This is a genomic window from Streptomyces sp. NPDC039480, assembly GCF_055597165.1.
This window is the reverse complement of the sequence record NZ_JBVITX010000007.1, coordinates 164,688-220,024: the sequence shown is the minus strand read 5'-3', so window position 1 is coordinate 220,024 and position 55,337 is coordinate 164,688. Positions and strand designations below refer to the sequence as shown.

Annotated in this window: 51 protein-coding genes and 1 riboswitch; of the genes, 29 read left to right on the top strand and 22 right to left on the bottom strand. The window is 72.3% G+C overall.

Annotated features, from left to right (window positions below; genetic code table 11):
- Positions 1-287: 287 nt before the first annotated feature.
- From ACZ56E_RS22965 to ACZ56E_RS22950, 4 genes are all read left to right on the top strand, one after another.
- The gene (locus ACZ56E_RS22965) at positions 288-1,682 is read left to right on the top strand and encodes an MFS transporter (RefSeq protein WP_471217212.1); all 1,395 of its coding nucleotides are present in this window, start codon (positions 288-290) and stop codon (positions 1,680-1,682) included.
- 261 nt (positions 1,683-1,943) lie between these two features.
- Entirely contained in the window at positions 1,944-2,453 is a 510-nt protein-coding gene (locus tag ACZ56E_RS22960; RefSeq protein ID WP_468612323.1) for a DUF2771 domain-containing protein, read from the top strand.
- Positions 2,423-3,187: a futalosine hydrolase gene (locus ACZ56E_RS22955; RefSeq protein WP_471216806.1), complete on the top strand. Its 765-nt coding sequence runs from the start codon at positions 2,423-2,425 to the stop codon at positions 3,185-3,187. Before ACZ56E_RS22960 ends, ACZ56E_RS22955 begins: the two co-directional genes overlap by 31 nt.
- Entirely contained in the window at positions 3,180-4,064 is an 885-nt protein-coding gene (locus tag ACZ56E_RS22950; protein WP_471216804.1) for a 1,4-dihydroxy-6-naphthoate synthase, read from the top strand. The genes ACZ56E_RS22955 and ACZ56E_RS22950 overlap by 8 nt, the downstream gene beginning before the upstream one ends.
- 49 nt (positions 4,065-4,113) lie before the next feature.
- Here ACZ56E_RS22950 and ACZ56E_RS22945 read toward each other — a convergent pair whose 3' ends face one another.
- On the bottom strand, positions 4,114-4,497 hold the full coding sequence (locus ACZ56E_RS22945; protein WP_362999596.1) for a cold-shock protein: 384 nt from the start codon (positions 4,495-4,497) through the stop codon (positions 4,114-4,116).
- Between the two features lie 192 nt (positions 4,498-4,689).
- Here ACZ56E_RS22945 and ACZ56E_RS22940 point away from each other — a divergent pair, with 192 nt between their 5' ends.
- On the top strand, positions 4,690-4,941 hold the full coding sequence (locus ACZ56E_RS22940; RefSeq protein WP_468612328.1) for a hypothetical protein: 252 nt from the start codon (positions 4,690-4,692) through the stop codon (positions 4,939-4,941).
- Here the strand turns inward: ACZ56E_RS22940 and ACZ56E_RS22935 are convergent.
- A complete protein-coding gene (locus ACZ56E_RS22935; protein WP_468612330.1) occupies positions 4,934-5,563 on the bottom strand; it encodes an HAD family hydrolase in 630 nt (209 codons plus the stop codon). The two genes, ACZ56E_RS22940 and ACZ56E_RS22935, sit on opposite strands and share 8 nt — an antisense overlap.
- Positions 5,564-5,698: 135 nt before the next feature.
- Here ACZ56E_RS22935 and ACZ56E_RS22930 point away from each other — a divergent pair, with 135 nt between their 5' ends.
- The 4 genes from ACZ56E_RS22930 (at position 5,699) to ACZ56E_RS22915 (ending at position 9,675) form a co-directional block, all read left to right on the top strand.
- Positions 5,699-6,697 (top strand): FecCD family ABC transporter permease, encoded by a 999-nt coding sequence (locus tag ACZ56E_RS22930; protein ID WP_471216801.1) that lies wholly within the window; start codon positions 5,699-5,701, stop codon positions 6,695-6,697.
- A 29-nt stretch (positions 6,698-6,726) separates the two neighbouring features.
- Positions 6,727-7,794, top strand: a complete 1,068-nt coding sequence (locus ACZ56E_RS22925) for a FecCD family ABC transporter permease (RefSeq protein ID WP_471217211.1) — start codon at positions 6,727-6,729, stop codon at positions 7,792-7,794.
- Positions 7,791-8,627, top strand: coding sequence for an ABC transporter ATP-binding protein (locus tag ACZ56E_RS22920; protein ID WP_471216799.1), 837 nt, complete (start codon positions 7,791-7,793; stop codon positions 8,625-8,627). Before ACZ56E_RS22925 ends, ACZ56E_RS22920 begins: the two co-directional genes overlap by 4 nt.
- A 67-nt stretch (positions 8,628-8,694) precedes the next feature.
- Positions 8,695-9,675, top strand: a complete 981-nt coding sequence (locus ACZ56E_RS22915) for an ABC transporter substrate-binding protein (protein ID WP_471216796.1) — start codon at positions 8,695-8,697, stop codon at positions 9,673-9,675.
- Between the two features lie 19 nt (positions 9,676-9,694).
- On the opposite strand, the gene ACZ56E_RS22910 is transcribed toward ACZ56E_RS22915, so the two are convergent.
- Complete coding sequence (locus ACZ56E_RS22910) at positions 9,695-10,786, bottom strand: hypothetical protein (protein WP_471216794.1); 1,092 nt, start codon at positions 10,784-10,786, stop codon at positions 9,695-9,697.
- Between the two features lie 210 nt (positions 10,787-10,996).
- Between ACZ56E_RS22910 and ACZ56E_RS22905 the strand changes: the two genes are divergently transcribed.
- Genes ACZ56E_RS22905 through ACZ56E_RS22895 form a run of 3 tightly spaced genes read left to right on the top strand, consistent with a single transcriptional unit; the run spans position 10,997 to position 12,777 of the window.
- Complete coding sequence (locus ACZ56E_RS22905; RefSeq protein ID WP_471216792.1) at positions 10,997-11,185, top strand: hypothetical protein; 189 nt, start codon at positions 10,997-10,999, stop codon at positions 11,183-11,185.
- A gap of 55 nt (positions 11,186-11,240) precedes the next feature.
- The gene (locus ACZ56E_RS22900; protein WP_471216790.1) at positions 11,241-12,464 is read left to right on the top strand and encodes a glycosyltransferase 87 family protein; all 1,224 of its coding nucleotides are present in this window, start codon (positions 11,241-11,243) and stop codon (positions 12,462-12,464) included.
- Positions 12,403-12,777: a hypothetical protein gene (locus tag ACZ56E_RS22895; RefSeq protein WP_471216788.1), complete on the top strand. Its 375-nt coding sequence runs from the start codon at positions 12,403-12,405 to the stop codon at positions 12,775-12,777. Before ACZ56E_RS22900 ends, ACZ56E_RS22895 begins: the two co-directional genes overlap by 62 nt.
- Before the next feature lie 43 nt (positions 12,778-12,820).
- Here ACZ56E_RS22895 and ACZ56E_RS22890 read toward each other — a convergent pair whose 3' ends face one another.
- Positions 12,821-14,461 (bottom strand): DNA repair helicase XPB, encoded by a 1,641-nt coding sequence (locus ACZ56E_RS22890; protein ID WP_471216787.1) that lies wholly within the window; start codon positions 14,459-14,461, stop codon positions 12,821-12,823.
- Between the two features lie 157 nt (positions 14,462-14,618).
- Between ACZ56E_RS22890 and ACZ56E_RS22885 the strand changes: the two genes are divergently transcribed.
- Both ACZ56E_RS22885 and ACZ56E_RS22880 read left to right on the top strand, forming a co-directional pair.
- Positions 14,619-17,285 (top strand): helicase-associated domain-containing protein, encoded by a 2,667-nt coding sequence (locus tag ACZ56E_RS22885; protein ID WP_471216784.1) that lies wholly within the window; start codon positions 14,619-14,621, stop codon positions 17,283-17,285.
- Between the two features lie 498 nt (positions 17,286-17,783).
- Positions 17,784-19,889, top strand: coding sequence for a HelD family protein (locus ACZ56E_RS22880; protein ID WP_471216782.1), 2,106 nt, complete (start codon positions 17,784-17,786; stop codon positions 19,887-19,889).
- A gap of 18 nt (positions 19,890-19,907) precedes the next feature.
- Here the strand turns inward: ACZ56E_RS22880 and ACZ56E_RS22875 are convergent, their stop codons facing one another.
- The 3 genes from ACZ56E_RS22875 to ACZ56E_RS22865 form a co-directional block, all read right to left on the bottom strand.
- Positions 19,908-20,513: a DUF2165 domain-containing protein gene (locus tag ACZ56E_RS22875; RefSeq protein WP_471216780.1), complete on the bottom strand. Its 606-nt coding sequence runs from the start codon at positions 20,511-20,513 to the stop codon at positions 19,908-19,910.
- A gap of 50 nt (positions 20,514-20,563) precedes the next feature.
- Positions 20,564-21,268, bottom strand: a complete 705-nt coding sequence (locus tag ACZ56E_RS22870) for a copper homeostasis protein CutC (RefSeq protein WP_471216778.1) — start codon at positions 21,266-21,268, stop codon at positions 20,564-20,566.
- A 157-nt stretch (positions 21,269-21,425) separates the two neighbouring features.
- The gene (locus ACZ56E_RS22865) at positions 21,426-23,723 is read right to left on the bottom strand and encodes a heavy metal translocating P-type ATPase (RefSeq protein ID WP_471216776.1); all 2,298 of its coding nucleotides are present in this window, start codon (positions 23,721-23,723) and stop codon (positions 21,426-21,428) included.
- 152 nt (positions 23,724-23,875) lie between these two features.
- On the opposite strand from ACZ56E_RS22865, the gene ACZ56E_RS22860 reads away from it, so the two are divergent.
- The gene (locus ACZ56E_RS22860) at positions 23,876-24,826 is read left to right on the top strand and encodes a hypothetical protein (protein WP_471216774.1); all 951 of its coding nucleotides are present in this window, start codon (positions 23,876-23,878) and stop codon (positions 24,824-24,826) included.
- Positions 24,827-24,903: 77 nt separating this feature from the next.
- On the opposite strand, the gene ACZ56E_RS22855 is transcribed toward ACZ56E_RS22860, so the two are convergent.
- The 3 genes from ACZ56E_RS22855 to ACZ56E_RS22845 all read right to left on the bottom strand — a co-directional run bounded on the left by ACZ56E_RS22855 (position 24,904) and on the right by ACZ56E_RS22845 (position 27,863).
- A complete protein-coding gene (locus tag ACZ56E_RS22855; protein ID WP_471216772.1) occupies positions 24,904-25,584 on the bottom strand; it encodes a CatB-related O-acetyltransferase in 681 nt (226 codons plus the stop codon).
- 16 nt (positions 25,585-25,600) lie between these two features.
- Complete coding sequence (locus ACZ56E_RS22850; protein WP_471216770.1) at positions 25,601-26,278, bottom strand: maleylpyruvate isomerase family mycothiol-dependent enzyme; 678 nt, start codon at positions 26,276-26,278, stop codon at positions 25,601-25,603.
- 118 nt (positions 26,279-26,396) lie between these two features.
- A complete protein-coding gene (locus tag ACZ56E_RS22845) occupies positions 26,397-27,863 on the bottom strand; it encodes an MFS transporter (protein WP_471216768.1) in 1,467 nt (488 codons plus the stop codon).
- A 99-nt stretch (positions 27,864-27,962) separates the two neighbouring features.
- Between ACZ56E_RS22845 and ACZ56E_RS22840 the strand changes: the two genes are divergently transcribed.
- The 3 genes from ACZ56E_RS22840 to ACZ56E_RS22830 all read left to right on the top strand — a co-directional run bounded on the left by ACZ56E_RS22840 (position 27,963) and on the right by ACZ56E_RS22830 (position 31,066).
- Entirely contained in the window at positions 27,963-28,601 is a 639-nt protein-coding gene (locus ACZ56E_RS22840) for an HD domain-containing protein (protein ID WP_471216766.1), read from the top strand.
- Between the two features lie 35 nt (positions 28,602-28,636).
- The gene (locus ACZ56E_RS22835; RefSeq protein WP_471216764.1) at positions 28,637-29,713 is read left to right on the top strand and encodes a GNAT family N-acetyltransferase; all 1,077 of its coding nucleotides are present in this window, start codon (positions 28,637-28,639) and stop codon (positions 29,711-29,713) included.
- A 111-nt stretch (positions 29,714-29,824) separates the two neighbouring features.
- Positions 29,825-31,066, top strand: a complete 1,242-nt coding sequence (locus ACZ56E_RS22830; RefSeq protein ID WP_471217209.1) for a Cmx/CmrA family chloramphenicol efflux MFS transporter — start codon at positions 29,825-29,827, stop codon at positions 31,064-31,066.
- Positions 31,067-31,073: 7 nt separating this feature from the next.
- Here the strand turns inward: ACZ56E_RS22830 and ACZ56E_RS22825 are convergent, their stop codons facing one another.
- Together ACZ56E_RS22825 and ACZ56E_RS22820 are read right to left on the bottom strand one after the other, a co-directional pair.
- Positions 31,074-31,340, bottom strand: a complete 267-nt coding sequence (locus tag ACZ56E_RS22825) for a DUF4031 domain-containing protein (RefSeq protein WP_471216762.1) — start codon at positions 31,338-31,340, stop codon at positions 31,074-31,076.
- Positions 31,337-31,693 carry a hypothetical protein gene (locus ACZ56E_RS22820; protein ID WP_362999573.1) on the bottom strand — a complete coding sequence of 119 codons (357 nt, stop codon included), beginning with the start codon at positions 31,691-31,693 and terminating at the stop codon, positions 31,337-31,339. Before ACZ56E_RS22820 ends, ACZ56E_RS22825 begins: the two co-directional genes overlap by 4 nt.
- A 78-nt stretch (positions 31,694-31,771) precedes the next feature.
- Here ACZ56E_RS22820 and ACZ56E_RS22815 point away from each other — a divergent pair, with 78 nt between their 5' ends.
- Both ACZ56E_RS22815 and murQ read left to right on the top strand, forming a co-directional pair.
- Positions 31,772-32,695: a MurR/RpiR family transcriptional regulator gene (locus tag ACZ56E_RS22815; RefSeq protein ID WP_471216760.1), complete on the top strand. Its 924-nt coding sequence runs from the start codon at positions 31,772-31,774 to the stop codon at positions 32,693-32,695.
- A gap of 63 nt (positions 32,696-32,758) precedes the next feature.
- Positions 32,759-33,793, top strand: coding sequence for an N-acetylmuramic acid 6-phosphate etherase (murQ, locus tag ACZ56E_RS22810; protein WP_471216758.1), 1,035 nt, complete (start codon positions 32,759-32,761; stop codon positions 33,791-33,793).
- A 30-nt stretch (positions 33,794-33,823) separates the two neighbouring features.
- Here murQ and ACZ56E_RS22805 read toward each other — a convergent pair whose 3' ends face one another.
- Positions 33,824-34,036 carry a hypothetical protein gene (locus ACZ56E_RS22805; protein WP_468612373.1) on the bottom strand — a complete coding sequence of 71 codons (213 nt, stop codon included), beginning with the start codon at positions 34,034-34,036 and terminating at the stop codon, positions 33,824-33,826.
- 408 nt (positions 34,037-34,444) lie between these two features.
- On the opposite strand from ACZ56E_RS22805, the gene ACZ56E_RS22800 reads away from it, so the two are divergent.
- Positions 34,445-35,755 carry an esterase/lipase family protein gene (locus ACZ56E_RS22800; protein ID WP_471216755.1) on the top strand — a complete coding sequence of 437 codons (1,311 nt, stop codon included), beginning with the start codon at positions 34,445-34,447 and terminating at the stop codon, positions 35,753-35,755.
- A gap of 90 nt (positions 35,756-35,845) precedes the next feature.
- On the opposite strand, the gene groL is transcribed toward ACZ56E_RS22800, so the two are convergent.
- The 4 genes from groL to thrC all read right to left on the bottom strand — a co-directional run bounded on the left by groL (position 35,846) and on the right by thrC (position 40,071).
- Positions 35,846-37,471, bottom strand: coding sequence for a chaperonin GroEL (gene groL, locus ACZ56E_RS22795; protein ID WP_062776541.1), 1,626 nt, complete (start codon positions 37,469-37,471; stop codon positions 35,846-35,848).
- 298 nt (positions 37,472-37,769) lie between these two features.
- Positions 37,770-37,973 (bottom strand): cold-shock protein, encoded by a 204-nt coding sequence (locus tag ACZ56E_RS22790; RefSeq protein ID WP_005315736.1) that lies wholly within the window; start codon positions 37,971-37,973, stop codon positions 37,770-37,772.
- Positions 37,974-38,392: 419 nt separating this feature from the next.
- Positions 38,393-38,668, bottom strand: a complete 276-nt coding sequence (locus ACZ56E_RS22785) for a MoaD/ThiS family protein (RefSeq protein ID WP_150217764.1) — start codon at positions 38,666-38,668, stop codon at positions 38,393-38,395.
- A gap of 95 nt (positions 38,669-38,763) precedes the next feature.
- Complete coding sequence (gene thrC, locus ACZ56E_RS22780) at positions 38,764-40,071, bottom strand: threonine synthase (protein ID WP_471216754.1); 1,308 nt, start codon at positions 40,069-40,071, stop codon at positions 38,764-38,766.
- A 17-nt stretch (positions 40,072-40,088) separates the two neighbouring features.
- A riboswitch (SAM riboswitch) is annotated at positions 40,089-40,217 on the bottom strand.
- Positions 40,218-40,393: 176 nt separating this feature from the next.
- Here thrC and ACZ56E_RS22775 point away from each other — a divergent pair.
- The gene (locus ACZ56E_RS22775; protein ID WP_471216752.1) at positions 40,394-41,338 is read left to right on the top strand and encodes a glucosyl-3-phosphoglycerate synthase; all 945 of its coding nucleotides are present in this window, start codon (positions 40,394-40,396) and stop codon (positions 41,336-41,338) included.
- Positions 41,339-41,413: 75 nt separating this feature from the next.
- Positions 41,414-42,820: an alpha,alpha-trehalose-phosphate synthase (UDP-forming) gene (locus ACZ56E_RS22770; RefSeq protein ID WP_471216750.1), complete on the top strand. Its 1,407-nt coding sequence runs from the start codon at positions 41,414-41,416 to the stop codon at positions 42,818-42,820.
- A gap of 22 nt (positions 42,821-42,842) precedes the next feature.
- Here ACZ56E_RS22770 and otsB read toward each other — a convergent pair whose 3' ends face one another.
- From otsB to ACZ56E_RS22755, 3 genes are read right to left on the bottom strand one after another with little or no spacing between them, the layout of a single operon-like run.
- Complete coding sequence (gene otsB / locus ACZ56E_RS22765; protein WP_471216748.1) at positions 42,843-43,715, bottom strand: trehalose-phosphatase; 873 nt, start codon at positions 43,713-43,715, stop codon at positions 42,843-42,845.
- A gap of 19 nt (positions 43,716-43,734) precedes the next feature.
- The gene (locus tag ACZ56E_RS22760) at positions 43,735-43,995 is read right to left on the bottom strand and encodes a DUF3263 domain-containing protein (protein WP_471216746.1); all 261 of its coding nucleotides are present in this window, start codon (positions 43,993-43,995) and stop codon (positions 43,735-43,737) included.
- A 41-nt stretch (positions 43,996-44,036) separates the two neighbouring features.
- A complete protein-coding gene (locus ACZ56E_RS22755) occupies positions 44,037-45,302 on the bottom strand; it encodes an ABC transporter substrate-binding protein (protein WP_471216744.1) in 1,266 nt (421 codons plus the stop codon).
- A 167-nt stretch (positions 45,303-45,469) separates the two neighbouring features.
- On the opposite strand from ACZ56E_RS22755, the gene ACZ56E_RS22750 reads away from it, so the two are divergent.
- The 5 genes from ACZ56E_RS22750 (at position 45,470) to ACZ56E_RS22730 (ending at position 51,522) form a co-directional block, all read left to right on the top strand.
- A complete protein-coding gene (locus ACZ56E_RS22750) occupies positions 45,470-46,363 on the top strand; it encodes an SIS domain-containing protein (RefSeq protein WP_471216742.1) in 894 nt (297 codons plus the stop codon).
- A gap of 989 nt (positions 46,364-47,352) precedes the next feature.
- On the top strand, positions 47,353-48,369 hold the full coding sequence (locus ACZ56E_RS22745) for an ROK family protein (protein ID WP_471216741.1): 1,017 nt from the start codon (positions 47,353-47,355) through the stop codon (positions 48,367-48,369).
- Entirely contained in the window at positions 48,369-49,508 is a 1,140-nt protein-coding gene (gene nagA, locus ACZ56E_RS22740; protein ID WP_471216739.1) for an N-acetylglucosamine-6-phosphate deacetylase, read from the top strand. The genes ACZ56E_RS22745 and nagA overlap by 1 nt, the downstream gene beginning before the upstream one ends.
- Positions 49,509-49,663: 155 nt before the next feature.
- Positions 49,664-50,599 (top strand): 1-phosphofructokinase family hexose kinase, encoded by a 936-nt coding sequence (locus tag ACZ56E_RS22735; RefSeq protein ID WP_471216737.1) that lies wholly within the window; start codon positions 49,664-49,666, stop codon positions 50,597-50,599.
- Positions 50,600-50,673: 74 nt separating this feature from the next.
- The gene (locus ACZ56E_RS22730; RefSeq protein ID WP_471216735.1) at positions 50,674-51,522 is read left to right on the top strand and encodes a class II fructose-bisphosphate aldolase; all 849 of its coding nucleotides are present in this window, start codon (positions 50,674-50,676) and stop codon (positions 51,520-51,522) included.
- A 14-nt stretch (positions 51,523-51,536) separates the two neighbouring features.
- Here ACZ56E_RS22730 and ACZ56E_RS22725 read toward each other — a convergent pair whose 3' ends face one another.
- Both ACZ56E_RS22725 and cdgB read right to left on the bottom strand, forming a co-directional pair.
- On the bottom strand, positions 51,537-52,532 hold the full coding sequence (locus ACZ56E_RS22725) for a carbohydrate-binding protein (protein WP_471216733.1): 996 nt from the start codon (positions 52,530-52,532) through the stop codon (positions 51,537-51,539).
- 87 nt (positions 52,533-52,619) lie between these two features.
- Positions 52,620-54,257, bottom strand: a complete 1,638-nt coding sequence (cdgB, locus tag ACZ56E_RS22720) for a diguanylate cyclase CdgB (RefSeq protein ID WP_468612395.1) — start codon at positions 54,255-54,257, stop codon at positions 52,620-52,622.
- Positions 54,258-54,734: 477 nt separating this feature from the next.
- On the opposite strand from cdgB, the gene ACZ56E_RS22715 reads away from it, so the two are divergent.
- Complete coding sequence (locus ACZ56E_RS22715) at positions 54,735-55,226, top strand: flavin reductase family protein (RefSeq protein WP_471217207.1); 492 nt, start codon at positions 54,735-54,737, stop codon at positions 55,224-55,226.
- The last annotated feature ends 111 nt before the right edge of the window (positions 55,227-55,337 follow it).

The window sequence follows — 55,337 nt, the reverse complement described above, 5'->3', positions numbered from 1 at the left end:
GCCACGCAGCGGCGCATCACGCCCACGCTGCGGTGCGGGGTGAACGGGTGGGCGGGTGGGAAAACCGCCGCGCAGCGGCGGGGCAGTGGCCGGGCTCGGGGGAGGTGCCCTCCCCGCGCAGCGGGGCCCCAGGCCGTCCGTGCGGCGGGGCGTGTCGGTGGGGATGGCCGACCCGGGCAGGGGGGCGACGTGCACCCCGTGACAGGGAGCGCCACGGCTCACAGCCTGTATTCGCACTAGTAGTGCCCCCAAGGGGGCACTATGACGGGGTGGCCCCCACCAGGTCGATGTCCGTAGGAACCGTCTCGCCGGGCCCGGCGAGACGAACCGCCCGTGCGCTGGCCCGCGCCCTCCACCTCCCCTTCACCGGCACCGCCCGAGGCATCCGCAAGGCGACCCACGCCCACGGAGCGGGCGAGTCGGGCCTCGGGAAGCTCATCGAGCTGCACGCCGTGAACGGCGCGGGTGACGTCATGATCACCGTCGCCCTCGCCTCCACCGTCTTCTTCTCCGTGCCGACGGACGAGGCCCGCGGCCGCGTCGCGCTCTATCTCGCCATCACGATGGCCCCGTTCACGCTCCTCGCCCCCGTCATCGGCCCGCTCCTCGACCGGCTCCCGCACGGCCGCCGTGCCGCGATGGCCGGCGCCATGCTGGCCCGCGCCCTCCTCGCGCTTGTCCTCTCGGGCGCGGTGGTGACCGGCAGCGTGGAGCTCTATCCCGCCGCGCTCGGCGTGCTGGTCGCATCCAAGGCGTACGGCGTGGTCAGAAGCGCTGTCGTGCCACGTCTTCTGCCACCGGGGTTCTCCCTGGTCAAAGCCAATTCCCGGGTCACTCTCGGCGGTCTGCTCGCCACCGCCGTCGCGGCGCCCGCCGGTGCGGGGCTCCAGGCGCTCGGCCCGCGCTGGCCGCTGTACGGCGCCTTCGTGATCTTCGTCTCCGGGATGTTCCTGTCGTTCTCGCTGCCGCACAAGGTCGACTCGTCGAAGGGCGAGAGCAAGGCGCTGCTCGCCGCCGACGAGGAGCACCTGCATCTGCACGCCCGCGCCGAGGCCGAGGCCGACACCTTCCGCAAGCGGCGCCTCGGGCTGCGTACGGTCGGCCCTGCCGTCACCCACGCCCTTGCGGCGAACGCGTCGCTGCGCTGTCTGTCCGGCTTCCTCATCTTCTTCCTGGCATTCCTGCTGCGGGAGCATCCGCTCGCGGGGCAGAGCGCGGCGGTGTCGCTCGGCATAGTGGGGGTGTCGGCCGGCGCGGGCAACGCGCTGGGCACGGCGGTCGGAGCCTGGCTGAAGTCACGGGCCCCGGAGCTCATCATCGTGACGGTCATCGCGGTGGTGCTGGGCGTGGCGGTGACGTCCGCGCTGTTCTTCGGCGCGGTGGCCGTCGCCTGTCTCGGCGCGTGCGCGGGCTTCGCGCAGGCGCTGTCCAAGCTGTCGCTGGACGCGCTGATCCAGCGGGACGTCCCGGAACAGGTCCGCACCTCCGCGTTCGCCCGTTCCGAGACGCTGCTCCAGGTGGCCTGGGTGGTCGGGGGTGCCGTGGGCATCGCCCTGCCGCTGATCGGGACGCTCGGCCTCTCGGTGGCGGCCGGCATAGTCGCGGTGGGCTGGCTCTCGACCGTACGAGGCCTCCTCCTCTCGTCCCGGCACAGCGCCCCCCGCCGCGCCCGGGTGGTGTGAGTGTGAGACACGCCCACCGGCCCGCGGCCGCCAGCGCTCGCGAGGGGACGTGGGGGTATGTGCGAACGGAGCACCAAGCACACCATGGCGCCTTTGTCCGGGCAGCGCGGCGCAGGGACGGCGAGTACGCACATACCCCCGCGGCCCCGCCCCACAGACGGACAGAAGGCGAACCCCGCTCAAGGCGCCCCGCGGCGAGCCGACGGCACGCCGTGCCCCCCGCGTAACAGCACCCCCCGACGCGCCCGATAGCCTTCGCCCATGACCTCCCTGCTCCGCGGCGGAGCCGCGAATGTGAACAGCGCGGTGCGCCGCCGCCGCACCGTGGCCGCCCTTGGCGCCGTCTCCGCCGGATTCCTCGTTCTTTCGGCCTGTGACAAGCCGACGCCGCTGGCCACCGTGACGGTCGGCAGCGACTCGGTGCACACGGAAGCTTCCTGCTACAACGACGGCAAGGAGCTGAAGGACTCCCAGCTGAAGTCCTGCCTGCAGGACAAGGACGTCAAGACGGTGAAGATCGACCCGGACGAGAAGGTCCGCTTCGGTGTCGACCCGGAGATGGCCGAGAAGGGCTGGACGCTGCTGATGAACGGTCAGCCGCTGACCGAGGCCAGCAAGAAGACGTACGTCGTCATCCCGGGCAGCGTCTTCTTCAACCAGCAGTACGGCGGTGGCGGCAGCAAGTCGACCGTGAGCCTCCTCGAGGGCGGCAAGGGCTCGGAGTCCAAGGCCACGGGTCTGTGGTCGTTCAAGTTCGAGAAGGACTCCTGACCACGTACACCGCACCCACCACGCACACCCCGCCCCTCGCGGGCCGCGTCCTCGTCGCCACCGCCGTCCCCGCCGAACGGGACGCGGTGGCCCGAGCGCTGACCGAGGGCCCCGACGCGGCCCCCGTCGACGTCCTCGCCGTCGGCGTGGGCCCGGCCGCCGCCGCGGCGGGCACGGCGACCGCACTCGCCCGCGCCGCCGCCACCGGCCGGCCCTACGCCCTGGTGGTCTCGGCGGGCATCGGCGGCGGCTTCCCGCCCCACGCGCCCGTCGGCTCGCTCGTCGTCGCCGACGAGATCACCGTCGCCGACCTGGGCGCCGAGACCCCCGACGGCTTCGCGCCGGTCACCGAGCTGGGCTTCGGCGCCGTCACGCACCGGCCGCCGCCCTCCCTCGTACGGGACGTGGCGGACGCCTGCGGTGCCGCGACCGGCACCGTCCTCACCGTCTCCACCGTGACCGGCTCCGCCGAGCGCGCCGCCGAGCTGCGGCTGCGTCATCCGCGCGCCCTCGCCGAGGCGATGGAGGGTTTCGGTGTCGCCGAGGCGGCCGCCCTGCACGGCCTGCCCGTCCTGGAGATCCGCGCGGTCTCGAACCCTGTCGGCCCGCGCGACCGCGCCGCCTGGCGGATCGGCGACGCGCTGGCCGCGCTGAGCGACGCGTTCGGGAAGTCCGCGCCGGTACTGAGGAGTTGGAACCCACATGGCAGCACACACAGCGGCACACATGACTGAGTCCGACGGCCCGGGCCTCGAACGGCCCCTGCGCATCGCGTACTCCCCCTGCCCCAACGACACGTTCGTCTTCGACGCGTGGGCGCACGGCCGGGTGCCGGACGCGCCCGCCCTGGACGTGACGTTCGCGGACATCGACATCACGAACGGCATCGCGGAGAGGGGACCCGCGGAGTCCGACCTCGACGTCCTGAAGGTGTCGTACGCCGTCCTCCCGTACGTCCTGGACGAGTACGCGCTGCTGCCCTGCGGCGGTGCCCTCGGCCGCGGCTGCGGGCCGCTGGTCCTGACCCGGGAGCCGGGCGTCGATCTGACCGGGAAGACGGTCGCCGTGCCGAGCGAGAAGTCGACGGCGTATCTGCTGTTCCGGCTCTGGGCGGCGGACACCCTCCGCGACGGGGGTGTCGGCGAGATCGTCGTGCTGCCCTTCGACCAGATCATGCCCGCGGTGCGCGACGGCAAGGTCGACGCGGGCCTGGTCATCCACGAGGCGCGCTTCACGTACCGGAACTACGGTCTGCACCGCCTCGCCGACATGGGTGAGCACTGGGAGGCCACCACGGGCCTGCCGATCCCGCTGGGCGCGATCATCGCGCGGCGGAGCCTCGGCGCGGCGGCGCTCCGGCACATCGCCGAGTCGGCCCGCGCCTCGGTCCGCATGGCCTGGGACGACCCGGAGGCCTCCCGTCCGTACGTCCTGGAGCACGCGCAGGAGATGGACCCGGCGGTGGCGGACCAGCACATCGGGCTCTACGTCAACGAGTTCACCGCCGACCTCGGCGAGGACGGCTACGCGGCGGTCCGCGGTCTGCTGACGCGCGCCGCGGCCGAGGGGCTTGTGCCGCCCCTCGGCCCGGACGCTCTGGCGTTCCCCTAGCGGATCTCGAGCGGGCGCGCCCGGCGGGGGACCGGGCGGCCGGGCGGCGCTACACGTCCAGCTGGTCCGCGACCGCCCGCAGCAGGCCCGCGATCTTCGCGCCGGACGCCTTGTCGGGGTAGCGGCCCTTCTCCAGCATGGGGGTGATGTTCTCCAGGAGGGTGGTCAGGTCCTGGACGATCGACGCCAGTTCGTCCGGCTTGCGGCGCTGCGCGGCCGCCACCGACGGGGTCGGGTCGAGGATCACGACGGAAAGAGCCTGGTCACCGCGTTGTCCCGCGACCACGCCGAATTCCACGCGCTGGCCGGGCTTGAGTGTGTCGACGCCGGCGGGCAGTACTGAGGAATGCACGAAGACGTCGCCGCCGTCGTCGCGGGAGAGAAAGCCGAAGCCCTTCTCGCTGTTGAACCACTTGACCTTGCCGGTAGGCACGTGAAGTCCTCGTCCTCGTACTCGTCGTACTCGTTTATGCCGGGTCCGCCCGTCGGGAACGGCGGGGCGAAAACGGCTCTGGATAGCACTACAGCGGGTCGCACGACCCGCCAGGACCAAGACTATTGGTCCGGGGGCCGGTGACAAGACGTCCCCGGATTCTTCCTACGCGCTGGGAACTACCCTGGTCGGGTGCGTGACAAAACCCAAGCGAATTCCGCCGGTCCCGGCGATGGAATGGTCCGGACCGGAGCGATCGTCTTCTTCGTCGGAGCCGTGGCCACACTGGTCACGGTGGCCCCGCTGTTCCTGGGCACCGACCCCTTTCCCTCCATCGCGTACGCGGTGTGCATGCTGATGGGCGTCGGCTTCCTCATCGCGGGGATCGGGGTGCTGCGCGGCATCGCCTTCCAACGGCGTCAGGCCAGGTCCGGCGTCAGCTGACGGCGCCACGCGCGGCGTACGCGTCGAGCCAGGCGGGGAACTCCGGCAGCCCGCCGAGTACGACGTCCGCGCCCGCCGCGCGCAGTTCCGCTGCGTCGCACGGTCCGGTCGCCACCGCGACGGAGAGCGCGCCCGCCGTACGCGCGCCGCGTACGTCGCCGGTGTGGTCCCCGACGTACACCGCCGCGTCGTGCTCGCGCAGCGCCGCCGCCTTCGCCTCCGCCCACAGCCAGCCGATGACGGCGTCGGCCTCGATGCCGAGGTGCGACAGGTGCAGCTTCGCGTTGGGCTCGTGCTTGGCGGTCACCACGATCGCGCGGCCGCCGTGCGCGTGCACCGCGGCGACGGCCTCGCGGGCGCCGGGCATCGCGAGCGTCGGCTGTATGGCGTGTGTGGGGTAGATCTCACGGTAGAGGTCGGCCGTCTCCTCGATCCTGTCCTCGGGGAACCAGTTCCGCAGCTCCTGCTCCAGCGGCGGGCCGAGCCGCGTGATCGCCAGGTCCGCGTCGACGTACGTCCCCGTCGCCGCGGAGAGCGCCTGGTAGGCCGCCTTGATGCCGGGCCGGGAGTCGATCAGGGTCATGTCGAGGTCGAAGCCGACGGTCAGCGTGTGAGAGCTCATGAGCCCATTCTGCCGATCGCCGCCGCACCGCCCGCACATAGACTTAGCCCACCCTTACCGCCACCCTCCCCCGTGGCCCCCGGCCCTCCCCCTGTCCGCACCCCCGTCCTCACCCCCGTGAAACGAGCTCAGCCGATGCGTGTGCCCGTCGGACGCGCCGCCGTGATGACGGCGGCCGTCGTGGCCCTGCTGCTCGCCGTCCTGTTCAGCCTCTCCGTGGGCGCCCGCGCCATCGCGCCCTCCGTCGTGTTCGACGCGCTGCTGCACGGCGGAGGCAGTGACTCCGCCGGCGTGATCCGCGAGATGCGGGTGCCCCGCACCGTGATCGGCGTGCTGGTCGGCGCCTCGCTCGCGCTCGCGGGGACCGTCCTGCAGGGCATGACCCGCAATCCCATCGCCGACCCCGGCATCCTCGGCATCAGCCAGGGCGCCTCGGTGGGTGTCGTCCTCGCCATCGCCTACGCCGGCGTCCACACCCTGACCGGTTACGTCTGGTGGGCGTTCCTCGGCGCCGGGCTCGCGTCCGTCGCCGTCTACGCCATCGCGGCGGGCGGCCGGGGCGGCGCGACCCCCGTGAAACTCGCGCTCGGCGGTGCCGCGATCAACGCGCTGCTCGTCTCGGTGACGACCGCGATCCTCACCACCAAGGCCTCCGCGCTCGACGAGTTCCGGTTCTGGCAGGTGGGTTCGCTCGCCGGCCGCGACGCCGAGATCGTCGGGCAGCTCTGGCCGTTCCTGCTCGTGGGCCTGGTGCTCGTCCTCGCGGTCGCGCGCGGCCTCGACGCGCTGGCGCTCGGCGAGGACGTGGCGAAGGGGCTCGGCCAGAACGTCGCGGCGGTACGGATCGTCGGCGGGCTCGGCGCGACCGTCCTCACCGGCGCGGGCGTGGCCGCCGCGGGACCGATCGCCTTCATCGGCCTCGCCGTGCCGCACATCGCCCGCGCCCTCATCGGCAGCGACCACCGCTGGGTGCTGCCGCTCGCGGCGGTCCTCGGCCCGGTGATGCTCCTCGCCTCCGACACGGTGGGGCGGATCGTCTTCCCGCCCAGCGAGGTGCCCGCCGGCGTGATGACCGCGCTGCTCGGGGTGCCGTTCCTGGTGGCCCTCGTCCGCCGGAAGACGGTGGCGGCATGAGCAGCGGTACGAAGGTGGGTACGACTGTCATGGCCCCGGACCGGGCCCGCGTCCGGCCCGTCGGGTACGCCGTGCTCCGCGTGCGCAAGGCCGCCTTCCTCGTGCACCGCAGGGCCGCCGCGGTGGCCGCCGCGCTCACCCTGCTGCTCGCCGCGAGCTGTCTCGCGTACCTCTGTGTCGGCGAGTCCTTCGTCCCGCCCGTCGAAGCCCTGAAGGTCGTCATCGGGCAGCCCTCGCCGGACACGCTGGTCGTCGGCACCCTGCGCGAACCCCGCATGGTGGTGGGCCTCCTCGTCGGCGCCGCGTTCGGCGTGGCGGGCGCGCTCATCCAGACCGTGGCCCGCAACGCGCTGGCCAGCCCCGACATCATCGGCATCAGCCAGGGCGCCAGCGCGCTGACGGTCGGCGCGATGACTTTCGGCGTCACCTCGTACACGGCGCTCCCCTATCTGTCCGTGCTCGGCGGGATCGCCGCGGCCGCCCTCGTGTACGTCTTCGCGTGGCGTGGCGGCCTGCACGCCACCCGGTTCGTCCTGATCGGCATCGGCATCGCCATCGCCCTGCGGTCGGTGACGACGCTCTTCATGACGAAGGGCGACTACCTCGTCGCCCAGCAGGCGCAGATCTGGATGACGGGCTCCCTCAACGGCCGCGGCTGGGCCGAGGCGAACCCGCTCGGCGTCACCCTGCTCGTCCTGCTCCCCTTCGTCCTGTGGGCGGCCCGCGCCCAGCGCGCCGTCAGCATGGACGACGACACGGCGACGGCTCTCGGGACGCGCCTCGGACACGTACGCCTCGGGCTCGTCCTGCTCGGCGTCGTCCTCGCCTCGGTGGCGACCGGCGCCGCGGGACCCGTCGACTTCGTGGCGCTCCTCGCCCCCCAGATCGCCCGCCGCCTCACCCGCACCGCGCAGCTCCCGCTGCTGTGCTCGGCGCTGCTCGGCGCGCTCATCGTGGTCCTCGCGGACCTGCTGGCCCGCCGCCTCTTCTCGCCCACGGAGCTTCCCGTCGGCGTCCTGACGGCGGCGGTCGGTGCTCCGTATCTCATCTGGCTCATCGTCCGGAGCCGCTCCGTCCGCAATGGAGGCACCTCGTGACAGCCGCCCGCCTTTCGGCCCGCGAGCTGACCCTCGCCTACGAGGACCACACCGTCGTCGACAGCCTCGACCTGGTGATCCCCGATGGCAAGGTCACCGTCATCGTCGGCCCCAACGCCTGCGGCAAGTCCACGACGCTGCGGGCCCTCGGCCGCCTCCTCAAGCCGAAGAACGGTGCCGTCCTCCTCGACGGCGCGTCCCTCGCCAAGCTGCCCACCCGGAAGATCGCCCAGCAGATCGGCCTGCTCCCGCAGACGCCCGTCGCCCCCGACGCGATCACCGTCGCCGACCTCGTCGCGCGCGGCCGCCAGCCGCACCAGCACTGGTGGCAGCAGTGGTCCGACGACGACGAGAGGGCGGTGACCGAGGCCATGGAACGTACCGACGTCACCGCGCTCGCCGCACGCTCCGTCGACGAACTCTCCGGCGGCCAGCGCCAGCGCGTGTGGATCGCGATGGCCATCGCCCAGGACACGGACATCCTCCTCCTGGATGAGCCCACCACCTACCTGGACATCTCCCACCAGGTCGAAGTCCTCGACCTCGTACGCCAGTTGGCCACGGCCACGCACGACGGCGACCGCGGCCGCACGGTCGTGGTCGTCCTGCACGACCTCAACCAGGCCGCGCGGTACGCCGACCACCTCGTCGCCATGAAGCAGGGCGAGGTCGTCGCCGAGGGAGCCCCCTCGGAGATCGTCACCGAGGATCTCGTACGCCAGGTCTTCGGCCTGGACTGCGTCGTCGTGCCGGACCCCGTGACCGGCTCCCCGCTGGTCGTCCCCGGAGCACCGTGGTCCGCGCCCTCACCCGCCCGCACCACCCCCGCCTGACGGCACGACCCGACTGCCCCCACGGCACGACCCGACGGCACGACCCCACCGCATGAAAGGCGTCCCCATGATCCCCTTCCGCTCCCCGCTGCGCCGCCGGGCGCTCCTCACCGGATCGCTGGCCCTGACCGGCGCGCTCGCGCTCTCCGCCTGCGGCTCCTCCGACTCCGACGGATCCGGCGCCGCCGGCGGCAAGACCCGCACCGTCAAGACGGCCATGGGCGACGTGAAGGTCCCCGAGAAGCCGCGGCGCGTCGTCGTCCTCGACACCGCCGAGCTGGACTCCGCGATCACGCTCGGTGTGAAGCCGGTCGGCGCCACGCACGTCGAGGCCGAGTCCGGCTTCCTGAGCTACCTGCCCAAGGACAAGGTCAGCGGCATCAAGGACGTCGGCGAGATGCTGAACCCCAACATGGAGGCCATCGCCGCGCTCAAGCCCGACCTCATCCTGACGTCGAAGATCCGGCACGCCGCCAAGTACGACCAGCTCAAGGCGATCGCGCCGACCGTCATGACGGAGACGACCGGCTACCCCTGGAAGGAGAACTTCCAGGTGCACGCCGAAGCGATGGGCAAGCAGGCCGAGGCGGAGAAGGTCGTCGACGACTACAAGGCGCACGCCAAGAAGGTCACCACCGCCATCGGCGGCCCCGCCGCGGCCGAGCGGACCGAGGTCAACGTCATCCGCTTCATCGAGGGCGCCGACATCCGCCTCTACGGCGAGCAGAGCTACATCGCCACGCTCCTCAAGGACGTCGGCCTCGGCCGCGCGCCGATCTCCGCGAAGGCCAAGGACGGCTTCTCCTACGACCTGTCCCCCGAGAAGATCGACCTCGCCGACACGGACGTCATCTTCCAGTCGACGTACGGCGATCCGAAGAAGGCCAAGCAGACGCAGACCACCGGCAGCGGCCTGTGGAAGAACATGAAGGCCGTGAAGTCCGGCAACGTCCACACCGTCGAGGACGAGCTGTGGATCCAGGGCATCGGCTACACCGCGGCGGACAAGATCCTGGACGAGATGCAGACGGCCCTGACGAAGAAGTAGGCGCCTGCCGGGTGGTGCTTCACGCGCGCCGCCGCTGCGACCTCCACAGCAGGAAGAGCGCGGAGGCGACGGCCGCGCCGCGCACCACCCACGGCCAGGTGTCGCCGATGGCGTCGCTCATGTGCCCGTCCGTGATCGGCTCGCCCCAGCCTTTGTTGGCGCGCCCCCACAGCCACGTGATGCCCGCGGCCACCGCGAGCCCCGGCAGCCACAGGACGGCGAACTTCACCTCGGCGGGGGAGAGCCTGCGGGAGACGTAGGTGATGAGCCAGCCGACGCCGAGGACCACGAGGTTGCCGAGGACCGCGCCGACGACGAGGAGCGCGGCGGCGAGCAGGAGCAGCGGGTTGCTGAACGTGGGGAGGCCCGGGCCGGCGCCGCCGCCGGCCCGGCCGATCCGCCACCACCGCCGGCGCGCTCCCTCTTCCTCTGCCTCCTCCGCCGCCTCTTCCTCGTACGCGTCCCCGTCCGTCCCGTCCTCGTCCTCGGCCGCCTCTTCGGGCTCCCGCTTGGGCGGGGGCTTGAGTATTTCCGGGATCTCCACGCCGCCGACGAAGCCGGGGACGCTGTCGGCGACGCCGAACGGGCTGCTGTCCACCCGCCACCAGTCGGGCTCGGACCCGCTCGGCCCCAGCTCGTCCGTGCCCGCGAGGTGCGGCGGCGACGCGCCCTCGAAGTCGGCGGGGAGCGCCGGGGCGGCCGGGGCCTCCGGGGAGTCCGCGCGACGGGGCCCCGGCACGACGCGCCGCAGACTCTTCGTACTCTTCGTGCTCTTCGTACTGTTCGGGATCCTGGGGCTCTTGGGGCTTCTCGGACTCCTCGGGCTCTTCTGCGGGGCAGGGGTGCTCTTCTCCGCCGGGGGGTCCTCCGGTACGTCGCCGGACGCCCCGCCCGCCGCTTCGACGACCTCCTCCGGCGTGCCGAGGCGGGCCAGGATGCGGCGGACCGCGGCGGGGCTGTCGCCCACGGGGCCCGACCGGCCCCGGTCGATCCGGTTCCGCAGGTCGGCGACCAGCCGCATCCGGTCGCCGGACGGCAACTGCCGCTGCTGGGCCAGGTCTCCGACCCGGCTCAGATAGTCGTAGACCAGCTGATCGCTCTCGATCCCCACGAAGTCCCCTCCGGGGCGGCTGCGTTGACGCGCCGCGGTTGTGCACAGCGCTCCCGACGTTACCGCCTCCGGGCCACAGGGCGCCCGCACCCTAGGGGTCGCCGTCCTTCTCAGGGTGTACGGGGTCCACCGTGAGGGGCACCGGAGGGCGAGGGACGGGTCGGACCGCAGGGCGATGTGCGGAGAAGGCCCGGAAACCATCATGAAGTCATGAGCGCAGCGACCTTCACCCCCGCGTCCACCCGTCCCTCCGCAGACCCTGCCGCCGACGGCCGGGGCGCCCCGCACCCGCACCGCGTGGGCGGCGTCCTGCGCGCCGCGAAGGCCCTGGCGGGCGCCGCGTTCGGCGTCGTCGTGCTCGGTGAGTACGCCGAGGAAGCGGGCGTACGACACCGCTGACCCGCCCCGGGCCGGGCACCCCCGCCCGCGCCGCGGAACGCACTAAAGTCACGCCGTGACATCACGTGTGGTGACAAAACCCTCACTCTTCGCAGCTGCCTCGCTGCTCGCGGTCTCCCTCACCGCGCTGGCCGTCCTCTGCGTCGTGCAGGACGTGCAGATGGCCGACACGCTGGTCTACCGGGCCGAGGGAGCGGCCGTCGCCAACGGCAGCGACCTGTACGGGTTCACCGTCACGGAGTGGGAACTGCCCGCCACCTACCCGCCGTTCGCCGCGATCCTCTTCGTACCGACGACCTGGCTTCCCGTAGGGGTCCTGAAGGCCGTCTTCCTCGTCGGCAACACCGGTCTCCTCGCCCTCCTGATCCGCCTCTCCTGCCGTCTCGCGGGCCTCCCCGCGCGCGCCGCGCCCCTCTGCGCCGCCACGGCCCTCGCCCTCTGGCTCGAACCCGTCTTCCAGACCGTCCTGTTCGGCCAGATCAACCTCGCCCTCGCCTGCCTCGTCCTCTGGGACCTCACCCGGCCGCCCGGCGCGCTCGGCAAGGGCTTCGCGCTCGGCGTCGCGGCCGGCATCAAGCTGACGCCCGCCGTGTTCATCGCGTACCTGCTGCTGCGCGGTCGGGTCCGGGAGGCGGCCACCGCGCTCGCCGGGTTCGCGGGCACCGTGCTGCTGGGCGCGCTGGTGCTGCCCGCCGCGAGCGTCGAGTTCTGGACGCGGCGGGTCTTCGAGACGGGCCGGGTCGGCAAGGCGTGGATCGTCGACAACCAGTCCCTTCAGGGCCTGATCGCCCGGCTCCTGCACGACGCCGAGCCTGGCGCGGTCTGGGCCGTCCCCGCGGCCCTGACGGCCGCCGCTGGCCTCTGGCTGGCCCGCCGCACGCCGGGGGAGCCCCGCGCGCTGCTCCTGGCCGCGTTCACGACCGTGCTGGTCTCGCCCATCAGCTGGTCGCACCACTGGGTGTGGTGCGTGCCGCTCCTCGCCGTCCTGATCGCGGAGGGCAGGCCGCGGGCGGCCGCCGCCGTGGCCGTGCTCTTCACCGCCCGCACCTTCTGGCTGCTCCCGCACCAGGGCGACCTGGACCTGCGTCTGCCGTGGTGGCAGCAGCCGCTGGCGTCGCCGTACGCGCTGCTGGCGCTGGCTCTGGCGCCGATGTTGAGTACGTACCTGAGTACGCGGACCGAGGTGCCCGCCCCGCGCCCGCGGGTTGACTCGCTCCATGCACTCCGAGACGTCCACGCACCCCGAGACGGAGCCCCGCCACGAGTGGGCCGCGCGTAACGCCGCCTACGCCGCCGCCCATCCGGTCCCGCGGCCGTCCCGCGTCCTCGCCCTGGCCCTGGCGACCCCGGTCGTCCTCCTGCTGCTCACCCTCGGCTGGTTCGTGGTCGCGCTCGACGCGGAGCTCGGCGACGCGTCGTCGCCGGAGCACCAGGCCGTGGTGGGCCGCTACATCTTGGCGACGCTCGGGGGCCTCGGCTCCCTGACGGCGGGCTGGCTCACGCCGCGCGACTCGCGCGCGGCGTGGCTGCGGACGGCGCTGGCGCTGACGTCGGTCCTGGTGATCCCGACGGCGATGCTGGCGGGCGTCTAGGCCCCTGGCTCTCCGCTACTGACTACTGACTACTGGTTACTGGTTACTGGGCCAGCAGCTCGTCCGCGTCCACGATCCGGTACGCGTACCCCTGCTCGGCGAGGAACCGCTGCCGGTGGGCGGCGAAGTCCTGGTCGATGGTGTCGCGGGCGACGACGGAGTAGAAGCGGGCCTCGTGCCCGTCGGCCTTGGGCCGCAGCACCCGCCCGAGCCGCTGGGCCTCCTCCTGCCGCGACCCGAACGTGCCGGACACCTGGATGGCGACGGTGGCCTCGGGCAGGTCGATGGAGAAGTTGGCGACCTTGGAGACCACGAGGACGGAGATCTCCCCCTCCCGGAACGCGCCGAAGAGCTTCTCGCGCTGCGCGTTGGTCGTCTCGCCCTTGATGACGGGCGCGTCCAGGTGCTCGCCGAGCTCGTCGAGCTGGTCGATGTACTGCCCGATGACGAGGGTCTGCTCACCGGCGTGCTTCTTGACGAGCGCCTCCGTGACCTTCCGCTTCGTGGCGGTGGTCGCACAGAACCGGTACTTCTCCTCGGCCTCCGCGGTGGCGTACGCGAGCCGCTCGCTGTCGGTCAGATTGACCCGGACCTCGACGCAGTCGGCGGGCGCGATGTACCCCTGTGCCTCGATCTCCTTCCACGGGGCGTCGAACCGCTTGGGCCCGATGAGCGAGAAGACGTCGGACTCGCGCCCGTCCTCGCGCACGAGGGTCGCGGTCAGCCCGAGGCGCCGCCGCGCCTGGAGGTCGGCGGTGAACTTGAAGACCGGCGCGGGCAGGAGATGCACCTCGTCGTAGATGACGAGCCCCCAGTCCCGCGAGTCGAAGAGCTCGAGGTGCGGATAGATGCCCTTCCGCTTGGTCGTCAGCACCTGGTACGTGGCGATGGTGACGGGCCGGATCTCCTTCCGCGTCCCGCTGTACTCACCGATCTCGTCCTCCGTGAGGGAGGTCCGCTTCACCAGCTCGTGCTTCCACTGGCGGGCGGAGACGGTGTTGGTGACGAGGATCAGCGTGGTCGCCTTGGCCTGCGCCATGGCCCCCGCGCCGACGAGGGTCTTCCCCGCGCCGCAGGGCAGCACGACGACACCGCTCCCGCCGTGCCAGAACCCTTCGACGGCCTGCTGCTGATAGGGCCGCAGCGACCAGCCGTTCTCGGCCAGGTCGATCTTGTGTGCCTCGCCGTCCACATACCCGGCGAGGTCCTCGGCGGGCCAGCCGAGCTTCAGCAGCGTCTGCTTGACCTGCCCGCGCTCGGAGGGGTGCACGACGACGGTGTCCGGGTCGATCCGCTCGCCGACCAGCGGCTGCACCTTCTTCGACCGCAGGATCTCCTCGAGGACGGGCCGGTCGGTGGTGGTCAGCACGAGCCCGTGGGTGGGGTGCTTGGAGAGCGTGAGACGCCCGTACCGCGCCATCGTCTCCGCCACGTCGACGAGGAGGGCGTGCGGCACGGGATACCGCGAGAACTCCACGAGCGCGTCCACGACCTGCTCCGCGTCGTGCCCGGCGGCCCGCGCGTTCCACAGCCCGAGCGGGGTGACCCGGTACGTGTGAATGTGCTCGGGCGCCCGCTCCAGCTCCGCGAACGGCGCGATGGCCCGACGACAGGCGTCGGCCTGCTCGTGGTCGACCTCGAGCAGGAGAGTCTTGTCCGACTGGACGATGAGGGGACCGTTCACGCGAGCGCCCTTTCCATAGGCCAAACGTCCAGTGTGCCGCATGGGGGCGGATCAGGGTGGTGACGTCGGCTACAGGGCGCGGGCCTCCGGTACCGGGCGCGGGGCTCCGGCCGGCGATGCCACCGGCAGGAGCGCCCGACCCGCTACCGTGAACCGGATGAGCACCGACGAGCCGCAGCCCACGGACAGTGCCGGCGCGAGCGCGCCCGTATCGCCCCGGGGAGCGGAGACGCCCCGTTCCCTCGCCGAAGCGCTGCGGTCGCGGGAGGACGGCGCGCTCGCCGACCTGCTCCGGGTCCGGCCCGACCTGCTCAACCCGGTGCCCGGCGACCTCACCCAACTCGCCACGCGTGCGGGGACCCGGGCCTCCGTGGTGCGGGCCCTGGAGCGGCTCGACCGGTTCGCGCAGCAGGTGGCCGAGGCGCTCGCCGTGGCGTCGGACCCCGCCTCGTACGAGGAGGTGCGTGGGCTGCTCGCGGGGGACGACGGGGACCCGGCCGTCGAGCGGGCGCTGGGCCGCGCCCTCGGCACGCTCCACGAACAGGCACTCGTGTGGGGGACCGACGACCGGCTCCGGCTCGTCCGCACCGCCCGGGAACTCCTCGCCCCGTCGCCGCAGCACCCGTCCCCGACCGGCCTCGGCCCCACCGTCGCCGAGGCCACGGCCGGGATGTCGCCCACCCGTATCCAGGACATCGTCGCGGCGGCCGGGCTCCCGACGACGCACGACCCGGTGTCCGCCGTGCGGTCGCTGACCGCGCTGTTCACGGACCGTACGCGCATGTCGGCGCTGCTCGACGAGGCGCCCGCCGAGTCCGTCGAGGTGCTGTCCCGCCTCGTGTGGGGGCCGCCCTACGGACAGGTCACCGCCGATCCGGCCCGGCACCTGCGCTGGCTCCTCGACCGCGGGCTGCTCCTGCCGACCGCGCCCGGCACCGTCGTCCTGCCCCGCGAGGCCGCCCTGCACCTGCGCGCGGGCCGCGCCCACCGCACGGTCGAGCCGGTGCCGCCGGCCGTCGAGGTCGCGCGCGAACACCGTCCACAGGTTGTGGACGCGACCGCCGCCGGGCAGGCGTACACCGCGCTCGCCACCGTCGAGGAACTCCTGAAGGACTGGGACGAGGGCGGGCCCGCCGTGCTGCGCGCGGGCGGCCTCAGCGTGCGCGATCTGAAGCGGACCGCGGTGGCGCTCGACACGTCCGAGCCGTTGGCCGCGTTCTGGGTCGAACTCGCCTACGCGGCGGGGCTGCTGGCTTCCGACGGCGAGGCCGACGAGCGGTACGCAGCGACTCCTGCGTACGACGCGTGGCAGGAGCTGCCCGCCCCTGAGCGCTGGGCGGCGCTCGCCGGCGCCTGGCTCGCGGCCACCCGCACGGCGGGGCTCGTCGGCGGCCGCGACGGCAAGGACCGCACGCTGTCCGCGCTCGGTCCGCACCTCGACCGGTCGTCGGCCCCCGAGGTACGCCACCGGGTCCTCGCCCTCCTCGCCACGCTCCCCGAGGGCTCGGCGCCCGACCCGGAGTCCCTCCAGGCCCGCCTCCGCTGGGAACACCCACCCACCGCCCGCAACCGCCCCTCCGACCCCGCGTCCACGCCGGACCTTCGCTCGCGTATCGCCCAATGGACTTTGGACGAGGCGGAGTTGTTGGGTGTCACGGGGCGGGGGGCGTTGTCGGGGCATGGGCGGGCGTTGCTCCCTGAAGTGACCGGGGAAGCGGGGGGCGGCGCAGGCTCTGGTGCCGGTGCCGGTGCCGGTGCCGGCTCTGGTGCTGGCGCAGGCTCTGGTGCAGGTGCAGGTGCAGGTGCAGGTGCCGGGGCAGGTAGCGGGGGCGGTAGTTCCGTTGAGCGTCGGCTCGTTGCCCTGCGTGCTGCCGAGATCCTTGCGCCGCTTCTTCCCCAGCCGCTCGACCACGTTCTCCTCCAGGCCGACCTCACCGCCGTCGCCCCCGGTCCGCTGGAGCGGCCGCTCGGCGATGCCCTCGCCGTGCTCGCCGACGTCGAGTCGAAGGGCGGCGCCACCGTCTACCGGTTCTCCCCCGGCTCCGTGCGCCGCGCGCTCGACGCCGGGCAGTCCGCGTCCGACCTGCACGCCTTCCTCGCCGCCCACTCCCGTACGCCGGTGCCGCAGCCCCTGGCCTATCTGATCGACGACGTGGCGCGCCGCCACGGCCACCTGCGGATCGGTGCCGCCTCCGCGTACGTACGGTGTGACGACGAGGCGATGCTCGACGAGATCATGGCCGACAAGCGTGCGCAGAGTCTGCGGCTGCGCCGTCTCGCGCCCACCGTGCTCGCCGCCCAGGCGGATCCCGGGACGCTGCTGGACGGGCTACGGTCCATGGGGTTCGCGCCCGCCGCGGAGAGCGCGGAGGGCGATGTCCTGATCACCCGCGCCCACGCGCACCGGACGCCGCCCCGCTCGGCGCCCGAGCCGGTGCCGGACGGGCCGCCGGTGCCCGGTCCGACGCTCATCGACGCGGCGGTGCGGGCGATCCGGGCGGGGGATCTGGCGTCCACGGCGCCGCGCAAGGTGACGTCGCCGGACGCCGCGGGGTCGTCGGGCTCGGGGGCCTCGTCCGCGGCGGATGGTCGGCTGCCGCGGACCACCGCTGCGGAGACGCTCGCCACGATGCAGGCCGCGGTGCTCACCGGTGAGGCCGTATGGATCGGGTACGTCAACGCGGAGGGGGCCGCGAGTCAGCGGGTCATCGCGCCGGTGCGGGTCGAAGGGGGCTTCGTGACGGCTTACGACCACACTGCGGATGAGGTCCGCACGTTTCCGTTGCATCGGATTACCGGGGTTGCCGAGCTTGCCGACGAGTGAGCGCGGCTCGCGGGTGCGGCGTCGTTGTGGCTTGTCGCGCAGTTCCCCGCGCCCCTGGGGAGGCGGCCGCTGACGGTCGTCTCTCGCGTGCCGGCGCGTCGTGGTTTTTTGCGCAGTTCCCCGCGCCCCTAGGGGATTGCCCGCTGACAGTCGTCTTTCGGGTGCAGTGGCGTCGTGGTTGATCGCGCAGTTCCCCGCGCCCCTGGGGCAGTGCCCGCTGACGGTCGTCTTTCGGGTGCGGCGGCTTCGTGGTTGATCGCGCAGTTCCCCGCGCCCCTGGGGGCAGTGCCCGCTGACAGTCGTTTTTCTCGTGTCGGCGCGTCGTGGTTGATCGCGCAGTTCCCCGCGCCCCTGGGCGGGACGGGGCTTCCCCACCCTTGAGGGGGCCGCCTGGGAAAAAGTTGTTGGCACCGGCATTCGGGGCGGGCCTAAGATGCCTCCTTCCCCGGCCTCCTCCGCGGAGTGCCGCCGTCCGGACGGAAACCGGGTGGCAGCCCGATGAGCAGCACCACGACACCGCTGAACCGCCGGAGGCACCCCGTGCACGCGCACGCCGACCCTGACCCCCTCGCGCGGGAGCGCGGCCACCTCGCCGCGTCCCGTGCCGCCCTGCGCGCCATGCGTGAGGACGCCGAGGCCCTCGACATCCGCGACGTCACCGCGAACTGGGTGAACGCCGCGGTCCTGGAGCGGCAGCTCGACGAACGGATCAAGTCGCTCGCCGATCTCGCCCACACCCCGCTCTTCTTCGGGCGGCTCGACTATCTGCACGCGCCCGGCGCCGAGGAGGCGGAGGGCGCCGAGGGCGAGCAGTTCTACATCGGTCGGCGGCACGTGCACGACGCCGGCGGGGACCCGATGGTCATCGACTGGCGCGCGCCGGTCTCCCAGCCGTTCTACCGGGCCTCGAAGAAGGACCCGATGGACATCGCGCTGCGCCGCCGCTTCGGCTACACCGGCGGCGACCTCACCGCGTACGAGGACGAGCACCTCAGCGACCCGGGCGAGGCCGAGCGGACCAGCGAGCTGCTCCAGCGGGAGATCGAGCGGCCGCGCGTCGGGCCGATGCGGGACATCGTCGCCACCATTCAGCCCGAGCAGGACGAGATCGTCCGGAGTGGGCTGAGCGGGAGCGTCTGTGTGCAGGGCGGGCCCGGGACCGGGAAGACCGCCGTCGGGCTGCACCGGGTCGCCTATCTGCTGTACGCCCACCGGGAGCGGCTGGCCAGGACCGGCACCCTCGTCATCGGGCCGAACGCCTCCTTCCTGCACTACATCGAGCAGGTCCTGCCCGCGCTCGGCGAGTTGGAGGTGAAGCAGGCCACCGTCGACGACCTCGTCGCCCACGTGGAGGTGCGCGGCACGGACGAGCCGGCCGCCGCCCTCGTCAAGGGCGACGCCCGCATGGCGGAGGTGCTGCGCAAGGCCGTGCGGTCCCACGTCACCATGCCCACCGAACCGGTCGTCGTCGTGCGCGGGTCGCGCAGGTGGCGTGTCCCCGCGTATGAACTCGAAGAGATCGTCGGCGAGTTGCTCGCGCGGGACATTCGGTACGGGGCGGCGCGGGACGCCCTTCCGCAGCGCATCGCGCACGCCGTGCTCGTCCGCATGGAGCAGGCGGGCGAGGCGCCGGACGACCGCGTGCAGGACGCCGTCGCCCGCAACACCGCGGTGAAGGCGGCGGTCAAGGCCGTCTGGCCGCCCGTCGACCCCGCGAAGCTCGTACTGCGGCTGCTGTCGGACGCCGACTTCCTCGCCGCGCACGCCGAGGGGATTCTGAGCGCGGAGGAGCAGAAGGCCGTTCTGTGGGCCAAGCCCGCGCGGAGCGTCAGGTCCGCCAAGTGGTCCGTCGCCGACGCCGTACTGATCGACGAGGCCACCGACCTGGTCTCGCGCACCCACTCCCTCGGGCACGTCGTGCTCGACGAGGCGCAGGACCTCTCCCCCATGCAGTACCGCGCGGTGGGCCGGCGCTGCACGACGGGTTCGGCGACCGTCCTCGGGGACCTGGCGCAGGGCACCACGCCGTGGGCGACGCGGAGTTGGGACGAGGCGCTGCGGCACCTCGGCAAGGACGGTGCCGTCGTGGAGGAGCTGACGGCCGGTTTCCGCGTGCCGCGCGAGGTCATCGCGTACGCGTCGCGGCTGCTGCCGGACATCGCGCCGGGCCTCGCGGCGGTCGACTCGGTGCGGGAGGCGCCGGGTTCGCTGGCGGTGCGCCGGGTGGACGATGGTGCGGGTGTCGAGGGTCTGGACGCGGCCTGTCTCGAGGCGTGCGCCGAGTCGTTGCGGCAGGAGGGCTCCATCGGCCTCATCGCCGCGGACGCCCGGATTCCGTCGCTCGCCGGGGCGTTGGCGGCGGCCGGGGTCAGCTACCTCTCCCCCGGCGAGGAGACGACGCCGGACACCCGCCTCACGCTGGTGCCCGCGTCCCTCGCGAAGGGGCTCGAGTACGACTACGTGGTACTCGACGAGCCGGCCGCCGTCGTCGACGGCGAGCCCGACGAACGCACGGGTCTGCGCCGCCTCTACGTGGCGCTGACCCGTGCCGTGTCGGGCCTGATCGTCGTACACGCGGACGAGCTGCCCAAGCAGCTCGCCTAGGGCCTACTCGCCTAGGACCTAGGAGCCCTTGGGGTCGCCCGCCGGGTCCGCCGGTGTGATGGCGGCGGTCGGAGCGGCGGACGGCAGGTGCGTGACGATGAGGACGATGCCCGTGAGCGTGATGACGCGCGTCGCCGCGTCCAGGCCGTTCCAGGCGTCCGACTGCCACATGGCGAACCACTCGCCGCCGATCCCGATGAAACCGACGCCGAAGAGGAAGAGGATCATCAGCAGCCCGATGCTGCCCGTGCGCCGGGCCCGGTGGAAGCCCTGGTCCCTGGGCGGTCCCTGGGGCCGGCGCAGGGCGCGGGCCCACAGGACCGTCGACGTGCCGAGGACCAGCGCGGCCAGGGTCTCCCAGGCGATGATCCCGACGTACGCCGCGTCCTGCAGCACGGTGGACTCCACCGCGCGCCACTTGAGGCCGTTGTCCTTGAAGGTGGTGTCCATCGCGAGGACATGGCGTACGAACTGCCGGTTCGTGTCGAAGTCGGTGATGTTCCCGAACGCGACGAGCGCGATGTAGAGCGCGACCGTCCCCGTGAGCAGCGTCGCGGCGACGGGCAGCGTCCCGGCCGCGAGTATGCGCTCCGCGGGACGCGTCTTTTCTGCTGGTGTCGGCATGAGGTCCCCTCCGTGTCGAACCAGTTCTATCGCGTCCCGCGGAGAAACGATCAACCGGTGAACGAACCGGCGTCCAGCGCGGCCCGCCACTCCGCGACCGCCGCTGCCGACACCGGCGCCGACCAGCCGTCGGGCCGGGCCGCGCCACCGATGTGGAAGGCGTCGACGCCGGCCGCCGTCAGGCGCGGCAGGTGGTCGAGGCGGAGGCCGCCGCCGATGAGCAGCTGCGGCTCGTACCCCGGTTCGCCGCGCCGGGCCGCCTCGGCGAGCAGGGTCGGCAGGCCGTCGTCGACGCCGGTCGCGGCGCCCGCGGTGAGGTAGGTGTCGAGGCCGGGCAGGTCGGCGAGCTGCTTGCGCAGGGCGTCGCGGTCGGCGGCCCGGTCGATGGCCCGGTGGAAGGTCCAGCGGCAGCCGTCGAGGGCGCCCGCCAGCGCTTCGACGGCGGGCAGGTCGGGGCCGCCCGCCTCGTCGAGGAAGCCGAGCACGAACTCGTCGGCGCCCTCGCTCCTGAGCTCGTGGGTGCGGCGCAGCAGTGCGTCGACGTCGCCCGCGGCGAATCCGTCGGCCAGCCTGAGCATGACGCGCAGCGGGATGTCGACGGCGGAGCGGATCGCGGCGAAGGTCTCGCGGGACGGGGTGAGGCCGTCCGCGGCCATGTCGGTCACCAGCTCCAGGCGGTCCGCTCCGCCGGCCTGGGCGGCGACGGCGTCCTCGGTGTCGAGGGCGATCACCTCCAGGACTGCACGCTTGCTCATGGATGTCTCTTCCTTCTGCTCGCTGCCCGCATAGGTCTAGTCCAATTACCAGCCTACGCGCAGAACACCCCGGCGCGAGCCGTGTCGCTCACGCCGGGGTGGGGAAACCACCGGGAAATCTGCGGGGAACCCGCGGGAAGCAACGTCGGGCCGGCGGTCAGGCCAGCGGCTTGAATCCCCGCAGGCGCAGGCTGTTGCCCACCACGAACACCGACGAGAACGCCATGGCCGCGCCCGCGATCATCGGGTTGAGCAGTCCTGCCGCGGCCAGCGGCAGCGCGCCGACGTTGTAGGCGAAGGCCCAGAACAGGTTCGACCTGATCGTGCCGAGGGTGCGGCGGGAGAGCCTGATCGCGTCGGCCGCAGCCCGCAGGTCACCCCGGACGAGGGTCAGGTCGCCCGCCTCGATGGCGGCGTCCGTGCCGGTGCCCATCGCCAGGCCCAGATCGGCCTGGGCGAGCGCCGCCGCGTCGTTCACGCCGTCGCCGACCATGGCGACCGACTTGCCCTCGGCCTGCAGCCGCTTCACCACGTCGACCTTGTCCTGCGGCATGACCTCGGCGATCACGTGCTCGGGCGCGATGCCCACTTCGGCGGCGACCGAATCGGCGACGGCCTTGTTGTCGCCGGTCAGCAGGATCGGGGTGAGGCCCAGTGCGCGCAGCCGTCCGATGGCCTCGGCACTGGTGTCCTTGACGGCGTCGGCGACCTCCAGGACCGCGCGGGCCTCGCCGTCCCAGGCGACCGCGATGGCGGTACGTCCCGCCGCCTCGGCCTCGGCCTTGGCGCGCTCCAGCTCGACGGGCAGCCGGATCGCCCACTCGGCGAGCAGTTGCTCGCGGCCGACCAGAACCGCGTGCCCCTCCACCACACCCTGCACACCGAGGCCCGCGACGTTCGCGAAGTCCTCCGGGGTGGGCAGCTCGCCCACTGTCGCGGTGGCGCCGGCGGCGACGGCCCGGGCGATGGGGTGCTCGGAGGAGTGCTCCAGGGCGCCGGCCAGCCGCAGGACTTCGGCCTCCGTGGTGCTGTCCGCGGTGTGCGTGGCGAGGAGGGTCATCTTGCCGGTGGTGACGGTGCCGGTCTTGTCCAGGACGATGGTGTCGACCTTGCGGGTGGACTCCAGGACCTCCGGGCCCTTGATGAGGATGCCGAGCTGCGCGCCGCGCCCGGTGCCGACCATGAGGGCGGTCGGCGTGGCGAGGCCCAGGGCGCACGGGCAGGCGATGATCAGCACGGCGACGGCGGCGGTGAAGGCGGCGGTCAGACCGGCGCCGTTGCCGAGCCAGAAGCCGAGCGTGGCGAGCGCCAGGCCGATGACGACCGGCACGAACACCGCGGAGATCCTGTCGGCGAGGCGCTGGGCCGCGGCCTTGCCGTTCTGCGCGTCCTCGACGAGCTTGGCCATGCGGGCGAGCTGGGTGTCGGCGCCGACGCGGGTGGCCTCGACGACGAGGCGGCCGCCGACGTTGAGGGTGGCGCCGGTGACGGAGTCGCCCTCGCCGACCTCGACGGGCACGGACTCGCCGGTGAGCATGGACGCGTCGACGGCCGACGAGCCCTCGACGACCTTGCCGTCCGTGGCGATCTTCTCGCCGGGCCGCACCAGGAAGCGGTCGCCGACCCGCAGGCCGCTCACGGGAATGGTCTCTTCGCGCCCGCCGTCGCGCAGCACGGTGACGTCCTTGGCGCCGAGCTGGAGCAGCGCCTTCAGGGCGGCGCCCGCCTTCCTCTTGGAGCGGGCCTCGAAGTACCGCCCGGCGAGGATGAACGCGGTCACTCCGGCCGCGGCCTCCAGATAGATGTTCCCGGCGCCGTCGGTGCGGGCGATGGTCAGTTCGAAGGGGTGCGTCATGCCGGGTGTGCCGGCCGTCCCGAAGAACAGCGCCCACAGGGACCAGAGGAACGCCGCCGACGTGCCGACGGAGATCAGCGTGTCCATGGTGGCGGCGCCGTGCCGGGCGTTGGTGTACGCCGCCTTGTGGAAGGGCCAGGCCGCGTATGTGACGACGGGCGCGGCGAGCGTGAGCGACAGCCACTGCCAGTACTCGAACTGGAGCGCCGGGACCATCGCCATGGCGATGACGGGCACGGACAGCAGCGCCGCGGTGATCAGGCGCTGGCGCAGGGGCCGCAGCTCGTCGGCGGCGGCCCGCTCCTCGCCGCCGTCACCGTCCGGCGCACCGGACTCGGTGCGGGCCGGGGCGGGCTCCTGCGCGGTGTAGCCGGTGGCCTCGACGGTCGAGATCAGGTCCTGTACGGAGACGTCCGCGCCGCGGTAGCTGACCTTGGCCTTCTCGGTGGCGTAGTTGACGGTCGCCTCGACGCCGTCCATGCGGTTGAGCTTCTTCTCGATCCGGGCCGCGCAGGAGGCGCAGGTCATGCCACCGATGGCGAGTTCGACCTCTGCGGCGGGCGCCGCCGTCTCGGCGGCACCGGGTGGGGTGGTGGCCATGTCTCGGGCTCCTGTACGAGTCGGGGTCCTGATACCCGGGGCGGGTACCGCTGATGTGATCCATGTATACCCCTGGGGGGTACCGAACGCAAGAGGTTCCCCGCTCGGTCCACCCACTTGACTTCATACCCCAGGGGGGTATCTTCGGTGTCATGAACTCCGGACTGAGGATCACCGCATTCGCCGCCGCCGTCGCCGCGACCTTCGGCACCGCGTACGGCGTGGGGACGGGCATCGACCCCGTCACGGACAAGCCGAAGGACGCCCGGCACGGGCAGCACGACGGCGCCCAGCGCGAGGGGAGTGAGGAGCACAAGGAGAACGCGGAGAACGCGGCGGTCCCCGGCGGCCTCCAGATCTCCGACCGCGGCTACACGCTGGACCTCGAGACGTCCCGCATCGACGCGGGCCGCCCGGAGGAGCTCCGCTTCGCCGTCGTCAAGGACTCATCGGGCCGGAACGTCACCGCGTACCAGAAGGAGCACGACAAGGAGCTGCACCTCATCGTCGCCTCACGCGACCTGACCACCTACCGCCATCTGCACCCGGCCCGCGCGGCCGACGGCACCTGGTCGACGAAGGTCGAGCTGCCCGACGCGGGCGGTTACCGCGTCTTCGCCGACTTCCGCCCCAAGGACGCGAAGGAGGGCCTGACGCTGGGCGCGGACCTCGGGGTGACGGGCTCGTACGACCCGAAGGAGCTGCCCGCGCACCGCACCACGGCGAAGGTCGACGGCTACGACGTCGAGCTGAAGGGCGAGTTGAAGACGGGCGCGGGCGGCGACCTCACGCTGAGCGTGGCGAAGAACGGCAGGCCGGTGACCAACCTGCAGCCCTACCTGGGGGCGTACGGCCACCTCGTGGTGCTGCGGGCGGGCGACCTCGCCTACCTCCACGTCCACCCGAACGGCGCGCCCGGCGACGGGAGGACGAAGGCGGGTCCCGGCATCTCCTTCGGGACGGCGGCGCCGAGCAAGGGCGCGTACCGCCTGTTCCTCGACTTCAAGCACGAGGGAAAGGTCCGCACGGCGGAGTTCACGGTGCACGCGGGCGGCGGCGCGCACGCCGAACCGGAGAAGGACGGCGGCGGCCACGCGCACTGACGCCGCGCTGTGCGCTCCTGCGGACCCGTGGACCACGTGACCCCGAAGGCCCGTCGGCCTCCGGGGTCACACGCGTATCAGGCGGCCGGCGCCACGGCGGCCAGCTCGTCCACCGAGCCCGACATGACGGCCCGCACATGCGCCGTCAGATGGTCGAGCGGCCAGTCCCACCAGGCGAGTTCGAGCAGCCGGGCGATGTCGTCGTCGCCGAAGCGACGCCGGATGAGCTTCGCCGGGTTGCCGCCGACGATGCCGTAGTCGGGCACGTCGTCGACGACCACGGCCCCCGACGCGACGATCGCGCCGTGCCCGATGCGCACGCCCGGCATGACGGTCGAGCGGTAGCCGAACCAGACGTCGTTGCCGACGACCGTGTCGCCGCGTCCCGGCAGCCCGGAGATCAGGTCGAAGTGCTCGCTCCAGGACCCGCCCATGATCGGGAAGGGAAACGTGGAGGCCCCGTCCATCCGGTGGTTGGCGCCGTTCATGATGAACCGGACGCCCTCGCCCAGCGCGCAGTACTTCCCGATCACCAGCCGCTCGGGCCCGTAGTGATAGAGCACGTTCCGCGTCTCGAAGGCGGTCGGGTCGTCGGGGTCGTCGTAGTACGTGAAGTCCCCGACCTCGATCAGCGGTGACGTCACGAGCGGCTTGAGCAGCACCACCCGCTCCTGTCCTGGCATGGGATGCAGCACGTCCGGATCGGCGGGGACGAGAGGTTCGCCGGAGCCGGATGCGGTGGGGGTGTCGGAGGCCATCCCTCCATGATCCCTCTCACCCGAAGAGGCACAACTCCTTTTCGGTGACGCCCACCAGCTCGTACCGCGTGCCCGTCAGCGGCCGCCCCGTGCACAGCCGGACCAGCGTCGGCGCGTCACCGATGTAGCGGGCGGGCGGCCGCTTGCCGTCGGGGACGCCCAGGGTCAGCGGCTCGTCCCAGCCGTCGACGTCCGCGTGCAGCGGCGGCAGTGTGGCGGCGGCATGCGTCGACCTGCTGAACTGTTCGAGCAGGGGCAGCGCGTCCACCAGCCCGTCACCGCCGTACGCACCCGGCTTCCCCCACGCCGCCCGTACGTCTCCGGCGTGCACCCACTCGCCGAGAGCGACACCGTCCAGGAGCCCCTTGGCCGCGGCCATCACCGGCCCGGCCTCCGTCATGCCGCGCTCCAGCTCGTCCACGACACGGGAGTTGGACCAGTCGGCGCGCTCGGCGATGTCGCGTTCGTTGCTCTCGGGCGAGTACACGCCCTCCTCGAAGCGGCTCTCCACCACCCGCATCAGCGCGGAGCTGCAGTGCGCGAGCACATGCCGCACGGTCCAGCCGGGACAGCACGTGCGGATCTCGTACGCCGTGTCGGGAGCGGCCCTCAACAGCGGTATGAGGGCGTCGCGTTCGGTACGCAGGAGGCGTCCCGCGCGGTCGGGTTCGTAGCTCTCGTCGATGGTGGTCATGGCGGCAGCCAACCGTGTGAAGCCGCACATGGCAACGGACGGGCCGGAGATCCCGGCCCGTCCGCCGACCGGAGAACCCGAGAACCCGGCCCGTCCGGCGTACAGGTGAGCGACCTCGTCAGACGCCCACCCCCTCCTTCCCCTTCTCCATCCCCTTGTCCATCCCCTCCTCCATCTCCTTCGCCGCCGCGGTCTCGCCCCGCATCACCAGCAGGGTGACGACACCTCCGACCGCCGCGACGGCCGCCGCACCGGTGAACGCGGCGCCGAACCCGTCCGTCAGCGCGGGCAGGTCACCGAGCTCCCCCGCCCCCTGCGAGGTGGCGAGCGCGGTCAGCGCGGCGAGGCCCAGCGCGGAACCCACCTGGTAGGTCGTGTTGACGATGCCGGAGGCGAGGCCCGCCTGCTCCTGCGGGGCGCCGGCCATCGCGGCCATCATCGCCGGGATGTACGCGAGGGACATGCCGAGCGCGGCGACCAGCGAGGCGGGCAGCACGTCGACCACGAACGAGCCGGTCGGGCCGACCCGCGACAGCCACGCCAGGCCGAGCGCGAGGACGAGGAGCCCGCCGCCGATCAGGGCCTTGGCACCGAAGCGGCCGAGCAGCCGCGCGGTGACGGCGGTCATGAAGACCATCAGCAGACCGGTCATCGGCAGCAGGGCCGCGCCGCTCGCGAACGCCCCGTACCCCATGACCTGCTGGAGGTAGAGGTTGAGGAAGTACCACATCGGGATCCAGGCGGCGCCGAGCAGCGCCATCGCGAGGTTGGCGGAGCCGAGCCGCGGCACGCGCCACACCTTCAGCGGCATCAGCGGCTCGCGGACGGCCTTCTGGACGACGAGGAAGAGCGCCAGGAGGGCGGCCGCGCCGGCCAGTTGAAGGACCGTCCCCGTCGAGCCCCAGCCGGCCTCCGGGGCCCGGACGACGGCGAAGACGGCGAGCGCGAGACCGGCGGTGACGGAGACCGCGCCGAGCAGGTCGACCGAGCCGCGCCGGCCCTCGACGGCGGGCAGGAGGCGGGTCGCGGCGAGGGTGGCGACGCCGATCGGGACGTAGATGATGAAGACCCAGGGCCAGCTCAGCCACTCGGTGAAGACGCCGCCGAGGAAGACGCCGGCCGTGCCGCCCGCGGGAGCCGCGGCGCCGTAGAGGGCCATGGCCTTGCCGAGCTCCTTCGGGTCGTGCCCGAAGAGCATCATCAGGAGGGTCATGGCGGCGGGTGCGATGAGCGCGCCGCCGACGCCCTGCACGGCACGCCCGACGACCTCGACGGTCGCGGTCTGCGCGGCGGCGGCGAGGACGGAGCCCGCGATCAGGACCACCCACCCGGAGACGAAGACCCTGCGTGCCCCGAGCAGGTCGGAGAGCCGCCCGCCGAGCAGCAGCAGCCCGCCGAAGGCGATCACGTACGCGTTGAAGACCCACTGCAACTCCCCTTGCGAGAAGCCCAGGTCCCGCTGCATCTCGGGGAGTGCGACGCCGATGATCGAGGTGTCCATGATGACCATGAACTGGGCGGTGGCGAGCACGAGGAGCGCCCACCAGCGCTTGGGACTGACCGCTGCCGGTCCGACGGTTTGCATGACTGTTCCCCTCCCTACGATTGATACCCCCTGGGGGTACCGGATGACGCCGGGACGTTAACATACCCCCCTGGGGTATTCAACGACTAGAGTCGCGGCATGGCCGACGAAAAGGACCTCCACGCCCGCTGGGCCACCGCCCTGCTCCGCGCCGCCGAGGGCACCCCCGACCCCGCCCCATATGCGGACCGCCTCCTCGCCCGCTGGGCCGAGCCGCAGCGCCGGTACCACACCACCGAGCACCTGGCGGCGGTCCTCGACCACATCGACGTGCTGGAGGACCACACCGAGGACCCCGACCTCGTACGCCTCGCGGCGTGGTTCCACGACGCGGTGTACGCACCCGAGCGCTCGGAGAACGAGGAACGCTCCGCCCGCCTCGCCGAGCGCGCCCTCACCGAAGCGGGTCTGCCGGCCGACCGGACGGCCGAGGTGGCGCGCCTGGTCCGCCTCACCGTCACGCACGACCCGGCCGACGGCGACCGCAACGGCGAGGCGCTGTGCGACGCCGACCTGGCGATCCTCGCGGCCTCCCCCGACGCGTACGCCGCCTACGCGGCCGCCGTCCGCGAGGAGTACGGCTTCGTGCCGGACGAGGCGTTCCGCCGGGGCAGGGCGGACGTGCTGCGCCAGCTCATGGCGCTCCCGCGCCTCTTCAGGACGCCGTACGGGGCGGCCAACTGGGAGGCACCGGCCCGCGGGAACCTGGCGACGGAGCTGGCCCTGCTGGAAACCTGAGGCCCTTCCGACGCCGCTCCCGTACTCTCTGCCGCATGCTTCTCATGGGTGGGGACCGGATCGACGAGGCCGTGGCGTACGCGGCCGGGGTGCTGCGCGCGACGGCGGGCCGCGACTGGAGCGCCAAGGCGGACGAACTGGACTGGAGCTGCCTGCAGACGGCGGAACACATCGCGGGCTGCCACATCGCGTACGCGTGCCAGCTGACGGGCCGCGCCACGGACGCCTACATCCCCTTGGACGCCACCCTCGACGAGGGCACGGACCCCGAAGGCGCGATCCGGGCGATCGAGGCGGCGGGAGCCATCCTGTCCGCCGTGGTCCGCACGACCCCCCGCGGCGTCCGCGCCTACCACCCCTACCCCTCCGGCGCCGCCGACGCGACGGGCTTCGCCGCGATGGGCGTCACGGAGGTCCTGCTCCACACGTACGACATCGCCCGCACGCTCGGCGTCGACGCGGAACCGCCCGCCGAGCTGTGCGCTGCGGTCCTCGCGCACCTCTTCCCGCACGTGCCGCCGGCCCTCCCGGGCGCCACCCCCTGGACGACCCTGCTGTGGGCCACGGGCCGCGGCACCCTGCCGGGCCGCGCGCCCGTCACGCGGTGGCGCTGGCACAACCCGCACTCCCTGCCCGCGGGGCCCGTCGCCCTGCGCGAGGTGACGCCCGCGGCCGCCGCGGACCTCGCCGGGGGCGGCACCGGCGGGCTGACCTGGCTGGACGGCGCCCCCTTCGACGGCACGCGCAGGGCCGCGGGCATGCTCACGAAGGCGTACGCCGCAGGGGTGCTCCGCCCCGGCTGGGGCATGTACGCGCTGGTCCGCACGGCCGACGAGCTGGCCGTCGGCGGCATGGGCTTCCACGGCCCGCCGGACGACAACGGCTGCGTCGAGGTGGGCTACGACCTGGTGGAGGCGGCGCGCGGCCAGGGGTACGCCACGCAGGCACTGCGCGCGCTCTCCGACTGGGCCCTGACCCACCCGGAGGTGACGTCCCTCCTGGCCGTCACCACTCCCGACAACGCGCCGTCCCAGCGGGTGGCGACCCGCGCGGGTTACGTACGGCTCGCGGACCGCGACACGAACCACGCGTACGCCCTGCAACGGGCCTGACGCCCCGGGACCGCACCGCACCGCCAGGGAATGTCACGGGCAACCCCACTGTTCACTCCTGTTATGCCGACCTCCGTCCCCACGCCCGGCGGCACCCCCGCCCGCCCCCGCATGCCCATAGCCGTCTACATGCTCGGTCTGGCCGTCTTCGCCCTCGGTACCAGCGAGTTCATGCTGTCGGGCCTGCTCCCGCCCATCGCCGACGACATGAACGTCTCCATCCCGCGCGCCGGCCTCCTCATCTCCGCCTTCGCCATCGGGATGGTCATCGGCGCCCCGCTCCTCGCCGTCGTGACCCTCCGCCTCCCCCGCCGCACGACCCTGATCACCCTCATCACGGTGTTCGGCCTCGGCCAGGTCGCCGGCGCCCTCGCGCCCACCTACGAGATCCTCTTCGCGTCCCGCGTCGTGAGCGCGCTCGCCTGCGCCGGCTTCTGGGCGGTCGGCGCGGCCGTCGCCATCGCGATGGTGGAGTTCAACCAACGCGCCCGCGCCATGGCCGTCATGATCGGCGGTCTGTCCATCGCGAACGTCCTCGGCGTCCCGGTGGGCGCGTTCCTCGGCGAGAACTTCGGCTGGCGCTCCGCGTTCTGGTCGGTCGGCGCCGCCTCCGCGATCGCGCTGATCGGCGTACTGACGCTCATCCCCCGCATCCCGCTCCCCGCGGAGAAGCCCCAGCTCAAGAAGGAACTGTCGATCTACGGCGACCGCCAGGTCTGGCTGTCGATCACCATCACGGCCCTCGCCGCGGGCGGCGTCTTCTGCGCCTTCTCGTACCTCTCGCCGCTCCTCACGGACGTGGCGGGCCTCTCCGAGAGCTGGGTCCCCTCGGTCCTCGGCCTCTTCGGCGTCGGCGCGCTGGTCGGCACGACGATCGGCGGCCGGGTGGCGGACGCACACCTCTTCGGCGTCCTCCTGAGCGGCATCGCCGCGTCCACGGTCTTCCTGGTCTCCCTCGCCCTGTTCGCCGCGACCCCCGCGGCGGCGATCACGCTGAGCTTCCTCCTCGGAGTCTCCGCGTTCTACACGGCCCCGGCGCTCAACGCCCGCATGTTCAACGTGGCGAGCGCGGCCCCCACCCTGGCCGGCGCGACCACGACAGCGGCATTCAATCTCGGCAACACGGGCGGCCCCTGGCTGGGCGGCACGGTGATCGACCTGAAACTCGGCTACGAGGCGACGGCGTGGGCAGGAGCAGCGATGACGGCAACGGCGATCGCGGCAGTGGCACTCTCCCTCCGCCTGCACCGCAGGACCCCGAGCCGCGTGATCACGACTTCCTCGGCCACGGCCTCCCCCGCCGCCCCTGCTCCCTCCGCCCCTGCCACCGCCGAGACCGGCACCAAGGCCTGAGGGATGCCTACGCCGGCCGCCCCTTCGGCCTCCTCAGCCCCGCCCCCGTGAGCCTCCGCACCAGTTCCTTCGAGCCGACCTCCACGGCGCCGGCGCGCACCGCGTCGTCGTACCGTTCCGCGGGTACGTCGTAGTGGTCACGCTCGAAGGCGCGGGGCGGGCAGCCGATGGTCGCCGCGAACGCGTGCAGTTCCTCGTACGAGACGTCGCTGACCAGGTGGGACCACATGCGGCCGTGGCCGGGCCAGGTCGGCGGGTCGATGTAGACGCTCACGTCAGGCCGCCCACCGGCGCCACGACCACGCCCGCCTTGCCGCACACCCAGTGCGGGTCGGGACCCAACTCCGGCTCCACGTCCAGCGCGTGGGGCTCTCCCGTCTCGCACACGGGACACAGCGGCCACCGCCCGTACCGTTCCAGGAGCGCGTCCTGGACGTCCTGGGCGACGAGCCCCGCGATGTAGTCGACGCCCTCGGGCCACTGCTCGACCCACCAGCGCCGGTGCGCCACCGACTCCTCGACCATCGAGACGACCTCGGCCTCGGCGACCTCGCGGGCGACCAGGTCGGCGAGGACAAGTGCGCGAGCGGCGTGCAACGCCTGCTCCAAAGGGTCGATCGCGTCCATGCAGCCATTGTCACCCCATGCGAGATCGGCAACCTCCGGGGCCTTGACCCGCACTCTGGCCGAAAATACCTTTCAATTGTGAGCAATGACGTGAAGGAAATTTTCGCGGACGCCGCACCCCCCGCCCCCGCCGCCCTCGCGGCCAAGGTGCGGACGCTGGCGCCGTCGATGACCCGGTCCATGCAGCGGGTCGCCGAGGCCGTCGCGGGCGACCCCGCGGGCTGCGCGGCGCTCACGGTCACCGGCCTCGCCGAGCTCACGGGCACGAGCGAGGCGACCGTCGTCCGCACCGCCCGCCTCCTCGGCTACCCGGGCTATCGCGACCTGCGTCTCGCGCTCGCCGGTCTCGCCGCCCAGCAGCAGTCGGGGCGCGCGCCCGCCGTCACCGCGGACATCGCCGTCGACGATCCCATCGCGGACGTCGTGGCGAAGCTCGCGTACGACGAGCAGCAGACCCTCGCCGACACCGCCGCCGGGCTCGACACCGTCCAGCTCGGCGCGGCCGTCGCCGCGCTCGCCACCGCCCGCCGCGTGGAGATCTACGGCGTCGCCGCGTCGGGCCTCGTAGCCCAGGACCTCGCCCAGAAGCTGCTCCGCATCGGGCACATCGCGCACGCGCACTCCGACCCGCACCTGGCCGTCACCAACGCGGTGACGCTCCGCGCGAAGGACGTGGCGATCGCGATCACCCACTCCGGTTCGACCGGCGACGTGATCGAACCCCTCCGCGTCGCCTTCGAGCACGGCGCCACGACGATCGCGATCACCGGCCGGCCGGGCGCGGCCGTCTCGCAGTACGCCGATCACATACTGACCACCTCCACGGCCCGCGAGAGCGAGCTGCGGCCGGCCGCGATGTCGTCCCGCACGAGTCAACTCCTTGTGGTGGACTGTCTGTTCGTGGGTGTCGCCCAGCGGACGTACGAGACGGCGGCGCCCGCGCTCGCCGCGTCCTACGAGGCGCTGGCCCACCGCCACAGCCCGCGCGGCACCAACCGCTGAAGCCCCGCCTGCACGCTCCACCCCCCAACCCCCCGCACCGGAAACGAAAGAGCCGCAGCCGCCATGACCTCCACCGCCGACGCGACCGGCGCGCCCGACCCGACCGACCCGACCGATCCGACCGGCCCGACGGACGCCCCTCACCACCACCAGCACAAACGCGGCGACGACTACGGGGAGCTCCGCGCCCAGCTGGCCACCCTCACCACCGAGGCGTTCCGGCCCGAGCTCTCCGGCATCGACCAGCTGCCCACCGCGGAGATCGCGGCGATCATGAACGGCGAGGACGCCACCGTCCCCGCGGCCGTCGCCGAGCAGCTCCCCGCCATCGCCGCCGCCATCGACGGCACGGCCGAGCGCATGGCCCGCGGCGGCCGCCTGGTCTACGCGGGCGCGGGCACCGCGGGACGGCTCGGCGTGCTCGACGCCTCCGAGTGCCCGCCCACCTTCAACACCGACCCCGGCGAGGTCGTCGGCCTGATCGCGGGCGGGCCGAGCGCCATGGTCCAGGCGGTCGAGGGCGCCGAGGACAGCAAGGAGCTGGCCGCCGAGGACCTGGCCGGGCTCGGCCTCACCGCGGACGACGTCGTCGTCGGCATCTCCGCGTCGGGCCGCACGCCGTACGCGATCGGCGCCGTCGAACACGCCCGCGCCCGCTACGGCGCGCTCACCATCGGCCTCTCCTGCAACGCGGGCAGCGCGCTCGCGGCCGCCGCCGACCACGGCATCGAGGTCGTCGTCGGCCCCGAACTCCTCACCGGCTCCACCCGCCTCAAGGCCGGCACGGCCCAGAAGCTCGTCCTCAACATGCTGTCCACGATCACGATGATCCGCCTCGGCAAGACGTACGGAAACCTGATGGTGGACGTCCGCGCGTCGAACGAGAAGCTGCGGGCCCGCTCCCGCCGCATCGTCGCCCTCGCCACCGGCGCCTCCGACGAGGAGATCGAGGCAGCGCTCGCCGCCACCGACGGAGAGGTGAAGAACGCCATCCTCACCATCCTCGGCGGAGTGGACGCCCCCACCGCCACCCACCTCCTCACCACAGCCAACGGCCACCTCCGCACAGCCCTCGACAACTCCCGCAGCACGGACTAGGACCTCCTCGCCTCCGGCAGCACCACCCGCTCACCGCGTCCCCTCCAGCACGGCGGCCAGCCGGAGCGCGGTGTCGAGGTTGCAGCGGCCCAGCTCGACCAGGGGCAGCGTCCCCTCGGCCGCGGCCGTCAAAGGGTCGATCTGCAGTGAGGGCAAGGTGACCCCGACCTCCGCGAGCCCTGCCTTCAACTGCCGTACGGCGTCCTCGACCGCCCGCACCCGTTCCTCCGCCGTCAGCGTCATGACTTCCGCCTTTCACACTGAGTGTTCCTACTCATCACCCAGAGTGTCCAACTGCACGTGACCTGAAAAGTACAGGCTTCATAACAACGCTCCGTGTTCGACTGGTCGGCCAGTCGGTTGGTTAGCTGGTCGGCTTCGCGACAGAGTTGTCGGTGCCCGGCGCGAGCCCGCCCGCCGTGAGTTGGCCGACGCGCCGTCGGCCCGCCCGGGTGTGGCGGCGAGGGGCTCCCGTGCGGCCCAGGCCACGGCGTCCCGCCCCACGTGTCCCACGCGTACGCGGCCGAAGTCGCCCTGTCCGAAAGGGCCCCGGCCCCGGTGCCGATTGCCGCGAGCGGGTGTCGGCGACTACCCGACGTATCAAAGATGGCACCGGACGTCACCACAGGAGCGCCAGCGGAGGGGACCCTCATGAGCAAGCGCAACAAACCCGACCGGCCGGACCGGGGCGAGCAGCCGGTCCAGCCCGATCTGCAGGAGATGGACGAGCGGGAGGTGGCGGAGGCGATCGGGTCGGCCGCCCGCATCACCCTCGCCCCGGGCCCGCGCGAGGCCCGCGAGGCCCCCGCCGCCGCCCCGCGGCCCGACGACGAGTGGGCGCTGCCCGGCGGCACCGCCTGGGTGTACCTCGCCGACCGGACGAAGGGCCTGACGCGGCCCGTCGTCATCAGCGACGGCTTCAGCTCGGGCCCGAGCGACCTCGACTTCTCCTGGGAGATCATGGAACGCGGCCCGTTCCCGTTCCTGAGTGCCCTGCGCGGCCGCGGGTACGACGTCGTCCTGGTCGGCTTCGACGAGCGGAGCGCGTCGATCCTGGAGAACGCCGAGGTCGCCAGGGCCGCGATCCTGGAGACCATCGCGCGGCGCGACGGCGACCACCCGCTGACGGTCGGCGGGTTCAGCATGGGCGGGCTCGTCACGCGGTACGCCCTCGCCAAGATGGAGCACGACGGCGGGACGGGCGAGAACGACCATCAGACCGCCCTGTACTTCTCGTACGACAGCCCGCACCGCGGCGCCTGGATCCCCGTCGCGCTGCAGTCGTTCGCGCACTACATCCGGCGCCTCAACGCGGCGTTCTCCAACCAGATGAACAGCCCGGCCGCCCGCCAGCTCCTGTGGCAGCACATCAGCGAGTGGGGCGACACCCCCGAGACGGACAAGGAGCGCGGCACGTTCCTCGCCGAGCTGGACCGGGTGGGCCGCTGGCCCTCTCGGCCGAAGAAGATCGGCGTGTCCAACGGCTCCCGCATCGGCGAGAGCAACGGCGTCCCGGCCGGCGAACAAGCCTTCCACGGCAAGGGCCTGGCCATCACCGGCACCCACCTGTACACGCAGTCCGCGGGCGAGGACCAGCTCGTCGGCCAGCTGCGGGTGGTGACCCTGCGCAGGCCCCGCATCCGCACCACGGGCCTGCCCGAGATCGACGGCGCGCCGGGCGGCACCCTGGAGGGCTTCGGCATCCTCGCCGACGAGCTGAACAAGATTCCCGCGCTGATCGGCCTCGGCTCCGAGGCGGACTTCCGCGAGCACTGCTTCGTGCCGACGGTCAGCGCCATCGCCCTGCGCGACATCGACACCCACGAGAAGCTGTACGCGCCGGTCACGGCCTCCGCGGAGGAGGAGAGCGAGCTGGACGAATTCCTCTGCGCCTCCCGGAACGAGGGCCACACCCTGGTCACCGAGGAACTCTGCACCTGGATCCTGGACCGTCTGCCGTAACCCGGGACGGGAAACGCCCGAGGGCGGCACCCCTTCGTGAGAAGGAGTGCCGCCCTCGGTACGTCAGGACAGTGATCAACCAGAGGTCGATCAGAAGTCCATGTCACCGCCCGGCATGCCGCCGCCGGCCGGGGCAGCGCCCGCCTTCTCCGGCTTGTCGGCGATGACGGCCTCGGTGGTGAGGAACAGCGCGGCGATCGACGCGGCGTTCTGCAGAGCGGAGCGCGTGACCTTCGCCGGGTCGAGGATGCCCTCGGCGATCATGTCGACGTACTCACCGGTCGCGGCGTTCAGACCGTGGCCGACGGTGAGGTTGCGCACCTTCTCGACGACGACGCCACCCTCGAGGCCGGCGTTGACGGCGATCTGCTTCAGCGGGGCCTCGAGGGCCAGCTTCACGGCGGCGGCACCGGTGGCCTCGTCGCCCTCCAGCTCCAGCTTCTCGAAGACCTGGGAGGCCTGCAGCAGGGCCACGCCACCACCGGCGACGATGCCCTCCTCGACGGCCGCCTTCGCGTTGCGAACGGCGTCCTCGATGCGGTGCTTGCGCTCCTTGAGCTCGACCTCGGTCGCGGCACCGGCCTTGATGACGGCCACGCCGCCCGCGAGCTTCGCCAGGCGCTCCTGGAGCTTCTCGCGGTCGTAGTCCGAGTCGCTGTTCTCGATCTCGGCGCGGATCTGGTTGACGCGGCCCTGGACCTGGTCGCTGTCACCGGCGCCGTCGACGATGGTCGTCTCGTCCTTGGTGATGACGACCTTGCGGGCGCGGCCGAGCAGGTCGAGACCGGCGTTCTCCAGCTTGAGGCCGACCTCCTCGGAGATGACGGTGCCACCGGTGAGGATGGCGATGTCGCCGAGCATGGCCTTGCGGCGGTCACCGAAGCCCGGGGCCTTGACGGCGACGGACTTGAAGGTGCCACGGATCTTGTTGACGACGAGCGTGGACAGCGCCTCGCCCTCGACGTCCTCCGCGATGATCAGCAGCGGCTTGCCCGACTGCATGACCTTCTCCAGGAGCGGAAGGAGGTCCTTCACGTTGGAGATCTTGGAGTTGACGATCAGGATGTACGGGTCGTCGAGCGACGCCTCCATACGCTCCATGTCGGTGGCGAAGTACGCCGAGATGTAGCCCTTGTCGAAGCGCATACCCTCGGTGAGCTCCAGCTCCAGACCGAAGGTCTGGGACTCCTCGACGGTGATGACGCCTTCCTTGCCGACCTTGTCCATCGCCTCGGCGATGAGCTCGCCGATCTGGGTGTCGGCGGCGGAGATGGAGGCCGTCGAAGCGATCTGCTCCTTGGTCTCGACATCCTTCGCCTGCTCGAGCAGGGCACCGGAGACGGCCTCGACGGCCTTCTCGATGCCGCGCTTGAGGGCCATCGGGTTGGCACCGGCGGCCACGTTGCGCAGACCCTCGCGCACCAGGGCCTGGGCCAGGACGGTCGCGGTCGTCGTGCCGTCACCGGCGACGTCGTCCGTCTTCTTCGCGACCTCCTTGACCAGCTCGGCGCCGATCTTCTCGTACGGGTCCTCGAGCTCGATCTCCTTGGCGATGGAAACACCATCGTTGGTGATCGTGGGGGCGCCCCACTTCTTCTCGAGGACGACGTTGCGACCCTTGGGGCCCAGGGTCACCTTGACGGCGTCGGCGAGCTGGTTCATGCCGCGCTCGAGGCCGCGCCGTGCCTCCTCGTCGAACGCGATGATCTTGGCCATGTGAAGTGGTCCTCCCGGACGGGGTGGCAAGCAAAACGGATCGCGCTGGTGCCCGCGACGGACGGCTCGAACGCCTTGTGGTTCCTGGCCCCACCCGGCGTACGGACCTCACCGACCCGATCCAAGTTCTGTCACTCTCACTCGTAGAGTGCTAAGCCCAATGATTAGCACTCGACCCCCACGAGTGCAAGCGCCTCGGGTGGATCCAGGGGGCACGCCGGGGCGCACACGAGGGGCCCGTACCCCTGTGGGATACGAGCCCCTCGCGATGCTTGCTTCGGTGGTCGATCGCGCCGAGCTAGACGGCGAGCTTGACCATGTCCGCCTGCGGACCCTTCTGGCCCTGCGAGATCTCGAACTCGACTCGCTGACCTTCTTCAAGGGTGCGGTAGCCGTCCATCTGGATCGCGCTGTAGTGGACGAAAACATCCGCACCACCGTCGACCGCGATGAAGCCGTACCCCTTCTCCGCGTTGAACCACTTGACGGTGCCCTGAGCCATGCCTAACTCCCCTATTACTGGCCCTTGCACAGGACCGCACTTCGCGGACCCGGGTCAGACCTCACCCCCCACTGATTGGGGGTGTGCGCCGGAACGCGTCGACCGCCGCTGAATGTATCTGTCCAACTGCCGTCTGCAACAGGTCAATCGGACGAGAATTCTGGGCGCGCCCGATCGGTAATATGCGGAGAATTCACCGGAATCCAGGGCAAGTCGGGCCAGGCAAAAGGCACATGAGGCTCAAAAGGGCAGTGCGCTTTGGCTACTTCTTGTCGGCTCCGGGCCGACTTCGTATATGCACTCGGCACTGACGGCGAAGCACGCTTCCCAACTGTACCGCGCTCAACCAAGCAGAATTGCCCCCTCCGCTTCTCTCGCGGAGGGGGCAATTCGAATTTCGCAGGGTGCTTGCGAAAAGATCAGCCGCCCGCGACGGCGGGAATGATCGAGACGCCCGCGCCGTCCGGCGTGGCCGTCTCGAGGCCCTGCTCGAAACGGACGTCGTCGTCGTTCACGTACACGTTGACGAAGCGGCGCAGCTTGCCCTGGTCGTCCAGGACGCGGGCGGCGATCCCGGTGTGGTTCTTCTCCAGGTCGGCGATGACCTCACCCAGATTCGCCCCCTCGGCGGCCACTTCGGCCTTGCCGCCGGTGTAGGTGCGCAGAATGGTGGGGATGCGGACGTTGACACTCATGGGTTCACCTCAGAAGTACCGGGGGATGGGCGCCCCATAAGGGGCGCGGGGAACTGCGCGACCAGCCACAGCCGACCCGCAGGGAAGCAACAACCTCAGCCGGCAAGCCCCGCGGAGCGAAACGCCTCAAGGCTCGGCTTGATCGTCGCCGTGGCCTGCGAAGTCTCAGCGACAGCGTCAAGCGTCTTCAGGCCGTCCCCGGTGTTCAGGACCACCGTGGTGAGGGCCGGGTCGAGAAGCCCCGCCTCGAAGAGCTTCTTCGTGACGCCCACCGTCACACCCCCCGCGGTCTCCGCGAAGATCCCTTCCATGCGGGCGAGCAGCTTGATCGCCTCGACGACCTGCTCGTCGTTCACGTCCTCCACCGCACCGCCCGTGCGGCGCGCGATGTCCAGGACGTACGGCCCGTCGGCGGGGTTGCCGATGGCCAGCGACTTGGCGATGGTGTTCGGCTTCTGCGGGCGTACGACGTCGTGGCCGGCCTTGAACGCGGCCGACACCGGCGAGCAGCCCTCGGCCTGCGCGCCGAAGATCTTGTACGGCTTGTCGGCCACCAGACCGAGGGCGATGAGCTCCTTGAGCCCCTTGTCGATCTTCGTGAGCTGCGAGCCGGAGGCGATGGGGATGACGAGCTGGTCGGGCAGCTCCCAGCCGAGCTGCTCGCAGATCTCGTACGCGAGGGTCTTGGAACCCTCGCCGTAGTACGGCCGCAGGTTGACGTTGACGAAGCCCCAGCCCTCGCCCAGCGGGTCGCCGATGAGCTCGGAGCAGAAGCGGTTCACGTCGTCGTAGTTGCCCTCGATGCCGACGAGTTCACCGCCGTAGACCGCGGCCATGACGACCTTGCCCTGCTCCAGGTCATGCGGGATGAACACGCAGGAGCGGAAGCCGGCGCGGGCGGCGGCTGCGCCGACGGCACCCGCGAGGTTGCCGGTGGAGGAGCAGGAGAGCGTGGTGAAGCCGAAAGCGCGCGCCGCTTCGAGGGCCTGCGCGACGACGCGGTCCTTGAAGGAGTGCGTGGGGTTGCCGGAGTCGTCCTTGACGAACAACTTGCCCTGCTCGACGCCGAGTTCACGGCCGAGGTTGTCGGCCTTGACGAGCTGGGTCCAGCCGGGGTTCAGGTTCGGCTTGTCGGCCACGTCGGCGGGGACGGGGAGCAGCGGGGCGTAGCGCCAGATGTTGGCGGGGCCCGCCTCGATCTGCTTGCGGAGGGCTTCCGGGTCGCCGAGCGGCAGGTCGTACGCGACTTCGAGGGGGCCGAAACACTCGGCGCAGGCGAAGATCGGGCCGAGCGGGAACTTGGTGCCGCACTCACGGCAGGAGAGGCCGGAGGCGGGCCCGAGGTCGACGGAAGGGGTGGTGCTTTCGGTGGCGCTATCGGTGGCGACAGTCTGCACAGCCATGGAGGCGAGGCCCTTTCTCCTCATCTTCCTCGCGACGCATCTCGCCGCGAGACGGAATTGGCACCTTCCCCACCGTGACCTCGCGGTCGGCGGGAGGGTTGCCGGGGCTTCAACGGGCCGTTTCCCTCTGCCCCTCTGGATGAGCGGTTTTCGATTATGGGTTTCAGTTGTCGATCTCAACGCGGCGGCGACCCCGACATGCGATGGTCACCGGCGTTGTTCAAGACTGTAACCGAAGCCCCGGACCCTTGAGATAGTCGTCCGAACCGCGAGATGGATCACATCGATCACCTCATCGATCACCTATGGGAGGACCGCGACCGTGCTGGAAGAGGTCGAGCACTGGCTCAGCAGGCGTTCCTGGTCCGTCGCCGACCGGCCGCCGGCCCGGCTCGCCGACGCGAAGCGCGCCTGCGGCGCCTCGGTGAGCGTCGTGCTGCCCGCGCTCGACGAGGAGGGGACGGTCGGTGAGATCGTCGCCGAGATACGCCGCGAGCTGATGGAGAAGGTTCCGCTGGTCGACGAGCTCGTGGTGATCGACTCCGGCTCCACGGACCGCACGGCCGAGGTCGCGGCGGCGGCGGGCGCCAAGGTCGTCCGCAGGGAAGAGATCCTGCCGCGCCTCCCCGCGGTCCCGGGCAAGGGCGAGGTGCTGTGGCGCTCGCTGCTCGTGACGAGCGGTGACATCGTCGCGTTCGTCGACGCGGACCTGCGGGAATTCTCCGCGGACTTCGTCTCGGGGATCGTGGGCCCGCTGCTCACCGACCCGGACGTGGCCTTCGTCAAGGCGATGTACGACCGGCCGCTCGGTGAGGCCGCCGGGCAGGGCGGCCGGGTGACGGAGCTGATGGCGCGCCCGCTCCTGAACATGCACTGGCCGCAGCTCGCGGGGTTCGTCCAGCCGCTCGGCGGCGAGTACGCGGCCCGCAGGTCGCTCCTGGAGCGGCTGCCGTTTCCCGTCGGGTACGGCGTGGAGCTCGGCCTGCTCGTCGACGCGCTGCACACGGTGGGTCTGGACGCGCTGGCGCAGGTGGACGTCGGGGTGCGCAAGCACCGGCACCAGGACGGGCAGGCGCTCGGGCGGATGGCGGCGGCGATCTACCGGACGGCACAGCTGCGGCTCGCGCGTGGGCATCTCGTACGCCCCGAGCTCACGCAGTTCGAGCGGGGCGAGCAGGGGTTCGTGCCGCGGACGTACCCGGTCGACACGGAGGAGCGGCCGCCGATGGCGGGCATCGCCGAGTACGCGCACCGCCGCGTGGCGTGACCGGGTGCCTGGCTCCGCCGAGGCGGAGTCGGCCCGTACGTTTGCCCGACCCCGGGACGGGCTACGTTTTGCCACATGGTCTCCGAGCACGGTTCGTCAGCAGCGCAGGTACTCGTCGCGTCCAACCGCGGCCCCGTCTCGTACACCGTCGGAGAGGACGGTGAGCTGACCGCCAGGCGTGGCGGCGGCGGCCTGGTCTCCGGGCTCAGCGCCATCGGCGACGAGGCGGACGCCCTGTGGGTGTGCGCGGCGCTCGGCGACGGCGACCGCGAGGCGGTGCGCCGGGGCGTCGGCGAGCCAGGCGTACGGATGCTGGACATCGACGCGGACGTCCACGCGGACGCGTACAACGGCATCGCGAACTCGGTGCTGTGGTTCGTCCACCACCTGCTCTACCAGACGCCGTTGGAACCGGTCTTCGGACCGGAGTTCCGCGCACAGTGGGCGGCGTACGAGACGTACAACCGGGCGTTCGCCGAGGCGCTCGCCGAGGAGGCGGGGCCGGGGGCGGCCGTCCTGGTGCAGGACTACCACCTGGCGCTGGTGCCGGGCATGCTGCGGGAGCTCCGCGAGGATCTGCGCATCGGCCACTTCTCGCACACCCCGTGGGCGCCCGCCGACTACTTCCGGATGCTGCCGGACGACGTGGCCGAGCAGCTGCTGCGCGGGATGCTCGGCGCCGACCGGCTCGGCTTCCTCACCGGGCGGTGGGCGGACGCGTTCACGGAGTGCTGTGTGCGGCTGGTCGGCGGGACCTCGGGCACCCGGATCGGGGTGCACGGGCTCGGGGCCGACGCCGACTTCCTGCGGGAGCGGTCGCGGCGCGACGACGTCGAGGAGCGGATGCGGGCGCTGCGGGAGCAGGCGGGGCAGCAGGACGGCGAGGACCGGAAGCTGATCGTCCGGGTGGACCGGACGGAGCTGTCCAAGAACATCGTGCGGGGCCTGCACGCCTACCGCGAGCTGCTCGACACGCACCCCGAGTGGCGCGAGCGCGTCGTGCACGTCGCCTTCGCCTACCCGTCCCGGCAGGACCTGGCGGTCTACCGCGACTACACCGCGGAGGTCTCCCGGGTCGCCGAGGACATCAACGCCACGTACGGGACGGACGGCTGGACCCCGGTGGTCCTGCACGTCAAGGACGACTTCGCGCGCTCCCTCGCGGCCTACCGCATGGCGGACGTGGCCCTGGTCAACCCCATCCGCGACGGCATGAACCTCGTCGCGAAGGAGGTGCCGGTCGTCTCCGACGAGGGCTGCGCGCTGGTCCTCTCGCGGGAGGCGGGCGCCCACGAGGAGCTCGGCGAGGACGCGCTCTCCGTGAACCCCTTCGACGTCACGGCCACGGCGGAGGCCCTGCACACGGCTCTCCTGATGCCGCCGGAGGAGCGCGCCGAGCGCACGAAGCGCCTCGCGGCGGCGGCGACGGCGCTGCCGCCCGCGCAGTGGTTCCTCGACCAGCTGCGGGCCCTGACGGGCTGAGGCACCCCGCGCGCCCGCCCGCTCAGGACAGCCGGGCGCCGATCGCCGACAGCAGCCGTACGACACCCGGCGGGCCGTCCACGACCAGGTCGGCCCGCCCCGCCAGCTCCTTGACCTCCGCGCTGCCGCTGCACACGAGCAGGCCCGCGACACCGTCCGAGCGGAGCTTCTCCACGGCGCCGAAGGCGGGCAGGTCGCCGAGGTCGTCACCGGCGTACAGGACGGACTCGGCGCCCACCTCGCGCAGGTACTCGGCGAGGGCCACGCCCTTGTCCATGCCCGGCGGCCGCAGCTCCAGGACGAGCCGGCCCGGCTCGACGATCAGGCCGTGCCGGTGCGCCAGCTCGCCGAGCGGCTCGCGCAGCGCCTCGAAGGCCGCCTGCGGGTCCTGCGCCCTGCGCGTGTGCACGGCGACGGCGCGGCCCTTCTCCTCTATCCACGATCCGCGCCAGGCGCCGATCCCGTCCAGGAAGCCGGGCAGCTCGGCGCGCACGGCCGCGACCCCGGGGTGCGGCTCGGCGGCGCGGACCGTGCCGGTGACGGCGTCCCAGCGCTCGGCGCCGTAGTGCCCGAGGACGACGAGGTGCTCGAGGCCGGGGACGCCCGCGAAGCCGCCGTAGCGGACGGCGACGCCCGCCGGGCGGCCCGTGACGACGGCCACCGACCGCAGGCGGGGGGCGAGCGCGGCGAGCACTGGCACGGCGTCCGGGTGGGTGCGCGCCTGTTCGGGGTCGGGCACGATCGGGGCGAGCGTCCCGTCGAAGTCCAGCGCCACCACGGCGCGTTCCGGCCGGGCGAGGAACGCGGCGAGGCCGTCGCGCCCCGCGGACGTCACGGGCTCGGGCAGGCCGGGCGGCTCGGGCAGGTCCGACAGCGAGTACGTAGGGTCACCCATGGGCCCGACCTTAGCCGCGTCAGCGCTCGGCGCGCCGGGACTCCCGCACCCGGCGCAGCCGATTGACCGTAATCGGGTCGTGGGCGAGCGCCCGCGGGTCGTCGAGGAGGGCGTTCAGGACCTGGTAGTAGCGCACCGGGACCATGCCGAGCTCCTCGCGGACGGCGCGCTCCTTGGCGCCAGGACCCGGCCACGGCCGCCGCTCGAGGGCGAGCACCGCGCGGTCCCGCTCGGAGAGGCCCTCCCGCTCCTGATCGGCCATGCGCTCCTGATCGGTCATGCCCGCCACGCTACCGGCCGCCTCCGACAAGGCCGCAACAGCTACTCGGCGTTCTCCGCGGTCATCGCCCGGGTCTGGATCCGGCCGAGCACCGACTTGGGGTCGCCGCCCTCGCCGACGGTCTTGCCGATGTCCTTCTTGATGTCCGCGGAGACCTGCGCCCAGGACGTCTTGCCCACCGGGTACAGCTCCGACGTGGGGAGCTCCTTGAGGAACTTGCCGAGCGCGGTGTGGCCGCGGTCCTTCGCCATCGCCTGCGACGCGGAGGTCGTCACGGGCAGGATGTCGTACTCGTTCGAGAACTCGAGCACGTTCTTCTTGCTGTAGACGTAGTCGAGGAACTTGCCGGCCTCCTTGCGGTGGCCGTTCTGCTTGAACGCCATCATCCAGTCGGCGACGCCCATCGTGGCCTGCGCCTTGCCGTTGACGCCGGGCGCCGGCACCATGCCGAACTTCACGCCCTTCTTGGCTGCCATCTTCATCAGCGTCGGGTGGCCGTTGAGCATGCCGACATCGCCGCGCGCGAACGCCGCGAAGGCGTCGGCGCGGTTCAGCTGTGCGGGCGGCGTGGGGCCGGTCAGGCCCTTGCCGACGAGCTCGTCCCTGAGCCAGGCGAACGTCTTGGCGTTCTGCGTGGAGTCGAGGGAGTACGAGCCGACGTTGTCGGTGTAACCGCCGCCGCCGCTGAGCATCCACATCAGCGTCTCGGCGGGGGCCTCCTCGGGGCCGAGCGGCAGCGCGTACGGGATCTTCACGCCGCGCGCCTTGAGCGCCTTCGCGTCGGCCTGCAGCTCGCTCCAGCTCTGCGGCGGGGTGAGGTGGGCGTCCTTGAAGAGCTTGGTGTTGTAGAAGAGCAGCCGCGTGGAGGAGGCGAACGGCATGCCGTACTGGATGCGGTTGACCTCGCCGGCCTGCGAGAGCGGGGTCAGGAAGTCGGCCTGCGTGGCGATGGAGAGGAGCTCGTCGGCCTCGTAGAGCTTGCCCTGCGCGGCGTAGTCGGCGTAGGCGCCGATCTGCGCCAGGTCGGGGGCCTCGCCCTTCTTGACCATCTCCTTGACCTCACGGTCGACGTCGTTCCAGGAGTGAACGGTCACGTCGACCTTGATGCCGGGGTTCTCCTTCTCGAACCCCTCGACGACCTTGGCCCAGTACTTCTTCGAGCTGTTCGCCGCGGAGTCGCCGTAGTCGGCGGCCACCAGCTTGAGGGTGACGTCGCCGGAGTCGCCGGGACCGCCGCAGCCGGCGAGCACGCCCGCCATGCCCAGTGCGGCCACCGCCGCGGTCAGTCCTGTCACGCGCCGCTGCACAGCTGTCCCACCCTCGTAGCTTCCACAATCCTCATTGAACTGCGAGTTTCCCCCGAGTCCGGACACAAGGTCTACACCACCCGCGTATCACTTGTGCAACGGCGGTCCCGCCGATGACCATGGCGGGAGTCCCGCACCAGTCCCGCACTGACGAGGAGCCCCGGCGCATGTCGCGTACCGCAGCAGAAATAGCCACCCAGCCCGCCTGCTGGCACCGGGCGGTCGAGGCGGCCGCCACGTTCGAGGCCTTTCCGCAGCCGGGGGAGCGGGTCGCCGTCACCGGCTGCGGCACCTCGTGGTTCATGGCCATCGCGTACGCGGCGCTGCGCGAGGCTGCCGGGCTCGGCGAGACGGACGCCTTCGCGTCGTCGGAGTTCCCCGCCGGGCGGACGTACGACCGCGTCGTCGCGATCACCCGCTCGGGCACGACGACAGAGGTCCTTGACCTGCTGACGCGCCTGAAGGGCACGGTTCCGACGCTCGCCCTCACGGCCGATCCGAAAACCCCCGTCATGGACGCTGCGGACACCGTGGCGGTCCTGGACTGGGCGGACGAGGAGTCGGTCGTCCAGACCCGCTTCGCGACGACGGCCTTCGCCTTCCTGCGGGCCGGTCTCGGTCACATCCCCGGCCTCAAGACGGTGGCCGAGGCGGCCGTCGACGCGGAGCTCGCGGTGACCGAGCCGCTGCCGGCGGCGGTGCTGGGCGCGGAGCAGTGGACGTTCCTGGGCCGGGGCTGGACGTACGGTCTGGCCCTGGAGGCCGCCCTCAAGATGCGGGAGGCGGCCGGTGCGTGGACGGAGTCGTACCCGGCGATGGAGTACCGCCACGGTCCGATCTCCATCACCGGCCCCGGCCGGGTGGCCTGGATGTTCGGCACGCTGCCGGAGGGGCTCGCGGGGGACGTGGCCCGCGTCGGCGGCGAACTGGTCGCCCGCCAGGAGGCGGACCCTCTCGCGGACCTCATCCGCGCCCAACGCCTGGCGGTGGCGCTCGCGGAATCCCGAGGCCAGGACCCGGACCACCCCCGCAACCTCACACGCAGCGTGATCCTGAACTGACCCTGCCGGCACGCCTCGGTGCCGCCGTCACGGGGCTACGGCCCCCGGCTCGGCACCGGGGCGGGGCCCCTGCTTTCCTCCCAGTCGTCCGACCCGCCCGGCCGAGGATTTGGCACCCTGCGCCGCCACCGCGCCGAACGCTGCCGCCGCCCGGCCCTCACCTCTCGCTCGTGGGGCCACGCCCTGACCCGCCGCTCCGCGGCGGCCACCTCCCACCCACCCACCCGTTCACCCCGCACCGAAACGCAACGCAGGTAGACCACGGCGAAGTCGGGTGCGGAGCAACGGGTGGGCGGGCGGGAAATCCGCGGGGTGCCGCCAGCGGCGTCAGGTGCGGGGTAACGGGTGGGCGGGTTTCGCCGCGAAGCGGCGAGGCAGTGTGGCAACCGACCGTTGCGGGGTGCCGGGTGGGCGGGTGGGAAAAACCGCCGCGAAGCGGCAGAGCTCTGCCAGCAGCGTCAGGTGCGGGGTAACGGGCGGGCGGGTGGGAAAGTCGCCGCGAAGCGGCAGGGTTCTGCCTGCGGCGCCAGGTGCGGAGCAACGGGCGGGTGGGTGGGAAAGTTTCGCCGCGAAGCGGCGAGGCAGTGCGGCAACCGATTCGTCGCGGGGTGCCGGGTGGGCGGGCGGGAAAAACCGCCGCGAAGCGGCAGGGTTCCGCCAGCTGCGTCAGGTGCGGGGTAACGGGCGGGCGGGTGGGAAAGACCGCCGCGAAGCGGCGAGGAAAGGGCGGGCGACACAGCCCCGGGCGCGCGACGCCGACCGCCCCCGCCACGAAAGGGTCGAGCACCAGCCTCCCCGCCGCAGGGGAGCCCGAGGGCACCAGCCTCCCCGAATCGGCCGACCCCGCCCCGGAGGGGTCCAGACGTCGGCCGACCCCCTCCCCCGGAGGCCCCCCACAAGCGGACAGGTGTGCCGAAAAGGAGGGCGCGCCCGGCACGGGAGTGGGAAGTGGACTAGACCTGTCACGGACGACGCGCGAGACTGTCCCCGTGAGACACGTCATCGCCCTCGATGTGGGCGGCACCGGAATGAAGGCCGCCCTGGTCGGGGCCGACGGCACCCTGCTGCACGAGGCGCGCCGCCCCACGGGCCGCGACCGCGGCGCCGACGCCGTCGTGGAGTCCATCCTCGGCTTCGCCGCGGAGCTGCGCGCCCACGGCGTCGAGCGGTTCGGGGAGCCCGCCGCCGCGGCGGGAGTCGCCGTGCCCGGCATCGTCGACGCCGAGCGGGGCGTGGCCGTGTACGCGGCCAACCTCGGGTGGAGCGACGTCCCCCTGCGGGACCTCCTCAGCGCCCGCCTGGAGGGCATCCCCGTGGCCCTGGGCCACGACGTCCGTACGGGTGGCCTCGCCGAGGGCCGCATAGGGGCGGGGAAGGGCGCCGACCGGTTCCTGTTCGTGCCCCTGGGCACCGGCATCGCGGGTGCCATCGGCATCGGCGGCGCCATCGAGCCGGGCGCCCACGGCTCGGCCGGCGAGATCGGGCACATCGTCGTCCGCCCGGGCGGCCCGCCCTGCGGCTGCGGCCAGCGCGGCTGCCTGGAGCGCCTCGCCTCCGCGTCCGCGGTCAGCAAGGCGTGGGCCGAGGCGAGCGGCGACCCGGATGCGGACGCCGCGGACTGCGCGAAGGCCGTGGAGTCCGGCGACCCGCGGGCCGAGGAGGTCTGGCGGAACGCCGTCGACGCCCTGGCCGACGGCCTGCTCACCGCCCTCACCCTGCTGGACCCGCACACCCTGATCATCGGTGGCGGTCTCGCGGAGGCCGGGGAAACCTTGTTCACGCCGCTGCGGGCCGCCGTCGCGGCGCGCGTCGTGCGGTTCCAGACGCTGCCGGAGATCGTGCCCGCGGCCCTCGGCGACACCGCCGGATGCCTGGGCGCGGGCCTGCTGGCCTGGGACCTCATCGGCCCGACCACCGACGGCCCGACGACCGACGGCCCGCCCACGGAAAGCTCCACCACCGACCCCGACCCGACAACCCACCACCCCACGGAGGTAGCCACCTGATGGCCACTAGCAAGGTTCTCGCCGGTGCCCAGGTGGTGCTGCCCACCGGAACCGTCCCGAACGGCCGCGTGATCGTCGAAGGCACCCGCATCGCGGGCAGCCCGTCCGCCGGCGCCGAGACCGTCGACCTCACCGGCCACTGGGTGGTCCCCGGCTTCGTCGACCTCCACAACCACGGCGGCGGCGGCGCCTCCTTCACCTCGGGCACGGTCGAGGACGTCCTGAAGGGCGTCCACACCCACCGACTGCACGGCACCACGACCGTCGTCGCCTCGACGGTCACCGGCGAGATGGACTTCCTCGCCCAGCGGGCCGGCGTGCTCTCCGAGCTCGCCGAGCAGGGCGACATCGCGGGCATCCACTTCGAGGGCCCCTTCATCTCGCCGTGCCGCAAGGGCGCGCACAGCGAGGGCCTGCTGCGCCACCCCGATCCCGCCGACGTCCGCAAGCTCCTCGACGCGGCCCGCGGCCAGGCGAAGATGTGCACGCTCGCCACCGAGCTGCCGGGCGGCATCGACTCCGTGCGGCTCCTCGCCGAGCACGGCGTCATCGCGGCCATCGGCCACACGGACGCGACGTACGAGCAGACGGTCGAGGCGATCGACGCGGGCGCCACCGTCGCGACGCACCTCTTCAACGCCATGCCGGGCCTCGGCCACCGCGCCCCGGGCCCGATCGCGGCGCTCCTGGAGGACGAGCGGGTCACCGTCGAACTGATCAACGACGGCACCCACCTCCACCCGGCCGCCTTCGAGCTGGCCTTCCACCACGCGGGCGCCTCCCGTGTCGCCCTCATCACGGACGCCATGGACGCGGCGGGCTTCGGCGACGGCCGCTACATGCTCGGCCCGCTGGAGGTCGAGGTGAAGGACAGCGTGGCGCGGCTCGTCGAGGGCGGCTCGATCGCGGGCTCCACGCTGACCCTGGACCGCGCGTTCAAGCGCTCGGTGACCGTCGACGGCCTCTCCGTCGACGACACCGTCCGCGCCATCTCCGCCAATCCGGCGAGGCTCCTCGGCCTGTACGACCGGGTGGGCTCCCTGGAGCCGGGCAAGGACGCGGACCTGGTGGTCCTGGACGCGGCCTTCGACCTGAAGGGCGTCATGCGGAAGGGCGAATGGGTGGTTGAGCCCTTTTAACCCCCAACTCGGGTGATTTCACCACCCGTTCGCTTGTCCCGAACAGAAGGCGGTTGGCCCTCCCCCCTGGGCCAACCGCCTTCTGTTTGGCATGATCAGAGCCCAAGAGAGGCGAACGGCAGGCACGTTCGACAGGCACTTCGGGGGTGGTACGCGTGATCCTCACCGTCACGCTGAACGCGGCCCTCGACCTCACCTACCGCGTCCCCGCCCTCGTCCCGCACACCACGCACCGCGTCACCGAGGTCGTCGAACGCCCGGGCGGCAAGGGCGTGAACGTCGCCCGTGTGCTCGCCGCCCTCGGCCACGAGGTGACGGTCACCGGCTTCGCGGGCGGCGACACCGGCCGCACCCTGCGCGAGCGCCTCGCCGTCGAGCCACGCGTCACGGACGCGCTCGCCCCGGTCGCGGGCACCACCCGCCGCACCCTCGCCGTGGTCGACGCGGCCACCGGCGACACCACCCAGCTCAACGAACCGGGCCCGACGGTCACCCCCGCCGAGTGGGCCGCCTTCCTCGACTCCTACGAGGAGGCGCTGCACCGCGGCGACCTGACCGCGGTCGCCCTCTGCGGCAGCCTGCCCCCCGGCGTCCCCGTCGGGGCGTACGCCCTGCTCATACGGTCCGCCCGGTCCGCCCGCGTCCCCGTCCTCCTCGACACCAGCGGGGAACCGCTGCGCCGCGGCGTCGCCGCCCGCCCCGACATCGTCAAGCCCAACGCCGACGAGCTCGCCGAGCTGACCGGCTCCCACGAGCCGGCGCAGGCCACCCGGGACGCCCGCCGCAGGGGCGCGCACGCCGTCGTCGCCTCGCTCGGCGCCGACGGCCTCCTCGCGGTCACCCCGGACGGCGGCTGGCGCGCCCGGCCCCCGAAGCGGGTGGGCGGCAACCCGACCGGCGCCGGCGACTCGGCGGTCGCGGGGCTCCTCTCCGGGCTCGCCGAGAAGCTGCCGTGGCCCGACCGCCTGGCCCGCGCCGTGGCGCTGTCGGCGGCGACGGTGGTGGCGCCGGTGGCGGGCGAGTTCGACCCCGCCACGTACGAAGAACTGCTGCCTCGGGTCGCGGTGACCGCGCAGGCCACCCCGGCGTGACCCACCGCACCTGAGCACAGAACCGCATCTCGCACCGCACAACGGGGCGCAGCGCCCTGGGAATTGGGGAGCACGTGCCACTGGTCAGCACCGGCGAACTCGTCGCGGAGGCCCGCGCCGCGGGTCACGGCGTCGCCGCGTTCAACGTCATCACCCTGGAGCATGCGGAGGCGGTCGCGCTCGGCGCCGAGCGGTCCGGGACGCCCGCGATCCTCCAGATCTCCGAGAACGCCGTGAAGTTCCACGGCGGCCGGCTCTCCGCCATCGCGGCGGCGACGGCCGCGGTGGCCCACGCGTCCACGGCTCGCCTCTCCCTCCACCTGGACCACGTGACGGACGTCGAACTGCTGCGCTCCGCGCACCCGGAGGGCTTCAGTTCCGTCATGTTCGACGCGTCGAAGCTGTCGTACGGCGAGAACGTGAAGGCGACGGCCGACGCGGTCCGTTGGGGCCACGAGCGCGGCATCTGGGTCGAGGCTGAGCTCGGCGAGGTGGGCGGCAAGGAGGGCGAGGCCCCGCTGGACGCGCACGCGCCCGGGGCGCGCACGGACCCGGCGGAGGCGGCCGCGTACGTCGCCGACACGGGCGTCGACGCCCTCGCGGTGGCCGTCGGCTCCACGCACGCGATGACGGAGCGCACGGCCACCCTGGACCACGAGTTGATCGCCTCCCTCACGGCGGCCGTCCCCGTCCCCCTCGTCCTGCACGGCTCAAGTGGCGTACCGGACACGGAAATCCGCCGCGCCATCGCGTCCGGCATGCTGAAGATCAACGTGGGCACGGCCCTCAACACGGCGTTCACGGGCGAGGTCCGCGCGTACCTCGCCGCCCACGACAAGGGCGTCGACCCCCGGAAATACCTCGTCCCGGCTCGCGAGGCGATGGCCGGGACGGTGGCGGGGTTCCTGGGGCTGCTGAAATAACCGGCAGCGGACAGCTAGCCTTTGGTGCCCTCGACGAGCCACATCTGGTCGATGTTCGCCCCTGTCGTCCCGCACAGGTCGCTCTGGGCGCAGGTCAGCGTGACCGTGTTGGTCCCCTTGGTGAGCTGGACCACCGCCCAGGTGTTGGTCCAGCCCTTCTCCCAGTTCCCTTCCTCCGCGTGGGCGAAGTTCTCCATGTTCAGAGGGCGGGTCTGCTTCTTGCCGTTGACGAGGATCGTGGCGTTGGAGTCCTTGCCGGGGACTCCGTAGTTCACGCGGAGGCTGTACGAGCCCGCCTTGGGAATGCCGTTGACCGTCCACGTCACCTGGGCGCCGACCTTGTCGAAGCCGGCCACGTAGACCCCGCCGTCCGCCTTGGCGCCGTCGAGGTCGGACGCCGTGGTCGTGCCGCCCTCCAGCTTCAGGGCCTTCGCGTCCGTCTTGGGCAGCTCGACCGGCTTCTCGGGCTTCTTGCTCGGCTTCTCGCTGGGCTTGACGGACTCGGCCTGCGTCGGCTTGCCGCCCGCCTCGTTCTCACCGCCCTTCTCGTCGCCACCGCCGCCGAAGAGCATCGCGGCGCCGATGCCGATGGCGACCACGGCCACCACGGCGATGGCGGCGATCAGCAGCCCCTTCGTGTTGGGGCCGCGCCCGCGCCCGCCGCCGCCCGCCGACTGCGTGTGCTGCGTGACGGGCGCGCCGCCGGGCTGTGCCTCGGGGGCGGTGTAGTGGGCGTTCGGCCGGCCGTAGCCCTGCTGCTGGGTCTGGTGCGGGACCTGCTGGCCGTACGCCTGCTGGCCGCCGTACGTCTGCTGGCCGTACGCGGGGCGGCGGTCGCCGACTGCTCTGACCTGGTTGTACGAGGACCGGGGGCCCGGGTAGCCGTAGCCGCCGCCACCACCGGGCGGGGTCGCGCCGGCGGCCTGTCCGTCCTCGTACAGGTAGCCGAACGGATCGTCGTCGCCCTGCGGCGCGCTCGGCGTGTTCTCGCCGTTATTGCCGGGCGTCATTCCCAGGTCACTCCCTTACATCGCTGACGCGGGGAGCCTACCCGGTCCGAGTGAGCCCAAGGAGTGGCCTTGACCTCATCGGTATCGCTATCCGGCCCGCCGGTGCTGCTTGGCACGTGAGCGTTTCTCCACGTACATCCGCTGGTCGGCGGAGTGCAACACTTCGTCGGCCGACATCCCGCAGTGCGCCCAGCCGATGCCGAAACTGGCCCCCACCCGGACCGCTCTGCCGTCGACCCGGATCGGCGGGATGATCGCGTTCCGCAGTCGGACCGCGAGGTCCTGGGCGTCGGCGCGGCCGAGCCCGTCGGCGAGCACGACGAACTCGTCGCCGCCGAGCCGCGCCACCGTGTCCCCGTCCCGCACCCCGCTGGTGAGCCGCCGCGCGACCTCGATGAGGACGGCGTCACCGGTGTGGTGCCCGAACCGGTCGTTGATCGACTTGAAGCCGTCGAGGTCGCAGAAGAGGACCGCGAGCCCCTTGGTGCCGTCGTCCACGTCGCCCTCGCCGCCCTGGGGGGCGACGGTGTGGACGTGCGGGTCGAAGCCCTCGTCCTGCTGGAGCGAGGCGTGCCCGAAGTCGAAGCCGTGTTCGTAGGCGGCGTCGAGGGAGTCCACGGCGCTGGGGCGGCCCGCGTGCGGTCTGCGGCAGAGGCGGGCGCTGAGCCGGGCGCGCAGCTCGGCTGAGTTGGGCAGGCCGGTGAGGGAGTCGTGGCTGGCCCGGTGGGCGAGCTGCAGCTCGCGGCGCTTGCGCTCCTCGATGTCCTCGACGTGCGTGAGCAGGAAGCGGGGGCCGTCGGCGGCGTCGGCCACCACGGAGTTCCGCAGGCTCACCCACACATACGTGCCGTCGCGCCGGGCCAGCCGCAGCTCGGCGCGGCCGCCCTCGGCGGAGGTGCGAAGGAGCGTCCCGATGTCCTCGGGGTGCACGAGGTCGGAGAAGGAGTAGCGCCGCATGGCGGATGCGGGGCGGCCGAGGAGGCGACAGAGCGCGTCGTTCGTCCGGAGGATGCGGCCGTGCTGGTCGCCGCCCATCTCGGCGATGGCCATGCCGGAGGGCGCGTACTCGAAGGCCTGCCGGAAGCTCTCCTCGCTGGCCCGCAGCGCCTGCTGCTCCCGCTCGAGGCGGACCAGGGCGCGCTGCATGTTGGCCCTGAGCCGGGCGTTGCTGATCGCGATGGCGGCCTGGAACGCGTACATCTGGAGGGCTTCGCGGCCCCAGGCGCCGGGCCTGCGGCCGTTGCGCGGGCGGTCCACGGAGATCACTCCGAGCAGTTCGCCGCCGGCCGCCCCGGTCGCGTACATCGGGGCGAAGAGGCGGTCGGAGGGGTGCCACTCGTCCTCGAAGCGGGGCTCGGGCCCTTCGGTGTACCACTGCGGGACGTCGTCGTCGTCGAGGACCCAGCCCTCGGTGTACGAGATGAAGCGCAGCGCGCCCCACGCCTCACCCATGGCGAGGCGGCGCTCCCAGGCGTCGCGGGAGCCGACGCGGCCGGTGATCAGGGCCTCGGCGGAGGGGTTGCCCGCGAAGGCGGCGACGACGAGGTCGCCGTCCGGGCGCACGAGATTGACGCACGCCAGTTCATAGCCAAGGCCGTTGACGACGCCGTCGGCGACGGTCTGCAGCGTGTCCGCCAGGCTTCGGGCCGTGTTCAGCTCCGCTACCACCTGGTGCAGCTGCCGCAGGGTCGCAAGACGGACGTACGGCTCCGACTCGGTCTCCATGCTCGTTCTCCCCGAGACCTCGACAGCAACTCCAGGATGCGCAGCGCCCGCAGTGTTCTTCCGTGGTGGTCTTCCGTGCCCTGTGCCTTGCGTCTTGTGCCTTTGTGCCCTCAGTGTCTTATTGCCACCGTCACTGAATCACAGCGAGCTGCCCACTCGGTACACAGGGTCAACAAAATATGGGTCCTGTGACTCAAGTCACAGGTGAGAAGCCGCCGTTGGTCCAGTCCCTTGGACTAGTCCACCGCATCGGGCGGCACTGCGTGCCGACTTTGCCGAGTTCTTTGCCGCGGACGGCTCCGCCGTCGGTCCTAGGACCGGTCTGGGACCGCAGCCCGATGTTTCGAACAGGGCGCACGGGCTAGCGTCGACGTCGTGGCTCACGTACTGAAGACTCTCCCGGCCCCGCCTTCCCCACGCGTCCCGTCGAAGGATGGGCATGCTGATGGGGTGAGCAACGACGAGTTCCGCGCGGCGATGTCCCGCCTGGCCGCGGGTGTGGTCCTGGTGACGGCGCGCGAGCCCGGCCTCGACCCGGACGATCCGGCCGCGCCGGTGGGCGAGGACGTGGGCATGACGGCCACGGCCTTCCTCTCCGTCTCCCTCGACCCGCCCCTGGTCATGGTGAGCCTGCGCGAGGGCTCCCGGATGGACGACCTGCTCGCCGAGCAGCCCCTGTGGGGGGTGTCGGTCCTCTCGGAGAGCCAGCGGCACATCGCGGGCCGCTTCGCGATGAAGGGCCGGATCAGCGACCGTCTCCTCTTCGAGGACATTCCCTACGTACGGGGTGCCGCGTCCGGGGCCCCGCTGGTCGGCGGTGCGCTGTCCACACTGGAGTGCCGCACCGAGCAGACGGTGGTGGCGGGCGACCACACACTCGTGATCGGCCGCGTACTGACGGCCTCCCTGCCCAGCGGGGAGGGCGGCCCCCTCCTGTACTTCCGGGGCCGCTACCGCCAACTGGGCTAGCGCCACGTCAGGCTGCGCCCCTTTAGGGGCGCGGGGAACTGCGCGAGCAACCACAAAAAAGCCGCAGTCGCGTGTGCCGGGGTCTCCTGCAGCGGCGGCTGCGGCTTGTCG

What these genes read in the sequence shown, in the direction of transcription:
- cdgB (WP_468612395.1), bottom strand. Translation starts at nt 54,257, where the DNA reads ATGGAGACCGAGTCGGAGCCGTACGTCCGTCTTGCGACCCTGCGGCAG.
- ACZ56E_RS22725 (WP_471216733.1), bottom strand. Translation starts at nt 52,532, where the DNA reads ATGACGCCCGGCAATAACGGCGAGAACACGCCGAGCGCGCCGCAGGGC.
- ACZ56E_RS22905 (WP_471216792.1), top strand. Translation starts at nt 10,997, where the DNA reads ATGAGCGCAGCGACCTTCACCCCCGCGTCCACCCGTCCCTCCGCAGAC.
- ACZ56E_RS22930 (WP_471216801.1), top strand. Translation starts at nt 5,699, where the DNA reads ATGCGTGTGCCCGTCGGACGCGCCGCCGTGATGACGGCGGCCGTCGTG.
- ACZ56E_RS22870 (WP_471216778.1), bottom strand. Translation starts at nt 21,268, where the DNA reads ATGAGCAAGCGTGCAGTCCTGGAGGTGATCGCCCTCGACACCGAGGAC.
- ACZ56E_RS22770 (WP_471216750.1), top strand. Translation starts at nt 41,414, where the DNA reads ATGGTCTCCGAGCACGGTTCGTCAGCAGCGCAGGTACTCGTCGCGTCC.
- ACZ56E_RS22935 (WP_468612330.1), bottom strand. Translation starts at nt 5,563, where the DNA reads ATGAGCTCTCACACGCTGACCGTCGGCTTCGACCTCGACATGACCCTG.
- ACZ56E_RS22845 (WP_471216768.1), bottom strand. Translation starts at nt 27,863, where the DNA reads ATGCAAACCGTCGGACCGGCAGCGGTCAGTCCCAAGCGCTGGTGGGCG.
- ACZ56E_RS22960 (WP_468612323.1), top strand. Translation starts at nt 1,944, where the DNA reads ATGACCTCCCTGCTCCGCGGCGGAGCCGCGAATGTGAACAGCGCGGTG.
- ACZ56E_RS22875 (WP_471216780.1), bottom strand. Translation starts at nt 20,513, where the DNA reads ATGCCGACACCAGCAGAAAAGACGCGTCCCGCGGAGCGCATACTCGCG.
- ACZ56E_RS22850 (WP_471216770.1), bottom strand. Translation starts at nt 26,278, where the DNA reads ATGACCACCATCGACGAGAGCTACGAACCCGACCGCGCGGGACGCCTC.
- ACZ56E_RS22830 (WP_471217209.1), top strand. Translation starts at nt 29,825, where the DNA reads ATGCCCATAGCCGTCTACATGCTCGGTCTGGCCGTCTTCGCCCTCGGT.
- ACZ56E_RS22860 (WP_471216774.1), top strand. Translation starts at nt 23,876, where the DNA reads ATGAACTCCGGACTGAGGATCACCGCATTCGCCGCCGCCGTCGCCGCG.
- otsB (WP_471216748.1), bottom strand. Translation starts at nt 43,715, where the DNA reads ATGGGTGACCCTACGTACTCGCTGTCGGACCTGCCCGAGCCGCCCGGC.
- ACZ56E_RS22855 (WP_471216772.1), bottom strand. Translation starts at nt 25,584, where the DNA reads ATGGCCTCCGACACCCCCACCGCATCCGGCTCCGGCGAACCTCTCGTC.
- ACZ56E_RS22820 (WP_362999573.1), bottom strand. Translation starts at nt 31,693, where the DNA reads ATGGACGCGATCGACCCTTTGGAGCAGGCGTTGCACGCCGCTCGCGCA.
- ACZ56E_RS22760 (WP_471216746.1), bottom strand. Translation starts at nt 43,995, where the DNA reads ATGACCGATCAGGAGCGCATGGCCGATCAGGAGCGGGAGGGCCTCTCC.
- ACZ56E_RS22895 (WP_471216788.1), top strand. Translation starts at nt 12,403, where the DNA reads ATGCACTCCGAGACGTCCACGCACCCCGAGACGGAGCCCCGCCACGAG.
- ACZ56E_RS22785 (WP_150217764.1), bottom strand. Translation starts at nt 38,668, where the DNA reads ATGAGTGTCAACGTCCGCATCCCCACCATTCTGCGCACCTACACCGGC.
- ACZ56E_RS22915 (WP_471216796.1), top strand. Translation starts at nt 8,695, where the DNA reads ATGATCCCCTTCCGCTCCCCGCTGCGCCGCCGGGCGCTCCTCACCGGA.
- ACZ56E_RS22750 (WP_471216742.1), top strand. Translation starts at nt 45,470, where the DNA reads ATGTCGCGTACCGCAGCAGAAATAGCCACCCAGCCCGCCTGCTGGCAC.
- ACZ56E_RS22790 (WP_005315736.1), bottom strand. Translation starts at nt 37,973, where the DNA reads ATGGCTCAGGGCACCGTCAAGTGGTTCAACGCGGAGAAGGGGTACGGC.
- ACZ56E_RS22840 (WP_471216766.1), top strand. Translation starts at nt 27,963, where the DNA reads ATGGCCGACGAAAAGGACCTCCACGCCCGCTGGGCCACCGCCCTGCTC.
- groL (WP_062776541.1), bottom strand. Translation starts at nt 37,471, where the DNA reads ATGGCCAAGATCATCGCGTTCGACGAGGAGGCACGGCGCGGCCTCGAG.
- ACZ56E_RS22965 (WP_471217212.1), top strand. Translation starts at nt 288, where the DNA reads ATGTCCGTAGGAACCGTCTCGCCGGGCCCGGCGAGACGAACCGCCCGT.
- ACZ56E_RS22885 (WP_471216784.1), top strand. Translation starts at nt 14,619, where the DNA reads ATGAGCACCGACGAGCCGCAGCCCACGGACAGTGCCGGCGCGAGCGCG.
- ACZ56E_RS22835 (WP_471216764.1), top strand. Translation starts at nt 28,637, where the DNA reads ATGCTTCTCATGGGTGGGGACCGGATCGACGAGGCCGTGGCGTACGCG.
- ACZ56E_RS22715 (WP_471217207.1), top strand. Translation starts at nt 54,735, where the DNA reads ATGTCCCGCCTGGCCGCGGGTGTGGTCCTGGTGACGGCGCGCGAGCCC.
- ACZ56E_RS22865 (WP_471216776.1), bottom strand. Translation starts at nt 23,723, where the DNA reads ATGGCCACCACCCCACCCGGTGCCGCCGAGACGGCGGCGCCCGCCGCA.
- ACZ56E_RS22800 (WP_471216755.1), top strand. Translation starts at nt 34,445, where the DNA reads ATGAGCAAGCGCAACAAACCCGACCGGCCGGACCGGGGCGAGCAGCCG.
- ACZ56E_RS22805 (WP_468612373.1), bottom strand. Translation starts at nt 34,036, where the DNA reads ATGACGCTGACGGCGGAGGAACGGGTGCGGGCGGTCGAGGACGCCGTA.
- thrC (WP_471216754.1), bottom strand. Translation starts at nt 40,071, where the DNA reads ATGGCTGTGCAGACTGTCGCCACCGATAGCGCCACCGAAAGCACCACC.
- murQ (WP_471216758.1), top strand. Translation starts at nt 32,759, where the DNA reads ATGACCTCCACCGCCGACGCGACCGGCGCGCCCGACCCGACCGACCCG.
- ACZ56E_RS22880 (WP_471216782.1), top strand. Translation starts at nt 17,784, where the DNA reads ATGAGCAGCACCACGACACCGCTGAACCGCCGGAGGCACCCCGTGCAC.
- ACZ56E_RS22925 (WP_471217211.1), top strand. Translation starts at nt 6,727, where the DNA reads ATGGCCCCGGACCGGGCCCGCGTCCGGCCCGTCGGGTACGCCGTGCTC.
- nagA (WP_471216739.1), top strand. Translation starts at nt 48,369, where the DNA reads ATGGCCACTAGCAAGGTTCTCGCCGGTGCCCAGGTGGTGCTGCCCACC.
- ACZ56E_RS22950 (WP_471216804.1), top strand. Translation starts at nt 3,180, where the DNA reads ATGACTGAGTCCGACGGCCCGGGCCTCGAACGGCCCCTGCGCATCGCG.